A 57,483-nucleotide genomic window follows, 5' to 3' on the forward strand; every position below is an offset into this window, starting at 1 on the left:
GGCCACGCTGATCAGCCACACCGAGTCCGGTCTGGTGGCCTCGCACTACCCGGTACTGCTCGACGAGGAGGCCGACGAGACCGACGGAATCGTGCTGGTCAGCCACGTCGGACGCCCCGACGAGGCCCTGCACGAACTCGGCCGGCACGAGCTGCTGGTGATCATCCAGGGACCCCACGGCTACATCTCGCCCGGCTGGTACGACGCGGCGCCCGCCGTTCCCACCTGGAACTTCGTCGCCGCGCACCTGAACGGCACACCCGAACTACTCAGCGACGAGGAGAACCTGCGGGTGCTGGACCGCCTGGTCGACCACTTCGAGGAGCGGATGCCTGAACCGCGTCGCCTGTCCGGCACCGAGGCCAACGCCGCCTACGCCGCCCGTATTGCGGCCGGTACGGTCGGCTTCCGGCTCAGGGTGAACCGCCTCACCGCCAAGAGCAAGCTCAGCCAGAACAAGCCGGCCGAGACCGTGGCGCGCATTCTGGGTGAACTCGAGGGAGACGGTCCCTATGCGAGCCCGGGCCTGGCAGCCGAAATGCGCCGGGTGCACGGGGTCGACCGGTGAGCGTGTCCACGCCCGCTCCGGCAACAGCGTCGGCCCCTCCGCTCGTCTTGCGGAACGGCCGGCTGCCGGGAAGCGACGAGATCGTCGACACGCTGATCGTCGACGGCCGGGTGCGCCGGCTCGGGTATCTGAGTCAGTCGGCTGCGGGCATCCGTTCGGTCGATCTGGAAGAACGCTGGCTGATTCCGGGCCTCTGGGACAACCACGTGCACTTCAGCCAGTGGGCGCAGACGAATCAGCGGCTGGATCTGTCCGGCACCGACAGTGCCGCCGCCGCGGCCGACCTGGTGGCCGAACGGGTGCCCGGCGTTTCGAGGGGGGAGACCCTGGTCGGGTTCGGGTTTCGCGACGCTCTGTGGCCGGATGCCCCGAGCCGGCCCCTGCTGGACGCCGCCGCCGGCACCGTTCCGACCGTGTTGATCAGCGGTGACCTACACTCATGCTGGCTGAACTCGGCCGCGCTGGCCCGCCACGGCCACACGGAGCACCCGACCGGGCTGCTCCGTGAGGAGGACTGCTTCGCCGTGGTGCGCACGCTCGCCGAGGTGCCCGATGTCGTGATGGACGGCTGGGCCGACAGCGCGGCCCGGGCCGCGGCGGCTCGCGGGGTCGTGGGCATCGTCGACATGGAGATGGACTGGAACCTCGCCACCTGGCTGCGGCGCATCCAGGGCGGCACCGACTCGCTGCGGGTGGAGTTCGGTATCTACACCCAGCATTTGGAGCGCGCCATCGCACTCGGTCTGCGGAGTGGGGCCGGCATCGACGGCACCGGCGGGCTGCTCACGGTGGGATCCTGCAAGGTGATCACCGACGGCTCGCTGAACACCCGCACCGCGTACTGCGTCGACGAGTACCCCGGCCTGGAGGGCCAGCCCGGGTCACGCGGGATGCTCACCGTGCCGCCGGAGGAGCTGCTCGCGCACCTGGGCCGGGCCGTGGCCGCGGGCATCCGCCCCGCCGTGCACGCCATCGGCGACCGGGCCAACGCGCTGGCCCTCGACGCCTTCGAGCAGCTCGGCTGCGCCGGCAGCATCGAGCACGCGCAGCTGCTCACGAGGGAGGACGTCGCCCGTTTCGCCCGGCTCGGCGTGGTAGCGAGCGTGCAGCCCGAGCACGCCCTCGACGACCGGGACGTCGCCGACCGCTACTGGGTGGGACGCACCGACCGGGCCTTCGTGCTGAAGAGCCTGCTGAACGCCGGGGTCACGCTCGCGCTCGGGTCCGACGCCCCGGTCGCTCCGCTGGACCCGTGGGTGAGCATCGCCGCCGCCGTCGGGCGCACTCGCGGCAGCCGCGAACCCTGGCACGCCGAGCAAGCCATCTCCCGGCAGGCCGCGCTCGCCGCGTCCGCGCGCGGCCGGCACCGGGTTCTGGCGGGAGACGTCGCCGACCTCGCGGTGTGCGAGATCGACCCGTTCGTCGCCTCAGTGCCCGACCTGCGACGGATGCCCGTGGCCGCCACCCTGCTCGCCGGCTGCTTCACCCACACCACCCTCTGACCTGGGGGGTTACCCCCGGCGAGATCCGGTTGGCAGCGGGATGTCGTCTACTCGACCCGGCGATCAGGCTGAGTACCGACAGACTTACTGGAGGACACCATGACCGCACCGACCGAAACCCCCGCACGCGCCGGATATCGCGCGCTCTGGCGGCGCGTGCCGCAGGAGCTGCTCTTTCTTCTGCTGACCCTGCCGGTGGTCGTGATCGCCCTCACCGTTCTGAGCACCGTATTCTTCACCGGCATCGGCCTGCTCGCCGCCGTCGTTGGGATCGTCGTCGTCGTGGCGTCCCTCTACCTCGCCCGCGGCATCGGTCTAGTCGAACTCGCCCGCCTGCGCTGGGCCGGCCAGCCTGCCATCACCCCGCCGCGGTGGGCGACGCCGGGGGAGCCGGCCACCACCCTCCGCGCCCTGCTCGGCCCGCTCGTCAACGGGCACTACTGGCTCTACCTGCTGCACGGCATGGTCGTGAACTTCGTGGTCGGGCTTGTCAGCTGGATCGTCACCGTAGTCTGGCTGTCGGTGGGCTTCGGCGGCGTCAGCTACTGGATCTGGGGCCGCTTCCTCCCCGAGGACCGGAACGACGACCTGCACGCGATCATCCTGAACTGGATTCTGCCGGGCACCACGCTCCCGATCGACCCGCTCCTGGCCGAAAGCCTCCTCCAGCTCGTCCTGGGCATCCTCTTTCTGCTGACCCTGCCGTACATCACCCACGCGTTCACCCGGCTGCACCAGTTCGCGGCCCGCGGCATGCTGGGCGCCTGGCGGTCCGAGGCCCTGCAGCGTGAGGTCGCCGACCTCAGCGCGTCGCGCGGGGCGGCCGTCGCCGCGGAAGACCAGTCCCTGCGACGCCTGGAACGGGACATCCACGATGGTCCGCAGCAGCGCCTGGTGCGCCTGCAGATGGACCTCGCCAGCGCCGAGCGCAAGCTCGATACCGACCCGGATGCCGCGCGCACCCTGATCGTGGAGGCCCGGGAGCAGGCTCACGACACCCTCGAGGAGCTGCGGGCGCTGTCCCGCGGTCTGGTGCCGCCCCTCCTGCAGGACCGCGGTCTCCTCGCCGGCCTCGAGTCCCTGGCCGCCCGTAGCACCATCCCTGTGCGGCTCGAGCTGCAGGTCGACCCGGCGCTGCGGCTGCCCAGCGAAATCGAGCGGAGCGCGTATTTCGTCGGCGCGGAGTTGCTCACCAACGCCGCCAAGCACTCGCGGGCCACGGACATCCGTCTGCACCTGGCCCTGCGCGCCGTCCCCGACGATGGGAGCACCGGCAGCCCTGCCAGCACGGGGGCCGCCGGCGTCATCTGGCTCGACATCTGGGTGATCGACGACGGCATCGGCGGGGCCCGGCTGACCGATGCCCACGGCCTGCAAGGACTCGACGAACGCCTGCACGGCCTTCGCGGGGTGTTGTCGGTGCGGAGCCCCGAGGGTGGCCCGACCGCGATCGGGGCACACATCCCACTGCCCGCGGCCCGGCCGGCGCGAGCGGTCGCCGTATCCTGAACGGATGACCGACCTCGCTTCAGCCATTCTCGCCGCTCCCTCCGCCCCACCCCTGCGGCTCGTGCTGGCCGAGGACTCGGTGCTGCTCAGAGAAGGTCTGATCCGCCTGTTCGACGAGGCCGGGTTTGTGACCGTCGCGTCCTACGGCGACGCGGATTCCCTCCTGGCCGAGGTAGACGCGCTGCGGCCCGACATCGCCGTGCTGGATGTGCGGATGCCGCCCACCTTCCGGGACGAGGGCGTGCGCGCCGCGCTGGAACTGCGCCGCAGGCTGCCGTCGGTGGGCATCCTGCTGCTCAGCCAGTATGTGGAGGGCACCTACGCGCATGAACTTCTCGCCGCCGGCAACGGGGGACTGGGCTACCTGCTCAAGGACCGGGTGGCGTCGCTCGACGAGCTGCGGGACGCCGTGACCCGGATCAGCGCGGGCGGCACCGTGCTCGACCCGCAGGTCGTGCGCGAGTTGCTGGCCCGCCGCACCGACCCGGTCGCGGCCCTCACCCCGCGTGAGCGTGACGTGCTCGGGCTGATGGCGGAGGGGCGCACCAACGTTGGCATCGCCGCGAAGCTCGTGATCGGCGTCGGCGCGGTCGAGAAGAACGTCACCTCGATCTTCCAGAAGCTTGGCCTCGACGACTCGGGCTCCGACCACCGCCGGGTGCTGGCCGTGCTCACCTACCTGCGGCACTGACCCTGCGGCACTGACTCAGCCTCGGATATCCGGATACTCGGATCCGGCCCGGTCAGGGGTGCAGAATGAGCTTATGAGCGAGATCGCGAATTCCAAGCTGGCCATCATCGGAGCCGGGGCCGTCGGGTCGTCCCTGGCCTACGCCGCACTGATCCGGCAGTCCGCGCGGGAAGTCGTGCTCTACGACATCAACGGGCCCAAGGTGGAGGCCGAGGTTCTCGACCTGGCCCACGGCACCCAGTTCACGGGTGCTTCCTGCGTGGCCGGCGGCAGCGACCTCGACGCCATCGCGGGGGCGAACATGGTCGTGATCACGGCCGGGGCCAGACAGCACCCCGGTCAGTCCCGGCTCGAGATGGCCGGCGTCAATGTCGGGATCCTGCGGGAGCTGATGCCCCAGCTGGTCGAGCGAGCCCCGGACGCCGTCTATATGCTCGTCACCAACCCCTGCGACGTGCTTGCCTATGCTGCCCGCCAGTTCAGCGGGCTGCCGGCCACGCGCGTCTTCGGGTCGGGCACGGTGCTCGACTCCTCCCGGCTGCGCTGGATGCTCGCGCACCGGGTCGGCGTCGCGATCGCCAATGTGCACGCCGTGATCGTCGGAGAGCACGGCGACTCGGAGTTCCCGCTCTGGTCCCAGGCCCGGATTGGCCCGATCTCCCTGGCCGAGTGGGTGCAGGACGACATCTCGCCTAAGGGTCTGGTGCCGTTCTCGGAGGCGGAATTCGACGCGATCACCGAGAGCGTGAAGACCGCGGCGTACACGGTCATCGCCGGCAAGGGCGCCACGAACTACGCGATCGGGCTTTCGGGCGCCCGGATCGTCGAGGCCGTGCTGCGCGACGAGGGCGCCGTGCTTCCGGTCAGCTCGGTGCTCACCGACTACCGCGGCGTCAGCGACGTGGCGCTGTCGGTGCCGAGCGTGATCAACGCCGAGGGCGTCTCGCGCGTGATCGAGGTTCCCTTCAGTGAAAAGGAGCAGGAGCTGTTCGAGCACTCAGCGACGACGTTGCGCACGACGCTGAACGGGCTCGGACTCGACTGAGCCGTGTGAGACGATCCGTCCAGGATGTTGTGTGGAGGGGATGACGGGAATCGAACCCGCGCCATCAGTTTGGAAAACTGAGGCTCTACCATTGAGCTACATCCCCGGGCGCAGTCCCCCGCGCACACACTCAGCGTAGTACACGTCGACGGTCGCCAGCTGCACGCCTCGACCCGCGGCATCCGGACCGTGCAGTAGACTTATCGAGGTCATTCCGCGAATTGCGCGAACTCTGCGCGCCAAGCGGATGCCATCACCGGGTTGAGAAATTGTCCGGGGCGTAGCTCAGCTTGGTAGAGCGCTCGGTTTGGGGCCGAGAGGTCGCAGGTTCGAATCCTGTCGCCCCGACCAACACCCCCTAAATACATCGGTCGAACACAGGAGATTGCCACGTGAAGTCCACGGTAGAACAACTGAGCCCCACTCGCGCGAAGGTCACCATCTCGGTGGCTCCCGAGGAGCTGAAGCCCAGCATCACCCACGCCTACGGCCACATCGCCGAGGACATCAACATCCCCGGCTTCCGCAAGGGCAAGGTCCCGCCGGCCATCATCGACCAGCGTGTCGGCAAGTCCGCCGTGCTCGAGCATGCGGTCAACGAGAGCCTCGACGGTTTCTACCGCTCGGCCGTGACCGAGCACAAGCTGCGCCCCCTGGGCCGCCCCGAGGCAGACATCGTCGCCTGGCCCAGCGACAAGGACTTCTCCGGAGACCTGGAACTGGCCATCGAGGTCGACGTGCGCCCCGAGATCGACCTGCCGAACTACTCCGGGCTGAAGCTCACCGTCGACGCCGTCGAGGTGTCCGATGAAGAGGTCACCGAGGAACTCGACAACCTGCGCAGCCGCTTCGGCACTCTCGTCACCGTCGATCGTCCCGCCACCACGGGCGACTTCGTGCAGATCGACCTGATCGCCGCCATCAACAGCGTCGAGGTCGACAACGCCACCGGCATCTCCTACGAGGTCGGATCCGGCGACCTCATCGACGGCATCGACGAGGCGCTCGACTCTCTCAGCGCCGGTGAGACCACCACCTTCAATTCCAACCTCATGGGTGGGGACCACGAGGGCGAGACCGCCGAGATCACCGTCACCGTCGGCGCCGTCAAGGAGCGCGAGCTTCCCACCGCCGACGACGACTTCGCGCAGATCGCCAGCGAGTTCGACACCATCGCCGAACTGACCGAGAGCCTCAAGGGCCAGGTCGAGCGCTCCAAGGTCTTCGGCCAAGGCACCCAGGCCCGCGAGAAGCTCGTCGAGCAGCTGCTCGAGTCGGTCGAGGTTCCGATTCCGACCGCGATCATCGAGGACGAGGTGCGTCGCCACCTCGAGGGCGAGAACCGCCTCGAAGACGCCGAGCACCGCGCCGAGGTCACCGAGGCCAGCGAGAAGACCTTCCGTCAGCAGATCCTGCTCGACACCATCGCCGAGGCCGAGAAGGTCCAGGTCAGCCAGGACGAGCTCACTCAGTACCTGATCCAGGGCGCAGCCCAGTACGGCATGGACCCGAGCGAATTCGTCCAGGCGCTGAGCGGCAACGGTCAGATCCCGTCGATGGTGGCCGAGGTTGCCCGCAACAAGGCCCTCGCCATCGCGCTGGGCAAGGCCGAGGTCGTTGACTCCAACGGTAACGCCGTCGACCTGTCCGAGTTCGTCGCGGTCGCCGACGAGGCGTCCGGCGAGGACGAGGAAGAGGAGATCGAGGAGGACGACTCCGACGCCGCCGAGGTCGAGGCCGAGGTCGACGCCGAGGTCGAGGCCATCAAGGCCGCCAAGGCCACGGCAGCGAAGGCAGCCAAGGCCAAGGCCACCGCGGCGAAGAAGAAGGCCGCCGCCAAGAAGTAGCACGACGACCGCTCACGCGGGCGTTCGGGTCGGATGTCACAGACATCCGACCCGTTCCGCGTTTCTGCCCTGCCGCCCCCGCTCCCGTCCCTTGCCCTCAGCTCTCCCGCACTGGACCAATTCGACGGAGATTTTCGGGTTAAGGGCCGTTATGCACGATTTTCGGGGCCAGGAGAGCAGAATCTCCGTCGAATTGGTTCGGAGCGACTGATGCGTGGGCGGCGCGTTATCTGCCGAGGGCGAACACAGCCGTTCCGGAGCGTTGGCTCCTATAGATTCAATCTGAAGCGACAAGTGAAACGGAGCGCGACATGGCCGATATGACACCTACACCGGGCGTTTTTGACCGACTGCTGAAAGACCGCATCATCTGGCTGGGTTCAGAGGTCCGGGATGAGAACGCCAACGAGATTTGTGCCAAAATCCTGCTGCTGGCCGCAGAGGACTCGGAGCGGGATATCTTCCTGTACATCAACTCGCCCGGCGGCTCAATCACGGCGGGCATGGCCATTTACGACACGATGAGGTTCGTTCCGAACGACATCGTCACCGTCGGCATCGGACTCGCTGCGTCGATGGGGCAGTTCCTGTTGTCCTCTGGAACCAAGGGCAAGCGCTACATCACACCCAACGCCCGGGTCCTGTTGCACCAGCCGTCCGGCGGATTCGGTGGCACGGCCGCCGACATCCAGACGCAGGCGAAGGTCATCCTGGATATGAAGAAGCGGATGGCCGAACTCACGGCAGAGCAGACCGGCAAGTCGGTCGAGCAGATCCTCATTGACAACGACCGCGACAACTGGTTCACCGCTCACGAGGCCGTGGCCTATGGTTTTGTCGACCACCTGCGCGGCTCCGCGTCGGAAGTGGTCGGCGGCGGCGGCACCGACGACTCAGTGAACAAGAAGTAGGACGGGCGAGACGACATGGAATTCACGAATTTTGGTCACCAGGCCGGGGGCCGCGCTTCGCAGGCTCCCGAGGCCCGATACATCCTTCCCACGTTTGAAGAGCGCACGGCCTACGGCTATAAGCGCCAGGACCCCTACGCGAAGCTCTTCGAGGACCGCATCATCTTTCTCGGCGTGCAGGTGGACGACGCGTCCGCCGATGACGTCATGGCCCAGCTCCTGGTGCTCGAGAGCCAGGACCCGGACCGGGACATCGTGATGTACATCAACTCACCGGGTGGCTCCTTCACCGCGATGACGGCGATCTACGACACGATGCAGTACATTCGTCCGCACATCCAGACGGTCTGCCTCGGCCAGGCGGCATCCGCTGCGGCCGTGCTGCTTGCCGGCGGCACACCCGGGAAGCGCCTCGCCCTTCCCAACGCCCGCATCCTCATCCACCAGCCCTCGGCCGGCGGACAGGGCGGAGGTCAGGCCTCCGACATCGAGATCCAGGCAGCTGAGATTCAGCGGATGCGGGAGTGGCTCGAATTCACCATCGCTCACCACTCCAACCGCAGCGCGGAGCAGGTTCACAAGGATATCGACCGCGACAAGATCCTCGGCTCGGCCGAGGCCCTCGAGTACGGCCTGATCGACCAGATCCTGACCAGCCGCAAAAACGTGCCCACGCTCGTCAAGTAGAAGAGCGAAACCGTGAACGCGACGGATGTCCGGCTCGACGGAGCCGGGCATCCGTCGCGTTTCGCATATCGGAGAGTTCGGGCAGAACGGTGCCTGAACGTTATTCGACAGATGCGGTCAGCCTGCACCCGTGCCGCACAGGCACAGGCTAGGCTCGATGCAGTTGTCAATGGAGGAGGCTGACGGATGGCCCGAATAGGCGAAAGCGCTGACCTGTTGAAATGCTCTTTCTGCGGAAAGAGCCAGAAGCAGGTGCAGCAGCTCATTGCGGGCCCCGGTGTCTACATCTGCGACGAGTGCGTCGAGTTGTGCAACGAGATCATCGAGGAGCGTTTGGCCGAAGCCACCGCTGAAGACGGTGCCGGCGAATTCGAATTGCCCAAGCCGAAGGAGATCTTCGGCTTCCTCGAGGAATACGTCATCGGGCAGGAAGCCGCAAAGCGCGCCCTCGCCGTTGCCGTCTACAACCATTACAAGCGCGTACGCTCCCGCGCCACCCTCACCGCCGCCGACGCCATCCACGACGACGTGGAAATCGCCAAGTCCAATATTCTGTTGATCGGCCCTACCGGCTGCGGCAAGACCTACCTCGCCCAGACACTGGCAAAACGCCTCAACGTTCCCTTCGCCGTGGCGGATGCGACGGCCCTCACCGAGGCCGGCTATGTCGGTGAAGACGTGGAGAACATCCTCCTCAAGTTGATCCAGGCCGCCGACTACGACGTCAAGCGCGCCGAGACCGGCATCATCTACATCGACGAGATCGACAAGATCGCGCGCAAGGCCGAGAATCCCTCGATCACCCGCGACGTGTCCGGCGAGGGTGTGCAGCAGGCCCTGTTGAAGATTCTCGAGGGCACTGTGGCCTCGGTTCCGCCGCAGGGTGGGCGCAAGCATCCGCACCAGGAATTCATTCAGATCGACACCACGAATGTGCTGTTCATCGTGGCCGGTGCGTTCGCGGGCCTGGATGACATCATTTCGACCCGGGCCGGCAAGAAGGGCATCGGGTTCGGCGCTCCGCTTCACAGCAAGGGTGACGACGTCAACCTGTTCAGTGAGGTGCTCCCCGAAGACCTGCACAAATTCGGCCTGATCCCCGAGTTCATCGGCCGTCTGCCCGTGGTCACCACCGTCACCCAGCTCGACCAGGTGGCCCTGATGCAGATTTTGACCGTCCCGAAGAACGCCCTCGTGCGGCAGTACCAGCGCATGTTCCAGCTCGACGGCGTCGAGCTCGAATTCGAACAGCCGGCGCTGGAGGCCATCGCCGACCTCGCGGTCCTGCGCAAGACCGGTGCGCGCGGCCTGCGAGCGATCATGGAAGAAGTGCTCGGACCGATCATGTTCGAGGTGCCGTCGAGCTCCGAGGTGGCGCGCGTCGTGGTCACCCGGGCCGCCGTGCTCGATAACGCCGAGCCCACGATCGTGCTGCACAAGGCCCGCCGCGTCGACAAGTCCGCCTAGGTTCAGCGTCCGGCCTCACCGCGCTTCGGCACCAGACCGAACTGAACCCGGGGGCCGTCGTGTACCAGCCCGCCTTCGTCGGCGTCGTTGCGGCTGTCACCGGATTCGCGGGTTCATTCGTGCTCGTCATCGCCGGGCTGCAGGCCGTGGGCGCGACCGATTCGCAGTCGGCATCCGTGCTGTTGGCGCCCTGCCTGCTGGTCGGCATCGACGGCGTGCTGTATCCCGAAGCCGATCGCCAGTGCGATGCTTGCCGGCATCCTGTTCCCGATCTGCCCGGCCCCGGTGACGGCAGCCGTGCAGCAGCCGCTGCTCGCGGTGCCGGTTGTTCTGGTCTGGCTCGCCGCGGGCAAGCCGGCGCGCGCGTGGATGGTGCCGGCGACCATGGTCGTGGCCGCGATCATCGACGTTCGGCTACCAGCCTCCGCCCTGCGCGATCTGGTCGGCTCCGGTCTGGCGAGGTCGGATCGGTCGTCGGCGCGCACGGCATCACCCTGACGGCAATCACGACCGCGCCGATGGCCGGCCCCGACGCGCATCCTGACGGCCCGAAGCGGTGGATCGCCACGGCTGCCTCCGGGGCGGCCTGCTTCGTCCTAGTTACCGCGTCGGTCGTTTCGGTGTTGGGCATCTGCTCCGCGTTCGGGGGCTGGTCATCGGCGGCGTGGTCATGTTCTGGCTCGGCTGGATGCCCTCCGGGCGCTCTCACCCAACTGCCGTCGCTGCCCCCTAACGAATTCGACGGAGATTTTGCCGAAATCGGGCCCACACGGGCCGAAAGCGGCCGGTTTCCGTAAAATCTCCGTCGAATTGGTTCAGGGGCGGGGCGTTAGGGCGCCGGGCAGGGCCGGGCAGGGCCGGGCAGGGCCGGGCAGGGCCGGACGGTGCTAGTTCAGGCCGCGACGGTCGAGCAGCGGCTGAATGTCGGCGTCACGACCGCGGAAATGGCGGTAGGCGGCGAGCGGGTCTGTGCTGCCGCCCACGCTCAGCAGCCGCGACCGGAAACGGTCTCCGTTGGCCCGGGTGAGCCCGCCGTTCTCTGCGAACCACTCGCCGGTGTCGGCGTCCAGCACCTCGCTCCAGATGTAGGAGTAGTAGCCGGCGTCGTAGCCGCCGGCGAAGGTGTGCGCGAAGTAGGTGCTGGAATAGCGGGTCGGCACGGCAGGATTGTCGAGCCCCACGGCGGCGAGGGCGGATGCCTCGAACGCGGCGACATCCGTCACCCTGTCGTCGGCTTCGATGCGGTGCCAGGCCTGGTCGAGCAGGGCCGCCGCAAGGTACTCGCTGGTGGAGAAGCCCTCGTTGAAGGTGGACGAGGCGTGGATGCGGTCGACGAGGTCCTGGGGCATGGGCTCCCCAGTCTCGTGGTGACGAGCATAGTTCGCGAGCACGTCGGGCCACAGCATCCACATCTCGTTGACCTGGCTGGGGAACTCCACAAAGTCGCGGTACACATTGGTGCCGGCGAATTTCGGGTAGGTGACCCGCGCGAACAGGCCGTGCAGGGCGTGCCCGAACTCGTGGAACAGGGTGACGACCTCGTCGAAACTGAGCAGGGTGGGCTCGCCCGTCGCCGGCCGGGGAACGTTCAGGTTGTTGCAGACGATCGTGGGGGTACCTATAAGCGTCGACTGGGAGCCCAGGGCGTTCATCCAGGCGCCGCCCCGCTTGGAGTCGCGGGTGTAGACGTCGATGATGTACAGGCCCACGGGCGAGCCGTCGGCCTCGGCGACCTCGAACACGCGCGCGCCGGGGTGCCAGGCGACGAGGTCGGGTCGCTCGGTGAAGGTGACGCCGTAGAGCCGATTGGCCGCGTAGAACACGCCGTCCTGCAGCACCCGTTCGAACTCGAAGTAGGGGCGCATGGCCGCGGTGTCCACGTCGTAGCGGGCTCGCCGCACCCTCTCCGTGTAGAAGGCCCAGTCCCAGGCGGCGAGCTCGAAGTCCCCGCCGTCCGCATCGATCTGCTCCTGCAGGTCGGCCTGCTCGACGCGCGCATTCCGGGCTGCCGCCGGCGCGAGGCGCCCGAGCATGTCGGCGACCGCCTCCGGGGTCTTCGCCGTCTGGTCCGCGGTCACGCCGGCCGCGTGGCTGTCGAATCCGAGCAGCCGGGCTCGCTCGGCACGCAGCCGCGAGATCTCCAGCACGAGGGCGCGGTTGTCGAACTGCCCGCCACGGATGCCCCGGGACCGTGAGGCGGCCAGCAGCCGTTCCCGCACACCCCGGTTCGTCAGCTGTGCCAAGTAGGGGTGCGAGGTAGCCAGCACCAGAGTGACCACGTAACGGCCGGTCAGGCCGCGCTCGTGGGCGGCCTCGGCCGCGGCGGAGATCTGACCGGGGGTGAGGCCATCCAGCTCGCTCACGTCGTCGAGCACGAGTGCCAGATCGATGGTGTCGGCGAGCAGGTTCTTCTCGAACCGGGTGGTGACCGTGGAGAGCCGCTTATTGTAGTTACGCAGCCGGGCCTTGTCGTCGTCGCCGAGGCCCGCGCCCGCGAGCGTGAACTCGGTGAAGTACCGCTCGATCAGGTAGCGCTCCTCCGGCTCCAGGTCCAACCGGTCCCGCTGCTCCTGCAGAGCGGCGATCCGGGTGAACAGGCCAGGGTCCAGACGGATGGCGTCCGCGTGCGCCGCGAGGAGCGGGGCCAGTTCCTCCTCGAGGGCGTTGGTAAAGTCGCTGGAGTCCGACGAACTCCGGTTGAAGAACACCTCGGCCACCCGGGTCAGCAACGGTCCGCTGCGCTCGAGCGGAACCATCGTGTTGTCGAAGGTGGGGGCATCCGTGCTCGCGCAGATCGCCGCAATCTCGGCCAACTGCTCAGACATACCGTCCAGGAACGCCGGCCGGTAGTGCTCCTCCGCAATCAGCGCGAACGGGGGCAGCTCGAACGGAAGCGTGCTGATGCTGGCGAAGGGGTTCATTTCTTCACCCTGTCACATCCACATTTCGTCTGTCGGAGTATTCCCCCGCACGCCTAGGATCGGTTCATGATCGACGAGCCGGCACGCCCCGAGACCGCGCCCCGGGAGCAGTACACGCACGGGCATCACGAGAGCGTGCTGCGCTCGCATACCTGGCGCACGGTGGCCAACTCGGCGGCCTACCTGATCCCACACCTGGATGCCGGGCTGACCCTGCTCGACGTGGGCTGCGGTCCGGGCACGGTCACGGTCGACCTGGCACGCCGGCTGTATCCCGGTCAGGTCACCGGCATCGATGCGTCGGAGCAGATTGTGCTGCGCGCAGCCGGGCTGGCCTTCGATGAGGGGGTGCGGAACGTGTCGTTCCGGGTGGGTGACGCCTACGCGCTCGGCTTCGCCGACGCGAGCTTCGACATCGTGCACGCGCACCAGGTGCTCCAGCACCTCGCCAACCCCGTCGCCGCGCTGCGGGAGTTCCGGCGCGTGCTGAGACCGGGCGGAATCCTCGCCGCCCGCGACGTCGATTCGGGGGGAGTGATGTACTACCCGAAGCTTCAGGGCCTGCAGCTGTGGGAGAGCGCCTTCCGCGACGTGCAGTACTGGAACGGCGGCGACCCCGACGCCGGGCGCGCTCTCAAAGCCTGGGCGCGCAAGGCCGGGTTCACCGACGTGGCGAGTTCGGCATCCCTTTGGTGCTTCGCCTCGGATGTCGAACGCGAGTGGTGGGGGCAATCCTGGGCCGAGCGGGTGATCGAGTCCGACTTCGCGGCACACGCCATCGAGGTGGGCGCGGCCGACCTCGCCGACCTTCGGATGATGCAAGCCGCATGGCTGCAGTGGGCCGGCGACCCCGATGGCTGGTGCGGTATCCCACACGGCGAGATCGTCGCCAGGAAATAGCCCGTGCCGTTCCTCGACCGACTCCAACACTGGGCCCAGGTTCAGCCCGACGCCACCGCCGTCGCGGTCGGCGCCGACCGAATCAGCTTCGCCGAGCTCCGCGATGCGGCGGCGGCGATCCTGCCCGCGACGCCCCGGATCTCCAGCGTCTGCCTGCCCCACGGCACCGCGTTCGCCGTTGCCTTCGCCGCGGGCGTCGCCGAAGGCCGCTGCTCTGCGATTCTCAACCCTGACTGGCCGGAGGCGCAGCGCAGGGTGGTCGAGAGCCGCCTGGCGAGGACCGCCGGGTTGGACGGACGGGTCGCCGCCGGCGCGCCCCTGCTCGGCACGGAGCTGCGCGACGGTCCACCCGACAGGGACTTCCTCTACGGGTTCACCTCCGGCACGACCTCCGTACCCAAGGCATTCACGCGCAGCCGAGCCTCCTGGCAGCGCTCGTTCGCGCTGGGCACCGAGTTCTTCGGCCTGACTCGGCACGACCGCACACTGGCGCCCGGCCCGCTCTCTGCCAGCCTCAGCCTCTACGCTTTCGCCGAATCGCTGCACACCGGCTCCGCCTTCTTCGCTCTGCCCCGCTTCTCCGCCGCCGCCGCTGTCGCCTGTGTCACTGTCGAGCAGATCACCCGGATCGTGGCGGCGCCGACCGTGCTGCGTGTGATCGCCGCGCACGCGCTGTCCGTCGGCACGGACGGCAGGCCCCCCACCGGCAGGGGGCTCACCGGCATCGTGAGTGCGGGGGCCAAACTCGACCCGGGAACCCTGTCGATGCTGCGCCTCTGGGCGCCGGACGCCAGCGTGTTCGAGTACTACGGGGCGGCCGAACTGAGCTTCGTGACGGCATCCGTGCTGCGTCCCGGCGAGGTGTCGCCGATCTCGGCGACCGCCGTCGGGCGGGCTCTGCCCGGCGTGGAGGTGCGCATCCAGGACGACGCGGGACGCGCCCTGCCGACCGGCACCCCGGGCACCATCTTCGTGCGCAGCCTTCTGGTGGGCGGCGGGTACGCCTGGGGCGACGACGGCGAGGCGTTCCGCCGCGAGGTCGACTGGTGCACGGTCGGCGACATCGGCTTCCTCGACCCGGCGGCCGTGCTGCACCACCTCGGCCGCCGCGCCGACCTCATCGTCACGTCCGGGCACAACGTCTACCCGCAGCAGGTCGAAGCGGCTTTGCGCGGCCTTCCCGGCGTGGAGGCGGCCGTCGTCACCGGTCTGCCGGACCCCGTTCGCGGGACCCGCGTGGTGGCCGCCGTGATCGCGGGCTCCGAGACGGATGCCGCGCGCATCCGGTCATACGTCGCGGCTCTGCTCGCCGCGCCCCACCGGCCCCGCGCCTACTACGCCCTGGCGGAACTGCCGCTCACCTCGGCCGGTAAACTCAGCCGGGTGATGCTGCGCCGCTGGATCGAGGAGGGTGACCGTCGTGTGCGCCCGCTCCGCTGACCCAATCCGGCCGGACGCGGTCGGTGCCGACGGCTCCGCTGCTCCCAGCGCCGACACCGTCGATTCGCACGCCGGCCCGCCAACCGACGATGCCCGGGAACCCGTGATCGTTCTTGCCCGCCGCACCGCCTTCGGCCGCCGCAACGGGGTGTTCGCGCACACCCGTGCCGAAGACCTGCTGGCCCCCGTGCTGAACGCCGTGGTGTCCGGCGGCGGGGTGTCCCCGGCTGCCATCGACGACGTCATCATCGGCAACGCGGCGGGCGGCGGCGGCAATGTTGCCCGCCTCGCCGCGCTGACGGCCGGTCTGCCGGATTCCGTCCCTGGCCTCACGATCGACCGGCAGTGCGGCTCCGGCCTTGAGGCCATCGTGCTGGCCTGCCGGTTGGTTGCCGCCGGCGCTGGCGACCTCTACCTTGCCGGGGGAGTCGAGAGTTGCAGCACGGCCCCGCTGCGTGCGCACCGGCTCACCTCGAGCGCCGGGCAGCCGGACTTCTTCGATCGCGTGCGTTTCGCCCCCGATTCGATCGGCGACCCCGACATGGGCGTCGCCGCCGAGAACGTGGCCGACCGCCACGGCATCTCCCGGAAGCGGCAGGATGCCTTCGCCCTCCGCAGTCACCGGCTGGCCGCCACGGCTGCCGCCGTGCCGGCCCCCGAGATCGTGCCGCTGCCGACAGAGGCCGGCCCGGTTTTCGTCGACGAGGGTCCCCGCCCGGGTCTGACTGAGGCCCTGCTGGCCCGGTTCGCGCCGGTCTTCCGGCCGGGAGGAACGGTCACCGCCGGCAACTCCTGCGCGGATGCCGATGGCGCCGTCGTGGTCCTGGTCACCAGCCGCCGGCGGGCACGCGAACTCGGACTGACCGGCTGGTTATCCTTCGTCGACGCCGCGGTCACCGGCACGGACCCGAACTTCCTCGGCATCGCCGGCGCCGAGGCCGCGCGCCTCGTGCTGCTCCGGCAGGGCCTGACCGGGGCCGACCTGGCTCGGATCGAGTTCAACGAGGCGTTCGCGGCGCAGGTGCTCGCATCCCTCGATCTGCTCGGCGTTGCGGAGGAGCACGCCAACCGCGAGGGCGGAGCGCTGGCCCTCGGGCATCCGTTCGGCGCCAGCGGAGCCCTGCTGGTACTGAGGCTGCTGCAGCAGTGTCGCGCCGCGGCAACGCCGGGGGACGCCGCCCTCGCGGCGGTCAGCATCGCCGGCGGCCTGGGGGTCGCCGCCCTGTTCCGCTGGGAGCAGTCCCTGTCATCGGAGGCAGCAGGCGTCGAACGACTCTCACGCTGACGCACGACCACGGGGTGCGGAGTGGCCCCGCGGAGTACCGGAATGCCGGTCAGCAGAGGTTAGATCCAGTCGTCTTCGTCGTCGAGCACGATCGACGGCTGCGTGATCGTGGCACTGTCCTCGCCCGGGTCATAGCGGATGATCGTGCCGTCGTCGAGCTCGAGCACGGGGTTGCCCTCGAGCCAGGTCAGTGTCCAGCGCCAGGCGCTGGAGTCCTCCGCCAGCGCGGTGAGGTCCTCTTCGACCGCACGGATGGCGATTTCCACCACATGAGGCAGCCCGGCCGGCGCCGGGTGACCCAGAGGCCAGCGGGTTCCCATCTTCACTTACAGCTCGATCTCGTAGGTGACCCAGTCCGTGCGGGTGGCCACATCGTCGTACAGGCGCTGCGCGGTCTCGTTGTCGGCGGCGGTCAGCCACTGCACGGTCGTGAGACGGTCCGCCGCGGCGCACTCCTTGGCGAACTCGATCAAGGCCCGGCCGACGCCCGTGCTGCGGGAGTCCGGCGACACGAACAGGTCGTCCAGGAACAGTCCGCGAGTGGCGGTCAGGGTGCTCGGGACCTCGCGGTAATGGGCGAAGCCGACGAACTCGCCGTCCTCGTCGACAGCCACCGCACCGGCGAGAGACTCGTTCTTGTCGATGATCCAGCTCCAGACCTGGAGCGCTTTCTGATCAGTCAGTTCGCTCTTGTAGAAGTCGCTGTAGCCCTCGAAGAGTCCCAGCCATGAGAAGAAGTCCTTGTCGCCGAGCGCGCGTACCTTGATTGACATTCGGTTCTCCTAGTTCTCCAGCACCGTGGCGAGCACGATGTCAGTGACAGCCAATTCGCTGCCCTCAATAAAAACCAACTCCGAGATGCGGCCAACGGCCCTCAGATCGGCTGCAGCCTGCCTGAGCAGGGCAATCTCTGCAGCCGTACCGCTAATTACAGCAGAAACAACGGCGGATTTCTGGGATGCCTTGGCATCCGTTTTCGCGCGGCGGATGCCGGTCAGCGCCCGGCTGCACAGGTCCAGCAGGGCCACGTTGCCGCCCTGCCCTCCGCCGAGCTCGGTCTGAACGGGCCAAGGGGTACGGTGGATGGACCCCTCGTTGGACCAGGACCAGGCTTCCTCGGTCGCGAACGGCACGAACGGGGCGAAGAGGCGCAGCTGGGTGGCCAGGGCGGTGCGCAGGGCGGCGACGGCCGAAGCCTGGCCGGCTCCCGCTTCGCCGTACGCGCGCTCTTTGACCAGTTCGAGGTAGTCGTCGCAGAACGTCCAGAAGAAGCTCTCGGTGAGTTCCAGCGCACGGGCGTGGTCGTAGCCCTCGATCGCGGCGGTGGCGTGGCCGACGACGACGCTGAGCCGAGCGAGCATGCTCTGGTCGAGCGGCTCGGTCACGGGGGCGTCGGCGGCGCCGTCGAAGGCAAGGATGAACTTTGACGCGTTCAGGATCTTGATCGCCAGGCGACGGCCGATTTTGATCTGGGTCGGGTTCTTGGGGTCGAAGGCCGCGTCGGTGCCGAGGCGCGACGACGCGGCCCAGTAGCGCACGGCATCCGAACCGTGCTGCTCGAGCATGTCTGCCGGGGTGACCACATTGCCCTTGGACTTGGACATCTTCTTACGGTCGGGGTCGACGATGAAGCCGGACAGGGCTGCGTGCTGCCACGGCGAGACACCGTGTTCCAGCTCGGAGCGCAGCAGGGTGGAGAACAGCCAGGTGCGGATGATGTCCTGGCCCTGCGGGCGCAGCGAGTACGGGTAGACGAGATCGAACAGTGCGGGGTCGCGCTCCCAGCCGCCCGCCAGCTGCGGGGTCAGGGAGGAGGTCGCCCAGGTGTCCATCACGTCGACCTCGCCGACGAAGCCGTTCGCCTGGCCGCGCTGCTCGGCGGCAAAGCCCGGGGCGGTGTCGGAGGACGGGTCGACCGGGAGCGTCTCGCGGGTGGCGACGATGGGCTGGTCGAAGAGCGGGTTCGCGTCGGCATCCAGCGGGTACCAGATCGGCAGCGGAACGCCGAAGAAGCGCTGGCGGGAGACGAGCCAGTCGCCGGTGAGGCCGTTGACCCAGTTCTCGTAGCGCACACGCATGAACTCCGGGTGCCACTGCAGGTCGGTACCGTGCGTGAACAGGCGGGCGCGCAGCTCCTCGTCCCGAGCGCCGTTGCGGATATACCACTGACGGGTCGACACGATCTCGAGCGGTTTGTCGCCCTTCTCGAAGAACTTGACCGGGTGCACGATCGCGCGGGGCTCGCCGATCAGGTCGCCGCCGATGCGGAGCAAGTCGACCACGGCTGCCTTGGCGGAGAAGACGGTCTTGCCGGCCAGCTGCGCGTACGCGGCCTGTCCGGCCTCGCTTGTGATCGCCTCGGGCGCCTCGGCGATGATGCGGCCGTCAAAGCCCATGATGGCGCGGTTCGGAAGGTCGAGTTCACGCCACCAGATCACATCGGTGACGTCGCCGAACGTGCAGATCATGGCGATGCCACTGCCCTTGTCCTTCTGCGCGAGGTGGTGGGCCAGGATCGGCACTTCCACGTCGAAGAGGGGGGTGCGCACGGTCGTGCCGAACAGCGCCTGGTAGCGCTCGTCGTCCGGATGCGCCACGAGCGCCACACAGGCCGGCAGCAGTTCCGGGCGGGTGGTCTCGATCTCGATGGCGCCGCCATCGGGCTTGGCGAAGGCGACCCGGTGGTAGAACGCCGGCATCTCCTTGTCTTCGAGCTCGGCCTGGGCGACCGCGGTGCGGAAGGTGACGTCCCAGAGGGTGGGGGCCATGGCCTGGTAGGCCTCACCGCGCTCGACGTTACCGATGAAGGCGGACTGGGAGGTGACCAGGGAGTCATTGCCGATCGTGCGGTAGGTCTGGGCCCAGTCGACGCTCAGGCCCAGCATGCGCCAAACGGCCTCGAACTGCTTCTCGTCCTCGATGGTGAGGCGCTCGCACAGCTCGATGAAGTTGCGGCGGCTGATCGGCAGCTGGTCGGCGGCTTTGGTGCTTTTGCCGTCTCCGCCCTCGAACGGGGCGGTGAACTCGGTGGCGTAGGGCAGCGACGGATCGCAGCGCACGCCGTAGTAGTTTTGCACGCGCCGCTCGGTGGGCAGGCCGTTGTCATCCCAGCCCATCGGGTAGAAGACGCTCTTGCCGCGCATCCGCTGGAAGCGGGCGATGACATCCGTGTGGGTGTAAGAGAAGACGTGGCCGATGTGCAGGGAGCCGGAAGCGGTCGGCGGCGGGGTATCGATGGAGAAGATACTCTCCCGTGTGGCCGAGTCACGGTCGAAACGGTAGGTGCCGGTCTCTTCCCACGAGCCGCCCCACTTGGTTTCGAGGCCTTCAAGGGCCGGTTTTTCCGGAACGTTGGCGGCGGTCATGTTTCTCCGATTCGATCTGTGCGGCACCGTGTCGTTGGTGAAGTGCCTGAGTATTGGGCCTTATCCAACTTACCGGATGCCCCGTCGTCCGCCGACTCCGGCCGTCACCAGGCTGCCGGAGCGCCTGCAGCGCCCGGCCGGGCCTCGCCGTGAGTGGCAGAATTGGAGCGGGAAGGGGTGCCATGGATGACCCGGGAACACTGTCCGAGGCCCGTCGCACGGTGCTGCGCCGCACGGTGCGCTGGATCGTGGGTTTCACGATCGGCTACAACGTGCTCGAGGCCGTCGCCTCGATCGTGGCGGGCGCCGCGGCATCCTCGACCGCCCTGATCGCCTTCGGCCTGGACTCCGTCATCGAGGTGCTCTCCGCCGCGGTCATCGCGTGGCAGTTCTCCCGTCGCGATCCTGAGCGCTGGCAGAAACCGGCCCTCCGCGCCATCGCGATCGCGTTCTTCACCCTCGCCGGGTACGTGATCCTGGCCGCCGGCCTGAGCTTCGCCGGGGTTGTCGAGGCGGCGCCCAGCCCGCTGGGCATCGTCATCGCGTGCCTCAGCCTCGTGATCATGCCCGGGGTGGCAGGCGTGGAGCGCCGGACCGGCGCGGAGCTCGGCAGTGCCAGCGTGATCGCCGACGCCCGGCAGCTGCTGCTCTGCGCGTGGCTGTCCGGGTCGATGCTGCTCGGGCTGGCGGCCAACGCGCTCCTCGGCTGGGCCTGGGCGGACTCGCTCGCCGCCCTCGTGATCGCCGGGTTCGCGATCAAGGAGGGCATCGAGGCATGGCGCGGCGAGGTAGAGCCGCCGGTGGTGCTGCACGTCAACTAAAAGGGTGAGCCCCCGTATCAGGCGGTGGTCTAACCAATTCGACGGAGATTTTGCTCTGGGAGCCGGTTCTCGGGTTTTAAACAAGGCGTTTCGGGCAAAATCTCCGTCGAATTCGTTCGGTACGGAGTTGCTCGAGGGTCAAAACCCGATCCGGGGGACCGCGCCGAGCAGGGTCTGCGTGTACGGATGCTCCGGCGCGGCGAAGACCCGGGCCGTTGCGCCGGTTTCGACGATACGGCCGTCCAGCATTACGGCGACCTGGTCGCTGACGTGCTGGATCACCCCGAGGTCGTGGGAGATGAACAGCAGGCTGAGGCCCAGGTTCCGCTGCAGCTCGTCGAGGAGGTCGAGCACCTGGGCCTGCACGGTCACGTCGAGGGACGACACGGGCTCGTCGCAGATCAGGATCTGCGGCCCCGACGCCAGCGCCCGGGCGATGCTCACCCGCTGCCGCTGCCCGCCGGAGAGGGACAGCGGCCGCCGGCCAAGCAGCCCCTGCGGCAGACCCACCGCGTCGAGCAGCGCCAGCACGCGCAGCCGGTCGGCAGCCGAGGCAGTGGCCGCAGTGGCGGCAGTGGCAGCAGTGGCAGCCGAGGCGGATGCCGCGCCGCGCCCGGTGCGCCCGCCGCCGACCGCGTCCCGGAGCACCTGCTCGACGCTCAGCCGCGGGTCGAAGGAGCTGAGCGCATCCTGATAGACCGCACCAAGCCGGGGCCGCAGGAGCCGCCGTTCCTTCTCCGAGGCGGCGCTGAACGGCTGCCCGAGCACCCGCACCTCGCCGGCGTCCGGCCGGGTCAGCGCCAGCGCGAGGCGGGCCGTCGTGGTTTTACCGGAGCCGGACTCGCCGACGATGCCGAGCGTCGTGCCGCGTTCGAGCCGGAACGAGACCCCGTCGACCGCGAGCTGCTCGGTGCCGTCGGGCCGGGTGAAGCGCTTGACCAGGCCGGTGGCCTCCAGCACCGTGTTGCGGGGAGCGACAGGGTCGGCACGATCTGAGAGAGCGAGAAAGGGCGCGGCGGCGGGCGACACCGGGGCCGCGGCCCGCGGGCTGAGGCGCAGCCCGCGCGGCTTGTCGACCGGGATCGCGGCGAGCATCTGCCGGGTGACCGGATGCTCCGGCCGGGTCAGAATCGCGTGCGCCGGTCCCTGTTCCACGATCCGTCCCTCGCTCAGCACAGCGATCCGGTCGGCGATGCGGCCGACGACGGCCAGGTCGTGGCTGATCAGCAGGATGCCGGTGCCGGCGAGTTTCAGACCCGTCAGCAGCTCCAGGATTTGTGCCTGCACCGTGACGTCGAGCGCCGTCGTGGGCTCGTCGGCGATCAGCAGTGGCGGGTCCAGGGCGATCGCGGCCGCGATCAGGGCGCGCTGGCGCTGGCCGCCGGAGAGTTCGCCCGCGCGCTTCCGCACAGAGTTGCCGGCGTCGGACAGGCCCACCCGGGCCAGCACCTCGAGCACCCGGGCGTGGCGCGCCGCTGCACCGAGGCGGGTGTGCAGTCGCAGCGAGTCGGCGATCTCCCGGCCCACCGGGCGCAGCGGGTCCAGCGACACCAGGGCATCCTGCAGCACCAGGCCCACGTCGCGGCCGCGCCGCCGGCGCCAGCTCTGCTCGGAGAGTCCGCGCACGTCGGAGCCTGCGAGGCTCAGCTCGTCGGCGCGCACCCAGGCGTTGTCGCCGGCCAGGCCGAGCAGGCTGCGCGCGGTGACGCTCTTGCCCGAGCCTGACTCTCCCACCAGGGCCAGGCATTCCCCGGGGGCCACCTCGAACGAGACGCCGTTCAGCACCGGGTCGGTATCATTTTGCGGTCCGAAGCCCACGACGAGGTTCTGCACCCGCACGGCCGGGGCAACCCCGCCGTCACCCTCGCCTGGCGCGCCCACCGAAGCGCCCACGCCGCTCTCGTCACTCACGCGCGCCTCACCCGTCGCTCGATGCCGCGACCGAGCGCCGTGGCCGACACCGCCGTCAGCACGATGAACAGCCCGGGGAAGAAGCTCATCCACCAGGCCGAGCCGATGTAGGTGCGCCCGGCGGAGAGCATCGCGCCCCACTCCGCGGCGGGCGGCGCCGAGCCCAGGCCGAGGTAGCTCAGCGCCGACGCCCAGACGATGGCCTGACCGATGCCGAGGGTGCCGAGCACGAACAGCGGCGCGAGCGTGTTCGGCAGGATGTGGCGCATCAGGATCTGGACGGGGCTGCGCCCGAGCACGGTCGCCGCCTCGACGAAGGCCGATGACCGCACCGACAAGAGCTGGCCGCGGATGATGCGGGCGTAGCCGGGAGCGGTCGCCAGGCCCACGGCGATGGTCGCCGCGGCAACGCCCGGCCCGAAGATCAGGATGAAGAGCAGGGCCAGCAGCAGGCCGGGGAACGCGAACAGCACCTCGAGGAACCGGTTCACGGTGAAGTCCACGACCGGGCCGAGCATACCGGCCAGGGTGCCGAGCACGAGGCCCAGGCCGAGGCCGATCACGGTGGCGAGGGTGCCGATCAGCAGGGAGCTGCCGGTGCCGTGGCTGACCCGGGTATAGATGTCCCGGCCGGACTCGTCGGTGCCGAACCAGTGCGCGGGTGAGGGGGTCTGAAACGCGGACAGCGGGTCGATCCCGAGCGGGTCGCCGGGCGCTACGAGCGCGGGGAACAATGCCGCCGTGACCAGGAACAGCGCGAACAGGCCCGCCAGGACCTCGGCCACGCCGAACCGGCGAATGCGGGGCGCGCGCGGCGACTGGGGCGCGCCGGTGCGCGGCGACCGGCCCAGCCCGGCCTGGATCTCGAGGTCGCTCATCGTGCCCGCAGCCTCGGGTCGGCGATGCGCTGGGCCAAATCGGTGAACAGGGTCATCAGGATGTACCCGACGGCCACGATCAGCACAGCACCAACCACGACCGGCACGTCGCGCACGGTCACCGCGTTCAGAAGCGTGCGGCCGAGGCCCGGCCGGGCGAAGATGGTCTCGACCACCACTGCCCCGCTGATCAGGGAGCCGAATGCCCAGCCGGAGAGGCTGATCGCCGGCAGTGACGCGTGCCGGATCACGTGCACCCAGCGCACCCCGCGTTCGCTCTCGCCCCGGGCGCGGGCGGAGAGCACGAATGGGGATTCCAGCGCGGTGAGCAGGGACTCCCGCATGATCTGGCCAAGGAACCCGGCCAGCGGCACGGCGAGGGTGAGCACCGGCAGCACCAGCCCGGAAACCCCGGAGGTACTGATCGGCGGCAGCCAGCCCAGCCAGACGCTGAACAACACGATCAGCGCCGTCGCGAGCCAGAAGTGAGGGAGCGCGGCAGCCACGATCTCCAGACCGGAGCCCAGGTACCAGGCGACGCGCCCGCCGCGGGTCGACCAGGTGGCCAGCCCGAGGGCGAGCAGCCAGGCCACAGCGAGGGCGAGCACGGCCAGCAGCAGGGTGCCGCCGAGCTGGCCGACCAGGAGCGGGGCGACGTCCTGGTCCAGTGAGTAGGAGCGGCCAAGATCCCCGGTGGCCAGGCGAGCCAACTGTGCCAGGTACTGCACGAGCACGGGCTGGTCGAGCCCGTATTCCGCCCGCACCGCGGCGAGCGCCTCCGGGGAGGTCTGCGAGCCGGGGCCACCCAGGATGGCCTCGGCCGGGTCTCCGGGAATCAGACGGATGGCGAAAAAGGTGAGCGTGGCCACCATCCAGAGCACCAGCACCGCCCCTCCCAGGCGGGCCAGGACGACCCGGGCTGCCCGCGCTACTTCAGCCACGCATCGTAGAACGTGGGCGTCGACACGGTCGGCAGCGCCCGCGCGCCCACCACATCGGTGCCGAGCAGGTAGTGGTTCTGCTGGTCGAAGAGCGGCAGGATGTAGAAGCCCGCGAGCACCTGGTTCTGCGCGTCGGCGTAGAGGGCGGCGCGTTCATCGGCATCCGTCACCTGGCCGGCCAGGGTGAGTAGGGCGTCGATGGCCGGGTCGTTCACCTGGGCGTGGTTGGCGAAGTAGCCGCTAGGTGCCGGGGTGATCCCGTCGGAGTGGAAGAGGATGCGCAGAACGTCGGGTCCGACCTTCGTGTACGGCGCGCTGACGGCGTCGTAGTCGTTCTCGCCCAGCGCGGTGTACCAACTGGAGAGGTCCATCGGGCTGAGCAGAACCTCGAAGCCGGTCTTCTTCGCGGTGGCCTGGATCTGCTCGAACAGGGACTGCTCCGCCGGAATGGACTGGTTCGTACTCACCGGGAAGTCGACCGTGAGGCGCTCGCCGTCTTTCACCCGGTAACCGTTGGAATCACGCTCGGTCCAGCCGGCGGAATCGAGGAGGTCCGAGGCGGCCTCGGGGTCGTACGCGAACAGGTCCGGGCCCGACACGGCGAGGGGTTCGACGCTGGAGAGGGCGGAGTAGGAGCGCTCGGCCGTGCCCCGGAAGAGGCTGGTGACGGCGTCGTCGACATTCGCCGAGCGGATGAATGCCTCCCGCACGAGCGGGTCGTTGAAGGGCGCGCGGCCGGAGTTCAGTTCGATTCGGTTCGAGGCACCCGGGCGAGGGGCGTCGAGGTGCACGATGGTGTCGCTCTTCTCGGCCTGCACGATGGTGTCGGGCTGGGCGTTGTCGATCACGTCGGCGTCGCCGGACTGCAGAGCCGCGTAGCGGGACGCGGAGTCGGGGATGAAGCGCCAGACGATGGAGTCGAGGTAGGCAGGCCCGGTGTGCGCGGCATCCGCGGGCGGGGAGTTGTACTTCTCGTTCCGCACCAGGGTGATCGATTCCTGCTGTACCCACTTCTCGACCTGGAAGGGGCCGGTGCCGACCGGGGAGGCGCAGTTCTCGTCCTGGCTCCGGGCCAGCGCGGTGGGCGATTCGATCGCCAGCCACGGCTGTGACAGGGATTCGAGCAGGGCGCTGTCGGGTTCGCTGAGCGTAAGGCGCACAACGTTGGTGGAGACCGCGTCGGTGCCGGTGACCTTCCCCAGAGCGAGGTAGCCGGTCGACGAGGCCGTTTCCGGGTCTTGGATGTGCGCGATATTCGCCTGCACGGCGGCGGCGTCGAGCGGGGTGCCGTCCGTGAAACTCACGCCGGCGGCGAGCGTGAAGTCCCAGGCCAGCCCGTCGGCGCTCTCGGTCCACGAATCTGCCAGCCAGGGGATGATCTCACCGTCCGCGTTGCGGGACACAAGCGACTCAAGGTACTGCGTGCTGACCAGGGCCTGCGGGTAGTTGCCGCCCACGTGCGGGTCCAGGCAGGTGGGCTCGGCGTCGCCGGATGCGTAGGTCAACGTGCCGCCGGTGAGAGGCCGGGTGGCTTCGGGGGACTCAGCGGTGGCGCAGCCGGTGAGCAGGATGCCGGTGGCGGCGAGGCCGACCAGCCCGGTCAGGGTGCGCGCTGTGCGATGGGTGTACCCCGAAGTGTGCATTATGGGTCTCTTTCCGCGGCGCCCGATGGGCCGAGTGTGCACCTGCTGGACCCGTAAGATTAGGGGCCTCGGGCACGTGTTGGACGGGGTCCACAAATAAAATGATTGAGGACCATCGTAGAACACAGGAGAGCTGTTCGCTGAGCAGACGTGTGCGGGCACCGCGCGCTGTACACCCGGGGTTAGGCGCAGGGTAGACTTTTCAAGTAGGACCGTGATCCGGCTATCACCGGTGAGTCTTCGGAAGAACGGCAACCACCCTCGCGGCGGTTCTCAGTAGAACCGAACGGGTCGGGCCCGTCACAGCCTCAGAACAAGCGGTTTTCCGAAGCCTCGGCTCCGGGAGACAAGCGAGGTGGTACCGCGGCGAATCCCGTTCGGAGTCGGCGTCCTCGTGGAACAGGGGCAGATCTGTGAATGACACAACCTGCCCGACTCGTCCAGGAGAGACATGACGTACCCCAAAGGCCAGCAGTCCGCTTCTCCCGCCCAACCCGGCGGCATCGTGCCCTCACCGAACTTTCCCCAGATCGAAACCGAGGTGCTCGCGTTCTGGAAAGCCGACGGCACCTTCCAGGCGTCGATCGACAACCGTGCGGATGCCCCCGAGTGGGTCTTCTATGACGGCCCGCCGTTCGCCAACGGGCTGCCGCACTACGGCCACCTGCTGACCGGGTACGCGAAGGACCTCTTCCCGCGCTTCCAGACCATGCGCGGCAAGCAGGTGCACCGTCGGTTCGGCTGGGACACGCACGGCTTGCCGGCCGAGCTCGAAGCCGAACGCGAGCTCGGCATCACCGACAAGAGCGAGATCGAGAAGATGGGCATCGGGGCCTTCAACGCCGTCGCCCGCAGCTCCGTGCTCAAGTACACCAAGGTGTGGGAGGAGTACGTCACCCGCCAGGCGCGCTGGGTCGACTTCGAGAACGACTACAAGACGCTCGACATCACCTTCATGGAGTCCGTGATCTGGGCCTTCAAGCGCCTGCACGACAAGGGCCTGGCCTACGAGGGCTACCGGGTGCTGCCGTACTGTTGGCGCGACCAGACACCGCTGTCCAACCACGAACTGCGCATGGACGACGACGTCTACAAGATGCGCCAGGACCAGACCGTCACGGTCACCTTCCCGCTGGTCGGCGCCAAGGCCGAAGCCCTCGGGCTGACCGCCGTGCGCGCCCTGGCCTGGACGACCACCCCCTGGACCCTCCCGACGAACCTGGCGCTCGCCGTGGGCCCGGAGATCGTCTATGCCGTCGTGCCGGCCGGGCCGAACGGCACCCCGGACGCCACCGTGTTGCGGGAGGCCGTTTCCGGGGCGGATGCCGCGGCATGCGTCGCAACCACCGAGGTTTTCGGCGCCGAATACCTGATCGCGATCGACCTGGTCGGCAACTACGCCAAGGACCTCGGCTACGACTCGGCGGCAGAGGCGACCGCGGCGATCTCCCGCACGGTTCTCGGCAGCGCCCTGGAGGGCGTCAGCTACGACCGCCTCTTCGACTACTACGCCGACACCGCGGTCTGGGGCACCGAGAACGCCTGGACCGTCGTCGTGGCCGACTACGTCACCACCGCCGACGGAACCGGCATCGTGCACCAGGCGCCCGCCTACGGCGAGGAGGACCAGAAGATCTCCATGGCCGCCGGCATCCCGGTGATCATCTCCCTCGACGCGGGCGGCAAGTTCCTCTCCGACGTGCCCGAGGTCGCCGGCCAGCTCTGGAGCGACGCGAACAAGCCGCTCACCCAGCTGATCAAGAATGAGGGGCGCCTGCTGCGCCAGGCCAGCTACGAGCACTCCTACCCGCACTGCTGGCGCTGCCGCAACCCGCTGATCTACAAGGCCGTGTCGAGCTGGTTCGTGCGCGTCACGGACTTCCGCGAGCGTCTGGTGGACCTGAACCAGGACATCAATTGGGTGCCGGAGAACGTCAAGGACGGCCAGTTCGGCAAGTGGATCGGCAACGCCCGCGACTGGTCGATCAGCCGCAACCGGTACTGGGGTTCGCCCATCCCAGTCTGGAAGAGCGACAATCCCGACTATCCGCGCGTCGACGTCTACGGCTCGCTCGACGAGCTCGAGGCGGACTTCGGCGTGCGCCCCACCGACCTTCACCGCCCCTATATCGACGCGCTCACCCGACCCAACCCCGACGACCCCACCGGGCGGTCCACCATGCGGCGCATCACGGATGTGCTCGACGTCTGGTTCGACTCCGGCTCGATGCCGTTCGCGCAGGTGCACTACCCGTTCGAGAACGCCGACTGGTTCGACAGCCACAACCCGGCCGACTTCATCGTGGAGTACATCGGCCAGACCCGCGGCTGGTTCTACATGCTGCACACGCTCTCCACCGCCCTGTTCGACCGTCCGGCCTTCAAGAACGTGGTCAGCCACGGCATCGTGCTCGGCAACGACGGCCAGAAGATGTCCAAGTCGCTGCGCAACTATCCCGACGTGAACGAGGTGTTCGACCGGGACGGCTCGGATGCCATGCGCTGGTTCCTGATGAGCTCCTCCGTGCTGCGCGGTGGCAACCTGATCGTCACCGAGGAGGGCATCCGCGAGGGTACCCGCCAGGTTATGCTCCCGCTCTGGAGCACCTGGTACTTCTTCTCCCTCTACGCCAACGCGTCCGGCGAGAACGGCTACGACGCCACCTGGCGCACCGACTCGACCGACGTGCTCGACCGCTACCTGCTGGCCAAGACCCGCGATCTGATCGTGGAGGTCACTGCCGACCTCGAGAACCTCGACAGCACCCAGGCGACCGCTCGAATCCGGGACTTCGCCGACGTGCTCACCAACTGGTACGTTCGCCGCTCGCGCGACCGGTTCTGGGCCGGCGCCGGGGCCTCTGTCTCGGTCTCGACGGTCTCATCCACCGCAAACGAGGCTTTCGACACGCTCTACACCGTGCTCGAAACGGTGACGCGGGTGGCCGCCCCGATGCTCCCGCTCGTCACCGAGCGTATCTGGCAGGGCCTCACCGGCGGTCGCAGCGTGCACCTGACCGACTGGCCCGACGCCGAATTGTTCCCGGCCGATGCCGTTCTCGTCACCGCGATGGACCAGGTGCGCACCATCAGCTCCACCGTGCTGTCACTGCGCAAGCAGTCCGGGCTGCGCGTGCGTCTGCCGCTGGCCACTCTGACCGTGGTCACCACCGACACGGCGGCCCTGGCCCCGTTCGAGGGCATCCTGCGCGACGAGCTGAATGTGAAGAGCGTGCGTTTGGTCGAACTGGCCGACGACAGCGCGAGCGCCTACGGCATCACCTCCCGGCTCACCGTGAACGCCCGGGCAGCCGGCCCGCGACTCGGCAAGCAGGTGCAGCAGGTCATCAAGGCCGCCCGCGCCGGCGACTGGAGCGAAACCGACGGCGTAGTCACCGCCGGCGGTACCCCGCTCGCCGCGGGGGAGTACGAACTCGTGCTGCAGACCGGTCCGGCCGACGGTTCCGCCGTCGCTGACGACACGGCGGCGGATGCCCCGGCTCTGGCGCTCCTGGCGGGCGGCGGTTTCGTGCTGCTGGAGACGCAGACCACCCCGGAACTCGAGGCGGAGGGCTTCGCCCGCGACCTGATCCGCGCCGTGCAGGACACCCGCAAGTCGGCCGGATTCGAAGTGAGCGACCGCATCCGTCTCGACCTCGTCTTCTACTCCGCCGAGGACGCCGCGACCTTCGCCCTTGCGGCCGGCGTCGACGTCGCTGCGGAGACCCTGACCCTCCGGTTCGCCACCCATGTGGCCACCGAGGTGTCCGATGACAGCCTGGCGCACGGTCTGCCGTCCGAATGGCTGCAGAGCCTGGTCGGCTTTCCCGTCGAGCACTACGTGCTTTACGAGGCTGGTCACTATGCCAACCGGGGGACCGTCCTGGTCGCCGTCGCCCGAGAGAACGGACTCGTCCATGTCTGAACCCAAGAAGCCCGGATCGAAGAAGCCCGGATCGAAGAGGCCGCGCCAGTCCTCCGACGCCGGCCGTGAGGCCGGGGACGCCGTCTTCGCCGCCCTCCTCGCCCGCGTGGGCGAGGGTGCGCCGAAGCCGCGTCTGGCCCCGACCCGGCGGGCGCTCGAACTGCTGGGTGACCCTCAGACCGTCTACCCGGTGATCCATATCACCGGCACCAACGGCAAGACCAGCACGAGCCGCATCACCGAGAGCATCGTGCGCGCCTACGGGCTGCGCACCGGACTGATGACGAGCCCGCACCTGGTGCGGCTCAACGAGCGCATCGTGATCGACGGGGAGTTCATCACCGATGAGGCCCTGGCCGCGAACTGGGCCGACATCGAACCCTTCCTGGCCATGGTCGACGCGGAGCTCGAGGCGGCAGGCGACGACGTGCTCACCTTCTTCGAGGCGCTCACCGTGCTGGCCTTCGCCTGCTTCGCCGACGCCCCCGTCGACGTCGCCGTGATCGAGGTCGGCATGGGCGGCGAGTGGGATTCCACCAACGTCGCCGACGGGCAGGTGGCCGTGTTCACGCCCATCGCCCTCGACCACACGCTCCGCCTCGGCAACACGATCGCCGAGATCGCCCGCACCAAGGCCGGCATCATCAAGCCGTCCGCCGCCGTGGTCTCCGCCCGGCAGGGCGAGGCGGCGCAGGCCGAACTCGAGCGGGCCGCCGAGCTGACCGAATCGACCCTGGCCAGTGAGGGCGAGGATTTCGTCCTGCTCAAAAACCAGGTCGCCGTGGGCGGGCAGCTCATCTCGGTGCGCGGCCTCGCCGGCACCTACTCGGACCTGTTCCTGCCGCTGTACGGCACGCACCAGGCGCAGAATGCGGCCGTCGCGATCGCCGCCGTCGAGTCCTTCCTCGGGGCCGGCACCACGGCGCTCTCGCATGACCTGGTCGAGGAGGGCCTCGCGCAGGTCACCTCGCCCGGACGCCTGCAACTGATCGGAATCGCACCGACCGTCCTGGTGGATGCCGCGCACAATCCGCACGGAGCGGCCGCCCTCAGCACTGCACTGGCCGACTACTTCGACTTCGACGAGATTGTGGCCGTGGTGGGCATCCTCACCGACAAGGATGCGACCGGCATCATCACCGCGCTGCAGTCCAAGGTGGTGCGGTTCCACGTCACACAGTCGCAGTCCGAGCGCGCGATCGGCGTCGACGACCTCGCCGATCTGATCGCCGACCTCGGCAGCGAGGAGACAACCGTCCGGTTCGACGACCTCGCGCAGGCCCTCGACTCCGCCAGGGACTGGGCCCTCGAGTCGCCCAAGCGGGCTGTGATCGTGACCGGGTCGATCACCCTCGTCGGCGAAGCCATCATTCTGGCCGACGCACGGGAATGGCTGGCGAAATGACGTCCGCTCCCCGCTCGGTGAAGCGCACGCTCGCGACGATCGTGCTCGGCTTCGAGGTCATCGTGGTTGCCCTCGCCGCCCTGGTGATCTTCGGTCTGCAGGCGTTGCCGCCGTGGCTCGCCCTCGGCGGGGGAGCCGTGCTGGGGCTGGCCATGGTCGCCGTGCTCGCGCTGCTCCGTTACGAGTGGGCCTACGTGGTCGGCTGGATCCTCCAGCTGATCATGGTGGCCGCCGGCTTCCTCAATCCGGCCATGTTCTTCGTCGGCGGCATGTTCGCCGCCATGTGGACGTACTGCATGATCGCCGGCTCCCGGATCGACAACCAGAACCAGAACTTTCCCAACAACGAGAACAACGAGAAGGAGAACTCATGAGCACCCAGGTCCAGGAAACGCTCGTATTGGTCAAACCGGATGGCGTTGCCCGCAACCTCTCCGGCGAGATCCTGCGTCGCATTGAGCAGAAGGGGTACTCCCTCGTCGACGCGAAGCTCGTGCAGGCCGACAGGTCCCTGCTGGCCGAGCATTACGCCGAGCACCAGGGCAAGCCGTTCTTCGAACCTCTCGTGGAGTTCATGGAAAGCGGTCCGATCCTCGTGCTGCGCATCGCCGGCGAACGCGTGATCGAGGGCTTCCGCTCCCTGGCCGGCACAACCGACCCGACCACCGCGGCTCCCGGCACCATCCGCGGCGACTTCGGCCGAGACTGGGGCACCAAGGAGCAGCAGAACCTCGTGCACGGCTCCGACTCGCCCGAGTCGGCCGACCGCGAACTGGCCCTCTGGTTCGACTGACCCGTACCGACCGGGGAACAACCACTGACCGGATGCTTGGAGGCGGCTGTTCTCGTCGGTACCAGATGTCGTTGCTTTGTGCACCAAGCGCACCGCTGTCGCAGAATGGCCGATGATGGCAGAGCCCCGCTGAGCATGTGCCGACATCCTCTTTGATTCGTCTGACTAGAAAGCCTCACCATGCCGCATGCCCGGAACCCCTGGTTCAATCTGGTCTGGGCAATCCCGCTGGCGATCATCCTGCTGGTCGCCGTCGTGCTCGCCGCCCGGGGCATCCGTTCCCTGCCGATGGCGCAGGAGTTCCTGGTCGACTTCCCGGGGGCCTCGCCGTTGCCGTCGTGGGCCCCCGTCGGCTTCCCCGCGTGGCTGGCGTGGCAGCACGGCCTGAATGTTTTCTTCCTGCTCTTCATCGTGCGTTCGGGTTGGCAGATCCGCACGGCCGGGCGCCCGAGCATGTTCTGGACCCGGCGCAACACCGGCCTTTTTCGAACCCGACGTGCCCCCCGCCGGTTGGGCATCAACCTCTGGCTGCACCTCGCGGTGGATGCCCTTTGGGTACTCAACGGGATCGTCTTCTACGTGCTGCTGTTCGTCACCGGTCAGTGGGTGCGCATCGTGCCGGTCAGCTGGGACATCATTCCGAACGCACTCTCGGCCGCCCTCCAGTACGCCTCACTGGACTGGCCGATCACCGACGGCTGGGTGAACTACAACGCGCTACAAACTCTGAGCTACTTCAGCATCGTGTTCGTGGCCGCGCCGCTCGCCTTGGTCTCGGGCATCCGTCTGTCACCGCTCTGCACGTCGCGCCGGCTTGGAGAACTGATCCCGCTGCGCCCGACCAGGGCCGTGCACGTGGGCGTGATGGTCTTTTTCCTTGCATTCATCGTGATCCACGTCACGCTGGTGTTCGCCACCGGTGCCCTGCGCAACCTGAACCACATGTACGCGGCGCAGAGCGACGACGGCTGGACCGGATTCTGGATCTTCGCCGCATCCCTGGTCGTGATGCTCGTGGCCTGGGTCGCCGAGGGTCCCCGACTGCTGCGGGCGGTCGCCTCTCTCGGCGGAACCGTAACCACGCGCTGAGCCGCGGTGCTGGCTGAGCCGGCCGATGGCTCTGCCGGTCGAAACCCGGTGGTTGTGTGAACCCCCCCCCCCCCCCGCCGGGGTCTTTCCCTGGCCTTGTCTTTGGCTGCCTGGGCCGCGTCGCGGGCCAGGGCTTCGGCGAACCGGCGGGCCTGATCGACCTGTTCGGCCAGGTGGGCGTCGACCCAGGGCGGCGTCCGCCTGGGTCTCCCGGATGGCGTCGAAGTGACGACCCAGGCGTTCTAGCTGCTCACTGTATGAGGACTCCATGAGACAAACGTTACGGGCAGCCACTGACATTCCATGCCCCAGATCGGCACCCGTCAGCGCCCTGTGGATAACCTGATCAAACGCGTATTGTGGTGGAAAGGGAACAGCCGTCGCGGGGCGCGCAGCACGCATCCGTCGTCACATAAACGCGGAAATTTTTGAGACACACCGGTTTTGGCGCTGTGAGCGGCGTGTCGCAAAAATCTCCGAGGTTAGCAACCGCCACGGATACCCGGAGCGGCAACCTCCGGCCGCCACGTCACCGGAGCTCGACCACCGGGTCTCAACCGGACGGGGGCAGGGTCGCCATTACAGGCGGTTCAGGAAGTCCATCTCGACCTGGGCGATGACGGCGGCGATCAGATAGCAGACGATCGTGATCACGATGATCCAGGAGGAGGCGACGGATGCCAGGCGCCGCACGCGCGGCCCCGCTGGGAGGTTGCCCGCCGTGAGGTTGTGCAGCGTCACGGCTAGGAACATTGGGATCGTGACCGTCCAGGTCACCATGCACCACGGGCAGAGCACGTCGAGCTCGAAGAAGCTCTGCGCCATCAGCCAGATCACGAAAGCGAGGGCGCCGGTGACGCCCACGTTCAGCGCGATCCAGAACCAGCGGGCTAACCGCGCCCCGGCCAGGATCGCGGCGCCGATCGCGATGACGACCGGCCAGGCCATCAAGCCGATCACCGGGTTGGGGAAACCGAGGATGGCACCCTGCCACGATCCCAGGTTGGTGCTGCAGCCCACCAGCACACTGAAGTTGCAGGAAAGCTGGGCCTGCGGGTCCTCGAGGATCGCGAACTTGTCGACGGTCAGGAGGAAAGCCGCGGTGAGGGCGATCAAACCACCGATGATGAAGAAGATGGCGAGCCCGATGGGGCGCTTGACGGGCGGGTTGTGGGGCACGATTGGATTATGTCATGTGCCTCGCATGTGTTCCTGAGAATGCATGCGATAATCGGAACAGTCGCTTGGGCCGCGCTCAAGTTGACGCCATACAAGGCTTAATGGGCCGTAAAGGCCCAGATTCATTGGTCCCACGACCAGAGGTATTAGCAGCCAGAGCCAAGAGCCGGTTGCGAACGACGAGGATTTCCGAGGGTCTCGCGCAAGCGTGATCCTCGCACGAGAGAGTAGCCGGATGGGTGGCGCGGTCGCCCACACTGGTCAAGGAGCGCGCCAGTGATGGTGGAAGACAACGAAAACATCAAAAAACGCAAGGGTTTATTCGGCACCCGCCGCACCTCGCGGAGGGCTGCCACCCCGGTGGCCGTTCCGGTGACCGTTCCGGAGGCCGCGCCTGAGAACATCAGTGCGCAGCGCAATGACGCCGCACAGAACGTCGTTGCGGCGACGCGCGAGCCGCTTTCAGCAGCGCAGACACCCCGCGTCCACACCGACGACGCCGTGACCGAGCCGGCAGCCGCCGCTCCGTTCGGCGAAACCCCCGACTCAGAACAGGACGCTGCCGTGGAACCGACGCCGCCGCCCACCCCGACCGCCGATGTGGTTCGCCGCCCGTCCACCTCGCTGGTGTTCCAGGCCCCGGTCATCGTGCCGCTACCGGCCCGCACCGGAGCGCGCCGCGACACCGCGCGCCAGGACCAGCGCCAGGACACCGGCCAGGACATCCGTCAGGACCATGACGACGAGGGCGACGAGTCGTCGACCGTTCGTCGTCGCGCCCGTCGGCGCACCGGCGACGAGAACCGGTCCGGATCCGACGACCCCGCGAACACCGTTGTTCGCGTGCGTACGCCCCGCGAACCCGAACTCATCACCGAACCCCAGCGGATCAAGGGGTCGACCCGCCTCGAGGCCAAGAAGCAGCGCCGCCGTGACGGCCGCGATGCCGGGCGCCGTCGCCCGGTGATCACCGAGGCCGAGTTCCTCGCCCGCCGCGAATCCGTCGACCGGGTCATGGTCGTGCGGGCCAAGCAGAACAAGATTCAGATCGGGGTGCTGGAAGACGGTGTGCTGGTCGAGCACTACGTCGCCAAGAATCAGGATGCCTCGCTGATCGGAAACGTCTACCTGGGCAAGGTGCAGAACGTGCTGCCGAGCATGGAAGCAGCCTTCGTCGACATCGGACGCGGCCGCAACGCCGTGCTGTACTCGGGTGAGGTCGACTGGGAGGCCGCCGCCGAGAACTCCGGCAACAGCAGCCAGGCTCGGCGCATCGAGCTCGCGCTCAAGCCGGGCGACAAGGTGCTCGTGCAGGTCACGAAGGACCCGATCGGGCACAAGGGTGCGCGACTCACCAGCCAGGTGTCACTGCCCGGCCGCTACCTCGTCTACGTGCCGAACGGCTCGATGAACGGGATCAGCCGCAAGTTGCCCGACACCGAGCGGGCGCGCTTGAAGAAGATCCTCAAGGAGGTTCTGCCCGAGAACGTGGGAGTCATCGTGCGCACCGCGGCCGAGGGTGCCACCGACGAGCAGCTCACGCTCGACGTCAACCGGCTCACCTCGCAGTGGGCGTCCATCGCCAAGCAGGTCGACACGGTGCAGGCACCGGCCCTGCTGCACAGCGAACCGGACCTTCTGATCAAGATCGTGCGGGATGTCTTCAACGAGGACTTTCAGAAGATGGTCATCTCCGGCGAGGAACCCCGTGAGGTCATCGAGGCCTACCTGCGCCAGGTCGCACCGGACCTGGTGGAGCGCGTGGAGCGCTACGAGGGCGAGAACGACGCCTTCGACGAGTACCGCATTTCGGAGCAGATCGAGAAGGCCCTCGACCGCAAGGTCTGGCTACCGTCCGGTGGCTCCCTCGTGATCGACCGCACCGAGGCCATGACCGTCGTCGATGTCAACACCGGCAAGTTCGTCGGCTCTGGTGGAAACCTCGAGGAGACCGTCACGAAGAACAACCTCGAGGCTGCCGAAGAGATCGTTCGCCAGCTGCGTCTGCGCGACATCGGCGGCATCATCGTCGTCGACTTCATCGACATGGTCCTCGAAACCAACCGCGACCTCGTGCTGCGCCGCATGCTCGAATGCCTGAGCCGCGACCGCACCAAGCATCAGGTCGCCGAGGTCACCTCGCTCGGGCTTGTGCAGATGACCCGCAAAAAGCTCGGTCTCGGACTCCTGGAATCATTTAGCGAGAACTGTGAAGCCTGCGCCGGCCGAGGCATCGTCATCCACCACGACCCGGTGCTCAAGCACCGCCAGACGGCTCAGCCGGCCATGGAGCGTCGCCCGCGCAGCAAGTCGGGCACCAATTCCGGCGGCGACAACGGACACCGCGGCGGAAACGGAAACGGAAACGGTACCAACTCCGCAGCCGTGCACGCGTCTCAGGCCGATGCCGGCAAGTCCGGACACGGCACCCACGGCATCACCGAGGATGCCAAGCACGCCCTCGCCCTGATCGCCGCCCGCACCATCCCGCGCGCCCTGACCGGCTCGATCCCGATCATTGCCCTGCCTGAGGCGATGCCGGAATCGGTTCCCGCGGAGAAGGCGGCCGCCCCCGCGGCCTCAGCCGACGGGTCATCTGTCGGCGCGGCGACCGCCGCATCAGCCAACCCGGCCGCCGAGGCCAACCCGATCGAGGAGGCCGTGAATGAGGCAGTCGCGGCCGAGACGTCTGCACCGTCGGCACGCCGCAGCCGTAGGGCGTCCTCCACGCCCCGCCAGCGGGGCGCAGCGCCCATCGTGACCCCGGAAACCCCGGTGCAGGACGCGCAGCAGACCCCGGTCGAGGCGCCTGCCGCGCACGAGGCCGCAGCGCCCGACGACGACGAGCCCGTCGCCATCCTGGACATCCCGGTCAAGAAGTCCTCCCGTAGCCGCCGCACGGTCAGCAAGCAGGTCACCGACCAGCTGCTGGACTCGGTGCTGGACGCCCTGCCCGAGCCCAAGCAGCCGGGCCAGGGGCGTTCGCGCAGCCGGCGGGTGACGACGGCCGGCGGATCCACCGGGTCGGCCCAGCCGATCATGACCACGGCCCCGGATTCCCAGCAGTAACGAGAATCCCTGCAGGAACGAATCGAGTCGATCGGGAGACCGGCGGCGCACAGCCCACGGGGCTGGGCGTCGCCGGTCTCCCGATCTCTTTCAACCGGCGAGGCAGCGCTTCGGGCCCCGATCAGGACTCTGGGAGAGAGCCGCTGCCCGATCGGTCCCGCCCGCGCACACGCAGGCCGCTTGCGCGGAGCCGGAGAACCAGTTCCCGATTGTCCACCGGATGCGCCCCCGAGGCCACGAGGGCGTCATAGCGGTGGGCGGGTACGTCGTAGTGGTCCAGGTCGAAGCCGCGGCGGGGGATTCCGTTGCGGGCCGCGAAAGCGTGCAGTTCGGCCAGTGACGAATCGCTGACAAGATGGGACCAGACGGTGCCATGCGCGGGCCACATTGGCTTGTCGATCAAGACGGTCATTACCCGATTCTATGATCCGGCCTCGGTTTGACCGTCGCAGCAGGATCGGCTAACGTTGACTTTTGGTGTGCGACGGGCCTTTGCCCCCGCGATCACCGTGGTTTTCTGAGAGCGACGGGCCGACTTGGCGTGTTTAAGGCAGTAACTTTCCATCACGGGGCCTCACGGCTCCCCAGAGATAGGTACGTAACGTGGTTTACGCAGTTGTGCGCGCCGGTGGGCGGCAGGAAAAGGTAGAGGTCGGGACCATCGTCACGATGGACCGAATCAAAGCCAATAAGGACGGCAACGTCGAGCTGGCCGCAGTGCTTCTCGTCGACGGCGACACGATCACCTCTGACTCCCAGTCACTGGCCAAGATAACGGTCACGGCCGAGGTTTTGAACGATCTCCGCGGTCCGAAGATCGTCATCCAGAAGTTCAAGAACAAGACCGGGTACAAGAAGCGTCAGGGGCACCGTCAGGAGCTCACTCGCGTTCAGGTTACCGGCATCGCCTAGGCCCTGAGGAGCAGAACAGATGGCACATAAAAAAGGCGCGAGTTCCACTCGCAACGGTCGCGACTCCAACGCCCAGCGCCTCGGCGTGAAGCGCTTCGGCGGTCAGGTTGTCAGCGCGGGCGAGATCATCGTCCGTCAGCGCGGCACCCACTTCCACCCCGGCGTCAACGTCGGCCGTGGTGGCGACGACACGCTCTTCGCTCTCGAGCCCGGCTCGGTTGAGTTCGGCGCCAAGGGCGGCCGCAAGGTCGTCAACATCGTGGTGGCTGCCGCTTAGGCATTTCACATCGGTAAGCGTGAGGGCGGGCTTCGGCTCGCCCTTTGCGTGTTTCACGGCACCCGCACGACAAGATGCATAGCACCAATGATTTACGCACCACTGAGCTTTTTGCCACCTGAAAGGGGCACCCCCATGGCCACGTTTGTTGACCACGTCACTCTCCACCTGCGAGCAGGCAACGGAGGGAACGGCTGTGTCTCCGTCAAGCGTGAGAAGTTCAAGCCGCTCGCCGGCCCTGACGGCGGCAACGGCGGAAGCGGTGGTGACATCGTGCTCGTCGCTGACCCGAACGTGACGACCCTCCTCGGTTACCATCGGTCCCCGCACCGCAGTTCCGCGAACGGCGGCCCCGGCATGGGTGACCACCGCGCCGGCTTCGGCAGCGAGCTGATGGAGCTGGCCGTCCCGCTCGGCACCGTGGTCAAAGACGCCGAGGGCAACGAACTCGCCGACATGACCGAGCCGGGCTTCCGCATCGTCGTGGCGCCTGGCGGTCAGGGCGGGCTCGGCAACGCGGCCCTGGCCTCGCTCAAACGCAAAGCCCCCGGCTTCGCCCTGCTCGGCACCTACGGCTGGGAAGGCGACATCCAGCTTGAACTCAAGACCGTCGCGGATGTCGCGCTCGTCGGCTACCCCTCGGCCGGCAAGTCCAGCTTGATCGCGGCCATCTCGGCGGCCCGGCCCAAGATCGCGGATTACCCGTTCACGACCCTGCACCCCAACCTCGGCGTCGTGGATGCCGGCGAGGTGCGCTACACCGTCGCCGACGTGCCCGGACTGATCGAGGGCGCCAGCGAGGGAAAGGGCCTCGGCCTCGAATTCCTTCGTCACGTGGAACGGTGTACGGCGTTGCTGCACATCCTCGACTGCGCCACACTCGACCCTGACCGTGACCCGCTCAGCGACCTCGACGTCATTCTCGGCGAACTTGCCGCCTACCCGGTGCCCGACGGCCAGAAGCCGCTCCTCGACCGCCCCCAGCTGATCGCCCTGAACAAGATCGACGTTCCCGAGGGCCGGGAGCTCGCGGAGTTCGTCAAGCCCGACCTCGAGGCGCGCGGTTACCGCGTGTTCGAGATCTCGACCGTCAGCCATGAGGGTCTCAAGCAGCTCAACTACGCGCTGGCCGAGACCGTCGAGGCCGGCCGGGTCGAGGCCGCCGCGGCGCAGGCCGTCAAGCCGCGCATCGTGATCCGCCCGAAGGCCGTCGACGACAGCGGCTTCGTCGTCAAGGTCGAGGGTGGGTCGTTCGGCAACATCTACCGCATCATCGGCACCAAGCCCGAGCGCTGGGTGCAGCAGACGGACTTCAAGAACGACGAGGCCGTCGGCTTCCTGGCCGACCGCCTGGCCAAGCTCGGCATCGAGAACGAACTGTTCAAGGCCGGCGCGATCGCCGGCTCGACGGTCATCATCGGACCCGGCAACGGCGTGGTCTTCGACTGGGAGCCCACCCTCACCTCCACGGCCGAACTGATCACGGCACCGCGTGGCACCGACACCCGCCTTGACGACTCCAAGCGACGCACCAGCAACGAGCGCCGAGAGGAGTACTTCGGCCGGATGGACGCCAAGGCAGCCGCACGCGCCGAACTGATCCGAGAGCGCGAGGCCGGCATGTGGTCGACCGGCGAGGAAGAGTACAACGGCGACACTCTCACGGGCGACGGTTCAGTCCCGGTGTCGCCCCGTAAGGAGAGCGGGGCCGAATGAGTCACCGCTCCCGCGCCCAGGTAGCCGCCGCCCGGCGCATCGTCGTGAAGGTCGGCTCCTCGTCGATCAGCGGCGACAACTCCGAGCAGATCGCACCTCTGATCGAGGTCCTGGCCCAGGCCCACAATCGCGGCGTGGAGGTCGTCCTGGTGTCGAGCGGCGCCGTCGCCAGCGGCATGGACTACCTCAACCTCGACGAGCGGCCGGCCGACCTAGCCACCCAGCAGGCCGCGGCATCCGTGGGTCAGAACGTGCTCACGGCCCGTTACCAGGAGACTCTGGACCGCTATGGCATTGCCGCGGGGCAGGTGCTGCTGACAGAGGGTGACCTACTCAACGAGCCACACCGCAGCAATACCCGCCGCGCGGTGAACCGGCTGCTGGACCTGCGCATCATGCCCGTCGTGAACGAGAACGACACGGTCGCGACCTACGGGCTGCGATTCGGCGACAACGACCGGCTCGCCGCCATGCTCTCGGTGCTCATCCGCGCCGACCTACTGCTCTTGCTCAGCGACGTCGACGCGCTCTACACCAAGCCCCCGCACCTGCCCGGTGCGGAACCGATCGACTTTATCGGGTTCGACCAGGAACTGGACGGCATGGAGTTCGGGGCGAACAAGGGTGCCGGCACCGTGGGCACCGGCGGGGCGGACACCAAGGTGAAGGCGGCCCGCCTGGCCGCCTCCGCCGGAACGGCCGTTCTCATCACTGAGACGAGCCTGGCCGCAGAGGCCCTCCGCGGCGGCTCCTGTGGCACCTGGTTCGAGCCGATGCCCACCGCGCCCGGCCGAGCGCTTCTGTGAGCGCACTCGGCCGACACGAGGTCGCGTCGGCCGCGCGCATCGTTGTGAAGGTCGGCTCCTCCTCGATCAGCGGCGCGAACATCGCACAGATCATCCCGCTCGTCGATGCCCTTGCCGAAGCGCACGGGCGCGGAGTGGAGATCGTCCTCGTCTCCTCCGGGGCCATCGCCACCGGCATGCCCTACCTGCAACTCGACGAGCGCCCCACCGACCTGGCCACCCAGCAGGCCGCGGCATCCGTGGGCCAGAACCTGCTCATCTTCCGCTACCAGGACAGCCTCGACCGGTACGACATCGTCGCCGGCCAGGTGCTGCTCACTGCCGGTGACCTGGAAAACCCCTCGCATCGAGGCAACGCGCACCGGGCGATGGATCGCCTGCTCGGTCTGCGCATCCTGCCGATCGTCAACGAGAACGACACGGTCGCCACCCACGAGATCCGGTTCGGCGACAACGACCGGTTGGCCGCCCTGGTCGCCACGCTCATCCACGCCGACCTGCTGGTCCTGCTCAGCGACGTCGACGCCCTCTACACGCGCGCGCCGCACCTGCCGGGCGCGGAACGCATCGATCACGTCCCCTGCGGCGATCCCATGCTCGGTGTCGAGCTCAGCGGCAGCCGCTCCGGCGTGGGTACCGGGGGTGCCGACACCAAGGTGTCGGCCGCACGGATCGCGGCGGAGGCCGGCACTGCCGTGCTGCTCACATCGACTGGTCTGGTTGCCGAGGCACTCCGCGGCGACCCGGTCGGAACCTGGTTCGAACCCGCTCTGGCCTAAACTACCGGGATGTTGCAGACCGACTCACCTCAGATCACTCCGATCCTCGAAGCCGCCCGAACCGCCGCCCGAACTCTGGCCACGACGTCGACCGGGTTGAAGAACCAGGCGTTGCACGGGATCGCCGCCGCCCTGCGGGGGAGCGCTGCGGAGATTCTGGCCGCCAACACCCTGGATCTGGCCGCCGGCACGCACAATGGCCTCTCCGAGGGCATGCTCGACCGCCTCAGCCTCGACGAGGCGCGCATTAACGCCCTCGCCGACGCCGTGCTCGAGATCAGCCTGCTCACCGATCCCGTTGGGGAGGTTGTGCGCGGCTCCAGCCTGCCCAACGGCGTACGAATCAGCCAGGTGCGTGTACCCTTCGGTGTCGTCGGCGTCATCTACGAGGCCCGCCCGAACGTCACCGTGGACATAGCCGCCATCGCTCTGAAGAGTGGCAACGCCGTCGTCCTGCGGGGCGGATCGGCCGCCGAGAACACCAACCGGGTGCTCGTCACCCTACTCCAGGCGGCGATCAGGCAGGTCGGCCTGCCCGAGGCGTGCGTGCAGACCATCGACCCGTTCGGCCGTACCGGTGCCACCGAACTGATGCAGGCCCGCGGCCTTGTCGACGTGCTGATCCCGCGGGGGAGCGCCGGCCTGATTCGGGCCGTCGTCACCCAGTCGACCGTGCCCGTGATCGAGACCGGGGCCGGCGTCGTGCACATCTTCGTCGACGAGTCGGCGAATCCGGAGTGGGCGGTCGACATCGTGCACAACTCGAAGGTGCACCGGCCCAGTGTCTGCAACGCCCTCGAGACTCTGCTCGTGCACAAGGCCGCGGCCGCGCGGCTCCTGCCGGCCGTTCTGGCGAAGCTGACGGAGTCCGGCGTTACCCTGCACGGCGACGACCGCGTGCGCGAGATCTTCCCCGCGGCGGTGCCGGCCACGGAGGAGGACTGGTCCACCGAGTACATGGGCCTCGAACTGGCCGTGGCGGTCGTCGACTCCCTCGACGACGCCATTGCGCACATCCGTCGCTACTCGACCGGGCACACGGAGTCGATCATCACAAACGACATCGTGAACGCCGACCGGTTCCTCGGAGAAGTGGATTCCGCGGCGGTCATGGTCAATGCCTCGACCCGGTTCACCGATGGCGGCGAGTTCGGTTTCGGAGCCGAGGTGGGCATTTCCACTCAGAAACTGCACGCTCGCGGGCCGATGGGTCTGCCCGAGCTCACCAGCACCAAGTGGATCGTGCGTGGCTCCGGCCAGGTGCGCGCATAGCCCCCGCTAGACTGTTGGCCATGGCGTACCGCTGTGCCATGTGAGTCCCTGAATGGAGAATCCCATGTCGTTCCTGACCGTTGTGCTGGCTGAGGCCGGGCTCGTCGATTTGCCGATGCCGATCTTCCTCTACGGAGTGATCGCCCTCGTGGTCTTCGCCGCGCTCGGCTTCGTCGTCTGGTCCTACCGGGATGTCGCCAACCGCCACCAGGCCAAGGCGAAGGCTTACTCCGACGCCCACGGCGGCGCGCGCAGCGACCACTAATCGGAAGCGTCACCATCCATAATTTCGGGGCCCGCCCACCGCGCATCGGCGTGATGGGCGGCACGTTCGACCCCATTCACCACGGGCACCTTGTGGCCGCCAGCGAGGTGGCTCAGAGCTTCGACCTTGATACGGTCATTTTCGTTCCCACCGGTCAGCCGTGGCAGAAGGCAGATGTGACCGAGAGCGAGCATCGGTATCTCATGACGGTCATCGCCACCGCCTCTAATCCCCGGTTCACCGTCAGCCGGGTCGACATCGACCGAACCGGGCCCACGTACACGATCGACACCCTGCGGGATCTGCACGCCGAACGCCCGGACGCGGAGCTCTTCTTCATCACGGGTGCCGACGCGATGGGGCAGATCCTGGGCTGGAAAGATGTTCAGGAGCTTTGGGATCTGGCCCATTTCGTGGCTGTGAGTCGTCCGGGACACGAGCTCAGTATTTCGGGATTGCCCAACCAGGACGTAAGCTTGTTGGAGGTTCCGGCTCTGGCCATCTCGTCCACGGACTGCCGGGAACGTGTGAATCGGGGATTCCCGGTCTGGTATCTGGTCCCCGATGGGGTTGTCCAGTACATCTCAAAGCATCATCTGTATCGGAGTGTGGCATGACGTTGGGTAATGACCCACAGCCACTGACGCGGCGACAAGCCCGCGAATTGGCTAGTCGGAACGAGCAGGTCGTCGCCGGCGAATCCGCCGTTCCTGCGCCTCCGGCGCCGCTCGAACCGGCACCGGTGGATCAGGCACCGGTTCCTTCGACGGATGCCCTTTCCGCAAAGCAGCATGCCGCCCAGCAGTATCCCGCCGCACCGACCGCGTTCGCGCCTCGCGCCGTCGAGGGCACGCGCAGCGTTCTCCACGCACAGGACCACAACACCCTGACCCGTCGTGAGCTGCGCGCGCTTCAGACCGCGCAGACCGGCGATTCCGGCGAATTCCTGCCGAAGCACAACTCCCACACCGAGTCGGCGCTCCCCGCTGCCGCGATCGCACCCGCACCTGTCCCCGAGACGGCTGCGCACCCCTTCGCCATCGACGCGCTGCACGTTCCGGTGGCCCCCGCCAAGGTGGCGCCGCCCGTCGAGTTCCTGATTGAGGCCTCCCCGCGCACGAAGGTCAAGTCCCGACCCGGAGTGCTCCACCCGCCGGTCGGACACTGGTCGCTGGCCCGCGACGAGGTTGACGACCACGTTCCCGGCGTGACACAGCTCGAACCGTTCGACCAGATCGTGGCTCGCGGCATCAGCGCCGGCGGCATTCCGACCACGACCAACGCCCTGATCCTGCCGTCCATCCCGCACCACGGATCTTCGTCGGGCCCGCTCATGCGCACCGGCGAGATTATGGTCACCGGGTCGATCGATCTACCCCGCAGCCTCGGCTCCACCGGAGCCCTGCCGAACGTCTTCGACTCGTCGGACATGGACCAGATGCTCGACCAGCTCGACGAGGGTGGACACCATAGCGACGTCGCCCCGGTCAGTGCGAGCCGCGCCGTCAGCACGCACGCTTCGACCCGGGGTGTCATGGCTCCACCGAGAAAGCGCGGGTTGACCGTCCCGGCCGTCCTGACCGTTACCGCAGGCGTGCTCGCTTTCGGCGTGCTGGCCCTGATCGTGGCCGGCTACGTCCTCAAGATTTTCTAATGCCATCCATTTCGCCTTCACTAACTCAGGGATTCATTCGATGACCGCTTCTGCCCATGCTCTCGAGCTCCTCCAGGTGGCCGCCGCCGCCGCAGACTCGAAAGCGGGGGAGGACCTCGTCGCAATCGACGTATCCAATCCCCTGCCTCTCACCGACATCTTCCTGATCGTCACGGGCCGCTCCGAGCGCAACGTGGTGGCCATCGCCGGTGAGATCGAAGACAAGATGACCGAGGCCGGCCACAAACCGTTGCGTCGCGAAGGCCGTGCCGAGGGGCGCTGGGTCCTCGTCGACTTCGGCGATCTCGTCGTGCACATTTTCCACGAGGAAGAGCGCGTGTACTACTCGCTCGAACGTCTGTGGAAAGACTGCCCCGTCATTCCCATCGCACTGCCTGCCCACAAGGCCGCCGAGTAGCGGTGGTCAGCGGCAGGCTAATCATGTAGTAGCCTAGAGAAGTTGTTTCGGGCAGTTTGCGAAACACATTCTGGGTCCGTGGCGCAGCTGGTAGCGCACCTGCATGGCATGCAGGGGGTCAGGGGTTCGAATCCCCTCGGATCCACCGAGTAGCACAACGTACCGAAAATATGGAACAGGCCTCGACTTCGGTCGGGGCCTGTTCTGGTTATGTGGGGCAGAAAAGCTCACCAATTTTCGCATGAAATGTATCGATCAGATGGATCCTCGCGGAGGCCCTCTGACGCGGCTGCGGGGGCTGGTGATCACGCGCCGTCGATCAGGGCGAAGCGTGGAACGTCTGCGCCGTCGACGCGGACGGTTCCCGTGAACATGGCCAGGGGGCGCACCCACAGCCCGCGTTCTCCGTACAGGGTGGTGTAGACCACCAGCTGTTCCTCGGTCTCCGAGTGCCGGGCCACGCCGAGAACCTCGTAGAGGTGACCTTTGTAGTGCTTGTATCTGCCGATCGCAATGTCATTCATGGTGGGCTGACTCTAGGCTCCTTCGCCCGACATTCCCAAACCGTCATCTCCCCACCCGAGCCGGACCGGCAGGTACCGGGCCGTACCCTGTTGCCCGGCGCCACACACCTGTTCGAGGAGCCGAAACCCTGGCGGCGGCCGCCGACCTGGCCCGGGACCGGGTCGCCGACCACCTCGCCCAGACCGTCCCGCCACCGGTTGCCCGCACCGCGAGTATCGCTCCGAGTCCGGCCGACACCCGAGCGACGGGAGCCACAGAACGAACCCGGCACGGGGGGAGGTGACCGCGACGCTGCGATCGAACAGGTCGGCAGAACGCGAGTACGAGACCGAGCCGACCGGGTTCCGGCGGCCCGAACGCTGCCCGATACTGGAGGGGTGCCCGAGACTTCGATTCCTGCAGAGCGCCCGCAGCGCCCTCGACCGTGCCCCTGCCTGAGCGGCAACCTCTATTCCGCGTGCTGTGGTCGGTTCCACCGCGGGGACGCGTTTGCGCCCACCGCGGAGGCGCTGATGCGGTCCCGGTACGCGGCCTTCGCGGTGGGGGAGCCGGACTACCTGCTCACGACGTGGCATCCGCTCACCCGCCCGGAGGTGCTGGAACTCGACGCCGACGTGCGTTGGCTCCGCCTCGAGATCGAACGGACCGCGCAGGGCGGCCCGTTCGACACCGAAGGGGTGGTGGAGTTCACGGCGCACAGCCGGTCCGGCGGCGTCTCCTCGCAGCAGCACGAGATCAGCCGGTTCGTGCGCCTGAACCGCCGGTGGGTCTACCGGGACGCCGTCTAGCCCAGCTGCTCCAGGTGGGCTTTCAGCCGCGCCGCGAACGCGGGGCGGGCACCTTCGGCCCGCACAGTCTGCAGCACGTGTTCCCGCACGCCCAGGGCGGTGAGCGTGGCGCTGAGCCCCTGATGTCTCCGGGGGGGGGGGCATGATCATCGGGTCGACGGTCGTGCGTGCCGGGTGGGCTCCCCACCCGAGAAGACCACGCCGTCGAGCAGGCCGTGACGCTTGGCCAGCAGCCAGTCGCAGGTGGACAGTGCCACAAGTCCCGCGATCTGCAGATCGTTCGCGCTCGCCCTTCTTGCCGATGCTGAACGAGCTGACCGGGCGGAAGTGGCCCATCACGATGGTCCACACTTCACAGACGCCGCCGCAGACCGTGCAGGTCGGGTGCTCGCCGGCCAGGTAGCCGTGGTCGGGGGCAGATTGAGAACGACGGCGTAACCGTGATGTACGGCAGCCGGTGCGTCGTCAGGGAGCGCTGGACGAGCTCGCGGCAGGCCGCGGCCGTGCAGAGCTTCTCCGACATGTACAGGTGCAGCGCGCTGTTGCCGGTGTGGCCTCCAGGTTGTACATGTTTCCGGTGGTCTCCTGGAATGAAGTTCTGGAAATAAGGAGTGCCAAACACCGCGGTCATCACGTCGATAGACGCTCGCTTGATCACGGCCATCTCCTCGGCCAGGTCGCCGTGGTTGAAGTCCTGCTCGACCTCGCCGATCACGGTCACCTGCTCGCGCAGGTCCTCCGGGCAGACCCAATCGAACGTGAGGTTGGTGAACGGCGCCCTGTAGGAGTCGAAGGAGCTGCACTCCTGCGCTCCGGCCCACTTGTTCTGCATGGTGCCGAGGAAATTGACGATCTGCGCGATGGCCGAGGAGAAATGCCTCGGGGAGTGGACTCGACCTTGTCGAGAAAGCCAATCAGTCCCCCGTCGAGGAACACCCGGAGCGACCGGCCGGCGCAATAGCCGGCCAGCATGTCGAGTTCGTGGATGTGTAGCTCGCCCTCGCGGTGCGCCTTGCCGATCTCGGCGCTGGAGACGGCGGCACGGATCCGCACTGCGTCGGAGGGAGCGTTAGCGCCAGTGCGCGTGATGGACCGAAATTTCGGGTTTGTGCATTCGACCTCACACCCGGTGCCTCAACGTCACCACGTCTTGGGGTCCACATTCCGATACTGACGACATGTGGTGGTGAGTGGCTAAGCGAACGGTCGGAACAGGGCCGCCAAAATGGCGATATAGACGACCACGAAGACTGCGGGGGTCAGGAAGCGCACGACGTTGATCCACGGCGCGGAGGCGATGACGCCGCGCCCGAGGGCGCTGCTCGCGGGCAGCGCGCGGAGGTCAGCCACGATGGCGAGCCCTTCGTTCGCGGACGCGATTTGAGCGAGCGCGCCGAGAATGCCTGAGGCCAGCAGGATGCCCGCGGCCGCGATGCGCACGCTCAGCTCGGCCTCCGCAAGGCCGAGGGACAGGAAGGCCACGAGCGCCGTGAGCAGGAAGGTCGGAGCGAACTGGGACACGATGATGTGCCAGCGGGCCCGGGTCCAGAGCGAAATGAGTTCGTGTTCGGTCATGGGAAATCTCCTGTCGCCGGGGCGACCGGATGGTGGCGCCTGACCCCATTCTGCCCCCTCGCGCCGGCTCGCCGGCGGCCCCATCCCTAGCGGAGCGCCCCGAACCTCAGGTCGGGCTCGGAATATTCTCGGGACGGCCGCGGTTTTTTCCTTTGAATGCATTTGCATAGAGTTTGTCGAACGTTCCGACCACGGCGAGGAGCACGCACCAGATGAAAAAGAAGTTCGAACTCGGGCTGGATACCTTCGGTGACGTTACCTTTGACGCCTTCGGGGCCCGGTTGTCCCAGGCGGCGACGCTGCGCAACGTGGTGGCCGAGGGTGTGCTGGCCGATCAGGTCGGACTGGACTTTTTCGGGATCGGTGAGCACCACCGGGAAGATTTCGCCGTTTCCGCCCCCGAGGTTGTTCTGGCCGCGATCGCCGGACAGACCACCAGCATCCGTCTCGGGTCGGCGGTCACCGTTCTCAGCTCCGACGACCCGGTGCGCGTCTTCCAGCGCTTCTCCACCCTCGACGCGGTCTCCAGCGGGCGTGCCGAGGTCATCCTGGGTCGCGGCTCCTTCACCGAGTCGTTCCCGCTTTTCGGCCTGGAGCTGGAGCAATATGAGCTTCTGTTCGAGGAAAAGCTCAACCTCTTCACCGAGCTGCTCAAGGAGGAGCCCATCACCTGGTCGGGCGAAACCCGTGCCGGCCTGCGTAACCAGCGGGTGTTCCCGCCCACCGAATCCGGATCCCTCACCACCTGGATCGGCGTGGGCGGCAGCCCCCAGTCCGTCGTGCGCGCCGCGCACTACGGCCTGCCGCTGATGCTGGCCATCATCGGCGGCTCGCCGCTGGCCTTCGTGCCACTGGTTCAGCTCTATCACCGTGCGCTGGCCCAGTTTGAGAAGCCGACCCGCCCGATCGGCGAGCACTCCCCGGGATATGTGGCCGTGACGGATGCCCGGGCGCGCGAGGAAATGTGGCCGCACTATGCCGCCATGCAGGACCGGATCGGCCGCGAGCGCGGTTGGGGTCCGGTCACCCGGGAGCGCTTCGAACACGACGCCGGCCCGGACGGCGCCCTGTTCGTGGGCTCACCCGAGACCGTGGCCACGAAGATCGCCGCCACGGCGGTGAGGCTGGGGCTCGCCCGCTTCGACCTCAAATACAGCCTCGGCACGCTCTCCCACGAGAAGCTGATGACCAGCATCGAGCTTTACGGCACTGAGGTGGCACCGCTCGTGCGCGAGCTGGTGGCTGCCGACCGCGCCGACGACGTGAGCGGGTGATCGCGGAACGCCAGAATACGAGGCCCGTCACAGCGCACGGAACGGATTCGACGGAGATTTTGCTCAGTACGGCTCGAAATACTCCGGAAACCCGCTCTTGTGCCAAAATCTCCGTCGAATTGGTTCGACACCGGGCACGGTGCTCCGCCTCTAAAGCTCGGCCACCGTGCCGGCGCCCTCCTCCTGCAGGGCGTACCTGGCGGGGACGAGCTGCTCGAGGCTGCGGTAGACATCCGCCGGCACCACGTCTTCGCCGGCCAGTGCGCTGAGGATGATGACGTCTGTCCCCAGGCCGGCCCGGAGGGTGAGGTCGTAGAGCTCGTCGAGATCGTGCCGGGACAACACATCGCCCTGAGCCTCGGCGAGATGTACGCGTTCGCCGCCACGCCGAGCATGCAGGTACGCAGTACCTCGGCCGGGGCGTCGCACCGCGAGCCTGAACCATCCGGGCCTGCAAAACTCCCTGGCCACCGGCGTGCAGAGGCACATCGGTGGCGTCCTCGCGGCCCTCGACGGTGACCGTGAGAACCGGGGACGGAGCGAAGACCACGACCGCATTCACAGCGGCTTGATACCCAGAGCGGTCACCCGCGAAAACGGATCGGGCGTCGACGGGGCCCGGCAGACTGTAGCGTACTTGTGGGCATACCGGCGCGATCGGTGTGTCGACAGCACGAGACCCGTAGCACGAGGAGCACCCTTTTGGAAACCTGGCCCGGTACTGCGTACCCGCTCGGAGCAACGTACGACGGCAGCGGCACGAACTTTGCCCTGTTCAGCGGAGCCGCCCACCGCGTTGAGCTCTGCCTTTTCGACGAACAGGGCGTGGAGACCCGCATCGACGTGGTCGAATCCAGCGCGTTCATCTGGCACTGCTACCTGCCCCTGATCCAACCGGGACAGCGCTACGGCTACCGCGTGCACGGCGACTACAACCCCGCCGCGGGCAGCAGGGCGAACCCCAACAAGCTCCTGCTCGACCCCTATGCCAAGGCCACCTGCGGCACGATCGACTGGGACCAGTCCCTGTTCTCCTACAACTTCGGTGACCCGGATTCGCGTAACGACGAGGACTCCGCCCCGCACATGATGCTCGGCGTCGTCGTCAACCCGTTCTTCGACTGGGTGGGAGACCGGCCCCTGCGTACGCCCTACAGCGCCTCCCTGATCTACGAGGCCCACGTGAAGGGCCTCACCAAGCTGCAGGATGCGGTACCGGAGGGCCAGCGCGGCACGTACGCCGGCGTGGCGCATCCGTCGGTCATTGACCACCTGCAGAAACTCGGCGTGACCGCGATCGAGCTGATGCCGGTGCACCAGTTCGTCAACGACGGCACCCTCGAGGAAAAGGGTCTGAACAACTACTGGGGTTACAACACCATCGGGTTCTTCGCCCCGCACAACGCGTATTCCTCCTCCGGTGACCTTGGCAACCAGGTGCAGGAATTCAAGGGGATGGTTCGTTCTCTGCACGACGCTGGTATCGAGGTCATCCTCGACGTGGTCTATAACCACACCGCGGAGGGCAACCACCTCGGCCCGACGATCTCGTTCAAGGGCATCGACAATGAGGCGTACTACCGGCTCATGGACGACGACAAGCGGTACTACATGGACTACACGGGCACCGGCAACACCCTGAACGTTCGTCACCCGCACTCGCTGCAGCTGATCATGGACTCGCTGCGCTACTGGGTTCTCGAGATGCACGTCGACGGCTTCCGGTTCGACCTGGCCTCGGCTCTGGCCCGGGACCTCTACGACGTCGACAAGCTCTCCACCTTTTTTGAACTGGTGCAGCAGGACCCGGTGGTGTCCCAGGTCAAGCTCATCGCCGAGCCGTGGGACGTCGGCCCCGGTGGGTACCAGGTCGGCAACTTCCCGGCTCAGTGGACGGAATGGAACGGAAAGTACCGCGACACCGTGCGTGACTTCTGGCGCGGCGAACCGTCGACGCTGGGCGAGTTCGCGTCGCGAATCACCGGTTCCGCCGACCTCTACGAGCACTCGGGCCGCCGCCCCGTCGCCTCGATCAACTTCGTCACCGCGCACGACGGGTTCAGCCTCTCCGACCTGGTCTCTTACAACGAGAAGCACAACGACGCCAACGGCGAGAACGGCCAGGACGGCGAATCGCACAACCGGTCCTGGAACTCCGGGGTCGAGGGGCCGACGGATGACCCGGAGGTCCTGGCATTACGGGCCCGGCAGCAACGCAACTACGTTGCCACCCTGCTCCTGTCGCAGGGTGTGCCGATGATCCTGCACGGCGATGAGCTCGGCCGAACGCAGAACGGCAACAACAACACCTACGCCCAGGACAATGAACTGAGCTGGATCCACTGGTCGGAGGCGGACCAGCCGCTTATCGAGTTCACGGCTGCCGTTTCCCGGCTGCGCCGCGAACACCCGACGTTCCGCCGCAGCAGCTTCTTCAACGGCCACCCCGGTCACCGCGCCGCGGGCGACCCGATGAGCGACCTTGTCTGGCTGACCCCCGACGGGCAGGAAATGCAACCCCAGGACTGGGACGAGCACCTGACGCGCACGGTCGCCATGTTCCTCAGCGGCGACGGCATCCGGGAGCGCGACGTCCGTGGCCAAATGGTGACCGACGTGAATTTCCTGGTCTGCTTCAACGCAGACGCCGAGGATGTCGAGTTCACCCTGCCCCCGGCCGAATACGCCCCGGCGTGGGAGATCGTCGTCGACACGGCGGGCGAAGGCGCCGACGCGGTTCCGCGGCCCGCCGGGTCCCTGCACACGGTGACGTCGCGTTCCCTCGTCGTGCTGCGGGCGTATCACGCTCCGGAAACCACGCCGGACCACTCCGTCGCGGCCTCCCTGGCCGGGCTGATGACGGGGACGATCCCCGTGATCGACCCGGCCCACCTGGTCCAGCCGTGAAAATTCCGCTCACCACCTACCGTCTGCAGATCACGGCCGCGTTCGACCTGGCGGCCGCGGAAGGGGTGCTCGACTACCTGACCGAGTTGGGAGCGGACTGGCTCTACCTGTCCCCGCTGCTCGCTGCGGAAGAGGGCTCCGACCACGGCTACGACGTCGTCGACCACTCACGCATCGACCCGGTGCGGGGCGGAGCCGAGGCGCTCACCCGCTTGGCGGCGGCCGCGACGGATGCCGGGCGCGGCATCTTGGTGGACATCGTGCCCAACCACATGGGCGTCGCGACCCCGCACCGCAACCTCTGGTGGTGGAACCTGCTCCAGCACGGCCCCGCCTCGCGCTACGCGGAGGCCTTCGACGTGGACTGGGCCGCGAACGGCGACCGAATCCTGCTGCCCGTGCTCGGCGACGACGCGGACGGAATGAGCGAACTCGACCGCCTCCAGGTGGTCGGCGACGAGCTGCACTACTACGACAACCGGTTCCCGCTCGCCCCGGGCAGCGCCGACGGCGGCGCAGACGCCCGCGTCGTGCACGCCCGGCAGCACTACGAACTCGTCAACTGGGGCCGCGCGGACGCGCAGCTGAACTACCGTCGGTTCTTCTCCGTGAACACCCTGGCCGGCCTCCGGGTCGAGGTGCCGTGGGTCTTCGACGAATCCCACCGGGAGATCGTGCGCTGGGTGCAGGACGGCCTCGTGCACGGGCTGCGGGTCGACCACCCCGACGGTCTCGCCGACCCGGGCGGCTACCTCGACCGGTTGCGGGATGCCACCGACGGAGCCTACGTGCTCGTCGAGAAGATCCTCGAGGGTGACGAACAGCTGCCGACCAGCTGGGCCACCGCCGGCACGACCGGGTACGACGCCCTCGCCGACTTCGACCGGCTGCTCGTCGACCCGGCCGGGCAGGGCGCGCTCGACGCACTCGAGGCCCGGCTGCAGGCCGAGGCCGCGGCGCTGACCGGTGACGCGCCGCCGGCGGACTGGGCCGACCTGGTGCACGCGCGGAAGCGCGTCATCGCGGACCGCACCCTCCAGGCCGAGGTCGTGCGCCTGGCCCGACTGGTCCCCGGCGGCGACGCCACCACCGAACTGACCACGGTCGACGCCCTGGCCGAACTCCTGGCCTGCTTCCCGGTCTACCGCTCCTACCTCCCGGTGGGCATCGACGAGCTGCGCCACGCTGGCGTCGAGGCGGCTCGCCACCGGCCCGACCTCGGCCCCGCGATCGAGGCTCTGCTTCCGTTGCTCGGCGACCCGGGACATCCGCTGGCCGTGCGCTTCCAGCAGACCTCGGGCATGGTGATGGCCAAGGGTGTCGAGGACACCGCGTACTACCGCTTCAGCCGGCTCACCTCGCTGAACGAGGTCGGCGCCGACCCGGGGGAGTTCGCGGTCGACCTGGCCGAGTTCCACCGTCGCCAGCAGACCCGTCAGGCCACCTTCCCGGCCTCGTTGACGACCCTTTCCACCCACGACACCAAGCGCAGTGAGGATGTGCGCGCCCGGATCTCGGTGCTGGCCGAGATCCCGGCCGAATGGGAGAGCACCCTGCGCACCCTGCGCGCGACCGCGCCCCTCGGCGACGCCCCGTTCGAGAACCTGCTCTGGCAGGCCATCGTCGGATCGTGGCCGGCCACACCGGAACGCCTCATCGCCTACGCGGAGAAGGCGGCTCGGGAAGCCGGAACGTCGACCACCTGGACCAGCCAGAACGCGGAGTTCGAGACGGCGATGCGCGGCCTCGTGACCGCCTCTTTCAACGACCCGGCAGTCACGCAGACGCTCACCGCGTTCGTCGACCGGGTGCGCCAGGCGGGCTGGAGCAACGCGCTCTCGAACAAGCTCGTGCAGCTGACGGCCCCCGGAGTGCCCGACGTCTACCAGGGCAGCGAGCTATGGGACACCTCCCTCGTCGACCCCGACAACCGCCGCCCGGTCGACTACGACCTGCGGCGCGGCTACCTGGCCCGGGTGCAGGACGGCTGGCTGCCGCCCGTCGACGAGACCGGCGCCGCGAAACTTCTGGTCACCACGCGCGCCCTCCGGCTGCGCCGCGACCAGCCCGAACGTTTCTACCGGCACAGTCCGGTCCCCGCGTTCGGCGCCGCCGCCGACCACGTGATCGCTTTCGACCGCGGCGGCGCGGTCACCATCGCCACCCGGCTGCCGCTCGGGCTCGCGGCCGCGGGCGGCTGGGGAGATACGATCGTGGTCTTGGCCGGCGGGCCGGTCGTCGATCTGCTGACCGGGGAACGCCACCCCGGCGCATCCGTCAGCGTGGCCGCCCTGCTGGGGCGCTACCCGGTGGCCCTGCTGGTGCCGGCCGACGACGCCGACCCGACCCGCACGACCGACCTGGAAGGTGCCGACCATGCCCGCTGAATTCAAAGTCTGGGCTCCCAACGCATCGGCCCTGGCGGTCGAACTCGCCGACCAGACCGTGCCGATGACCCCGCAGGGCGACGGATGGTGGCACGCACCCCGTCCGCTGACCGAGCCCGCCGAGGGCCGTGCCGATCAGCCCGTCGACTACGGCTTTTTGATCGACGGTCAGGGGCCCTTCCCCGACCCCTGCTCCCGGCACCAGCCGAACGGCGTGCACGCGAAGAGCCGCACGTTCGATCCCGGCGCGCACGTCTGGCAGGACAGCGCCTGGACCGGCCGCCAGCTGGCCGGCAGCACGATCTATGAGCTGCACCTCGGCACCTTCACCACGGAGGGCACCCTCGACGCCGCGGCGGGCCGGCTGGCCCACCTGGCCTCGATCGGCGTCGACTTCGTGGAGCTGCTCCCGGTCAATGCCTTCAACGGCACCCACAACTGGGGCTACGACGGGGTGCTCTGGTACGCCGTGCACGAGGGCTACGGCGGACCGGCTGCCTACCAACGGTTCGTGGACGCCTGTCACCAGGCCGGAATCGGCGTCATCCAGGACGTGGTCTACAACCACCTCGGCCCGAGCGGCAACTACCTGCCGCAGTTCGGTCCGTACCTGAACGAGAGGGGCGACACGGGCTGGGGCTCCTCTCTCAACCTCGACGGCGCCGACTCCGACCCGGTGCGCCGCTACATCATCGACAACGCCCTGATGTGGCTGGGCGACTACCACGTCGACGGACTCAGGCTGGATGCGGTGCACGCCCTGCGGGACGACCACGCCCTGCACCTGCTCGAGGAACTCGCCGCCGACGTCGATGTGTTGAGCGCCACCCGCGGGCGTCCGCTCACCCTGATCGCCGAATCGGACCTCAACGACCCGCGTCTGATCACGCCGCGGGACGCCGGCGGCTACGGGCTCACCGGCCAGTGGAGCGACGACTTCCACCACGCCGTGCACGTGGCGGTCACCGGCGAGACCACCGGCTACTACGCCGACTTCGAGCCGCTCAGCGCCCTCGCGAAGGTGCTCACCCACGGGTTCTTCCACGACGGCACCTTCTCCAGCTTCCGCGGGCGCACCCACGGTCGGCCGATCGACACCGCACGGATGCCGGCCTGGCGCCTCGTCGTCAACAACCAGAACCACGACCAGATCGGCAACCGGGCCACGGGCGACCGCCTCAGTGCGACCCTCGACTCCGGGCAGCTGGCGATCGCCGCCACCCTGACCCTGCTCGGCCCGTTCACGCCCATGCTGTTCATGGGCGAGGAGTGGGGGGCGAGCACACCCTGGCAGTTCTTCACGTCGCATCCGGAACCCGAACTCGGCGAGGCCGTCCGCACGGGCCGGATCGGCGAGTTCGCGCGCATGGGCTGGGACCCGGCCGTGGTGCCCGACCCGCAGGACCCGGCCACGTTCGAGCGGTCGGTGCTGGACTGGGCTGAGGTGTCCCAACCGGCCCACGCGCGCCTGCTCGATTTCTACCGGGCTCTGGGCTGGCTGCGGCGTTCCCGTCCGGACATCACGGACCCGCGCTTCGGCCGGGTCGCGGTCGACGTCGACGATAACGAGCGGTGGCTGCGGCTCTGCCGCGGCGACACCGAAATCCTGGTCAACCTGGGCACGGAGGCTCGTGACGTGCCGACGGATGCCCCGGCGCTACTGGCATCCTTCGCCGCCGTCGGCGACGCGGTCCAGTCTCGCACGCCCACCGCGGTCACCCTCGCACCGCACTCCGTCGCCGTGTTCGGCGCCTCCGAGTAGCCCGCAGTCAACGTTCCCCAGGGCCTCGTGCCTCGCGGCGCACCCTACGGAAACTGGCGCACGTTACACCGTGCGCCAGTTTCTCCAACCTGCGCCGCGAGTGGGCAGAGCTCAGACGGCGCCCGACTATGCCAGGTGGGATGCGGCGGCGTCCGGATCGTCGGCGTCGGGCCGCGTCACCTCTTCCAGCAGCTCGAGCACGTGGCGGTATTCCTTGCCGGTGGCCCGGGTCAGCCCGAGCTCACAGGTGCGGTTGCACGACGCGAATGCCGTGGCGTCCATCGTCGCGACATCGGCCGCCTGCGCCCGGGTGGCGGATTCTGTCAGCTCGGGATGCAGCATGCCGCGGTCCCCGGCGAAGCCGCAGCAGCCCC

At 68.0% G+C, this 57,483-nt stretch carries 50 protein-coding genes, 3 tRNA genes and 1 pseudogene (2 of these 54 running past the window's edge); 37 read left to right on the forward strand and 17 right to left on the reverse strand.

The window, feature by feature from the left end; genetic code table 11:
- The 5 genes from E3T34_RS12055 to E3T34_RS12075 form a co-directional block, all read left to right on the forward strand.
- Positions 1-568: the 3' portion of an FMN-binding negative transcriptional regulator gene (locus tag E3T34_RS12055; RefSeq protein WP_134343123.1), read on the forward strand. Its footprint begins 71 nt before the window's first position; 568 of the gene's 639 nt are visible here — the last part of the coding sequence; its start codon lies beyond the left edge, outside the window; it ends in the stop codon at positions 566-568.
- A gap of 2 nt (positions 569-570) precedes the next feature.
- The gene (locus E3T34_RS12060) at positions 571-2,070 is read left to right on the forward strand and encodes an amidohydrolase (RefSeq protein WP_134343124.1); all 1,500 of its coding nucleotides are present in this window, start codon (positions 571-573) and stop codon (positions 2,068-2,070) included.
- 99 nt (positions 2,071-2,169) lie between these two features.
- Positions 2,170-3,579 (forward strand): sensor domain-containing protein, encoded by a 1,410-nt coding sequence (locus E3T34_RS12065; RefSeq protein ID WP_134343125.1) that lies wholly within the window; start codon positions 2,170-2,172, stop codon positions 3,577-3,579.
- Between the two features lie 4 nt (positions 3,580-3,583).
- Positions 3,584-4,270, forward strand: coding sequence for a response regulator transcription factor (locus tag E3T34_RS12070; protein WP_134343126.1), 687 nt, complete (start codon positions 3,584-3,586; stop codon positions 4,268-4,270).
- Between the two features lie 73 nt (positions 4,271-4,343).
- Positions 4,344-5,315 (forward strand): L-lactate dehydrogenase, encoded by a 972-nt coding sequence (locus E3T34_RS12075; protein ID WP_134343127.1) that lies wholly within the window; start codon positions 4,344-4,346, stop codon positions 5,313-5,315.
- Positions 5,316-5,347: 32 nt separating this feature from the next.
- Here the strand turns inward: E3T34_RS12075 and E3T34_RS12080 are convergent.
- Positions 5,348-5,421, reverse strand: a tRNA-Gly gene (locus E3T34_RS12080).
- 168 nt (positions 5,422-5,589) lie between these two features.
- On the opposite strand from E3T34_RS12080, the gene E3T34_RS12085 reads away from it, so the two are divergent.
- From E3T34_RS12085 to E3T34_RS16770, 6 genes are all read left to right on the forward strand, one after another.
- Positions 5,590-5,666: transfer RNA gene (locus E3T34_RS12085), tRNA-Pro, on the forward strand.
- Positions 5,667-5,707: 41 nt separating this feature from the next.
- Positions 5,708-7,162: a trigger factor gene (gene tig / locus E3T34_RS12090; RefSeq protein WP_134343128.1), complete on the forward strand. Its 1,455-nt coding sequence runs from the start codon at positions 5,708-5,710 to the stop codon at positions 7,160-7,162.
- A 311-nt stretch (positions 7,163-7,473) separates the two neighbouring features.
- On the forward strand, positions 7,474-8,073 hold the full coding sequence (locus E3T34_RS12095; protein ID WP_104103353.1) for an ATP-dependent Clp protease proteolytic subunit: 600 nt from the start codon (positions 7,474-7,476) through the stop codon (positions 8,071-8,073).
- Positions 8,074-8,088: 15 nt separating this feature from the next.
- On the forward strand, positions 8,089-8,760 hold the full coding sequence (locus E3T34_RS12100) for an ATP-dependent Clp protease proteolytic subunit (protein WP_104103356.1): 672 nt from the start codon (positions 8,089-8,091) through the stop codon (positions 8,758-8,760).
- A 186-nt stretch (positions 8,761-8,946) separates the two neighbouring features.
- Positions 8,947-10,227 carry an ATP-dependent Clp protease ATP-binding subunit ClpX gene (gene clpX, locus E3T34_RS12105; RefSeq protein ID WP_104103359.1) on the forward strand — a complete coding sequence of 427 codons (1,281 nt, stop codon included), beginning with the start codon at positions 8,947-8,949 and terminating at the stop codon, positions 10,225-10,227.
- Positions 10,228-10,314: 87 nt separating this feature from the next.
- Positions 10,315-10,725: a benzoate/H(+) symporter BenE family transporter gene (locus tag E3T34_RS16770; protein ID WP_255570937.1), complete on the forward strand. Its 411-nt coding sequence runs from the start codon at positions 10,315-10,317 to the stop codon at positions 10,723-10,725.
- A 389-nt stretch (positions 10,726-11,114) separates the two neighbouring features.
- On the opposite strand, the gene E3T34_RS12125 is transcribed toward E3T34_RS16770, so the two are convergent.
- A complete protein-coding gene (locus E3T34_RS12125) occupies positions 11,115-13,148 on the reverse strand; it encodes a M3 family metallopeptidase (RefSeq protein WP_134343130.1) in 2,034 nt (677 codons plus the stop codon).
- Between the two features lie 66 nt (positions 13,149-13,214).
- Between E3T34_RS12125 and E3T34_RS12130 the strand changes: the two genes are divergently transcribed.
- The 3 genes from E3T34_RS12130 to E3T34_RS12140 are packed head-to-tail and all read left to right on the forward strand — an operon-like array spanning position 13,215 to position 16,773.
- Entirely contained in the window at positions 13,215-14,048 is an 834-nt protein-coding gene (locus E3T34_RS12130) for a methyltransferase domain-containing protein (protein ID WP_134343131.1), read from the forward strand.
- 3 nt (positions 14,049-14,051) lie between these two features.
- Positions 14,052-15,488: a class I adenylate-forming enzyme family protein gene (locus tag E3T34_RS12135; protein ID WP_134343132.1), complete on the forward strand. Its 1,437-nt coding sequence runs from the start codon at positions 14,052-14,054 to the stop codon at positions 15,486-15,488.
- Entirely contained in the window at positions 15,460-16,773 is a 1,314-nt protein-coding gene (locus E3T34_RS12140; protein WP_370327575.1) for a thiolase family protein, read from the forward strand. Before E3T34_RS12135 ends, E3T34_RS12140 begins: the two co-directional genes overlap by 29 nt.
- A 59-nt stretch (positions 16,774-16,832) precedes the next feature.
- On the opposite strand, the gene E3T34_RS12145 is transcribed toward E3T34_RS12140, so the two are convergent.
- From E3T34_RS12145 to valS, 3 genes are read right to left on the reverse strand one after another with little or no spacing between them, the layout of a single operon-like run.
- Positions 16,833-17,093, reverse strand: coding sequence for a hypothetical protein (locus E3T34_RS12145; RefSeq protein ID WP_233191554.1), 261 nt, complete (start codon positions 17,091-17,093; stop codon positions 16,833-16,835).
- 6 nt (positions 17,094-17,099) lie between these two features.
- Positions 17,100-17,546, reverse strand: a complete 447-nt coding sequence (locus E3T34_RS12150; RefSeq protein ID WP_134343133.1) for a GNAT family N-acetyltransferase — start codon at positions 17,544-17,546, stop codon at positions 17,100-17,102.
- Between the two features lie 9 nt (positions 17,547-17,555).
- Entirely contained in the window at positions 17,556-20,138 is a 2,583-nt protein-coding gene (valS, locus tag E3T34_RS12155) for a valine--tRNA ligase (protein WP_134343134.1), read from the reverse strand.
- Between the two features lie 182 nt (positions 20,139-20,320).
- Between valS and E3T34_RS12160 the strand changes: the two genes are divergently transcribed.
- Positions 20,321-20,959 carry a cation transporter gene (locus E3T34_RS12160; protein ID WP_104103381.1) on the forward strand — a complete coding sequence of 213 codons (639 nt, stop codon included), beginning with the start codon at positions 20,321-20,323 and terminating at the stop codon, positions 20,957-20,959.
- Between the two features lie 138 nt (positions 20,960-21,097).
- Here the strand turns inward: E3T34_RS12160 and E3T34_RS12165 are convergent, their stop codons facing one another.
- The 4 genes from E3T34_RS12165 to E3T34_RS12180 are packed head-to-tail and all read right to left on the reverse strand — an operon-like array spanning position 21,098 to position 26,332.
- Complete coding sequence (locus E3T34_RS12165; RefSeq protein WP_241973037.1) at positions 21,098-22,870, reverse strand: ABC transporter ATP-binding protein; 1,773 nt, start codon at positions 22,868-22,870, stop codon at positions 21,098-21,100.
- On the reverse strand, positions 22,867-23,748 hold the full coding sequence (locus tag E3T34_RS12170; protein ID WP_134343135.1) for an ABC transporter permease: 882 nt from the start codon (positions 23,746-23,748) through the stop codon (positions 22,867-22,869). The genes E3T34_RS12165 and E3T34_RS12170 overlap by 4 nt, the downstream gene beginning before the upstream one ends.
- A complete protein-coding gene (locus E3T34_RS12175; protein ID WP_255409047.1) occupies positions 23,745-24,689 on the reverse strand; it encodes an ABC transporter permease in 945 nt (314 codons plus the stop codon). The genes E3T34_RS12170 and E3T34_RS12175 overlap by 4 nt, the downstream gene beginning before the upstream one ends.
- Positions 24,677-26,332, reverse strand: coding sequence for an ABC transporter substrate-binding protein (locus tag E3T34_RS12180; RefSeq protein WP_134343136.1), 1,656 nt, complete (start codon positions 26,330-26,332; stop codon positions 24,677-24,679). Before E3T34_RS12180 ends, E3T34_RS12175 begins: the two co-directional genes overlap by 13 nt.
- A gap of 451 nt (positions 26,333-26,783) precedes the next feature.
- Here E3T34_RS12180 and ileS point away from each other — a divergent pair, with 451 nt between their 5' ends.
- From ileS to E3T34_RS12205, 5 genes are all read left to right on the forward strand, one after another.
- Complete coding sequence (ileS, locus tag E3T34_RS12185) at positions 26,784-30,257, forward strand: isoleucine--tRNA ligase (protein ID WP_134343137.1); 3,474 nt, start codon at positions 26,784-26,786, stop codon at positions 30,255-30,257.
- Positions 30,250-31,662, forward strand: coding sequence for a folylpolyglutamate synthase/dihydrofolate synthase family protein (locus E3T34_RS12190; protein WP_134343138.1), 1,413 nt, complete (start codon positions 30,250-30,252; stop codon positions 31,660-31,662). Before ileS ends, E3T34_RS12190 begins: the two co-directional genes overlap by 8 nt.
- Positions 31,659-32,036 (forward strand): DUF4233 domain-containing protein, encoded by a 378-nt coding sequence (locus E3T34_RS12195; RefSeq protein ID WP_158250313.1) that lies wholly within the window; start codon positions 31,659-31,661, stop codon positions 32,034-32,036. The genes E3T34_RS12190 and E3T34_RS12195 overlap by 4 nt, the downstream gene beginning before the upstream one ends.
- Positions 32,033-32,455, forward strand: coding sequence for a nucleoside-diphosphate kinase (gene ndk / locus E3T34_RS12200; protein ID WP_104103399.1), 423 nt, complete (start codon positions 32,033-32,035; stop codon positions 32,453-32,455). Before E3T34_RS12195 ends, ndk begins: the two co-directional genes overlap by 4 nt.
- Positions 32,456-32,635: 180 nt before the next feature.
- Positions 32,636-33,544, forward strand: a complete 909-nt coding sequence (locus E3T34_RS12205) for a cytochrome b/b6 domain-containing protein (RefSeq protein WP_134343139.1) — start codon at positions 32,636-32,638, stop codon at positions 33,542-33,544.
- A 579-nt stretch (positions 33,545-34,123) separates the two neighbouring features.
- Here the strand turns inward: E3T34_RS12205 and E3T34_RS12210 are convergent.
- Positions 34,124-34,723 (reverse strand): vitamin K epoxide reductase family protein, encoded by a 600-nt coding sequence (locus E3T34_RS12210; RefSeq protein ID WP_241977406.1) that lies wholly within the window; start codon positions 34,721-34,723, stop codon positions 34,124-34,126.
- 279 nt (positions 34,724-35,002) lie between these two features.
- Between E3T34_RS12210 and E3T34_RS12215 the strand changes: the two genes are divergently transcribed.
- Entirely contained in the window at positions 35,003-37,792 is a 2,790-nt protein-coding gene (locus E3T34_RS12215; protein ID WP_134343157.1) for an Rne/Rng family ribonuclease, read from the forward strand.
- 121 nt (positions 37,793-37,913) lie between these two features.
- Here the strand turns inward: E3T34_RS12215 and E3T34_RS12220 are convergent, their stop codons facing one another.
- On the reverse strand, positions 37,914-38,204 hold the full coding sequence (locus E3T34_RS12220; RefSeq protein ID WP_104103409.1) for a DUF4031 domain-containing protein: 291 nt from the start codon (positions 38,202-38,204) through the stop codon (positions 37,914-37,916).
- A 191-nt stretch (positions 38,205-38,395) separates the two neighbouring features.
- Here E3T34_RS12220 and rplU point away from each other — a divergent pair, with 191 nt between their 5' ends.
- The 11 genes from rplU to E3T34_RS12275 all read left to right on the forward strand — a co-directional run bounded on the left by rplU (position 38,396) and on the right by E3T34_RS12275 (position 46,036).
- Positions 38,396-38,704, forward strand: a complete 309-nt coding sequence (gene rplU, locus E3T34_RS12225) for a 50S ribosomal protein L21 (RefSeq protein ID WP_104103412.1) — start codon at positions 38,396-38,398, stop codon at positions 38,702-38,704.
- Between the two features lie 19 nt (positions 38,705-38,723).
- On the forward strand, positions 38,724-38,981 hold the full coding sequence (rpmA, locus tag E3T34_RS12230; RefSeq protein WP_104169636.1) for a 50S ribosomal protein L27: 258 nt from the start codon (positions 38,724-38,726) through the stop codon (positions 38,979-38,981).
- A gap of 135 nt (positions 38,982-39,116) precedes the next feature.
- On the forward strand, positions 39,117-40,697 hold the full coding sequence (obgE, locus tag E3T34_RS12235) for a GTPase ObgE (protein WP_104103417.1): 1,581 nt from the start codon (positions 39,117-39,119) through the stop codon (positions 40,695-40,697).
- On the forward strand, positions 40,694-41,503 hold the full coding sequence (proB, locus tag E3T34_RS12240) for a glutamate 5-kinase (protein ID WP_134343140.1): 810 nt from the start codon (positions 40,694-40,696) through the stop codon (positions 41,501-41,503). The genes obgE and proB (E3T34_RS12240) overlap by 4 nt, the downstream gene beginning before the upstream one ends.
- Positions 41,500-42,282, forward strand: a complete 783-nt coding sequence (gene proB, locus E3T34_RS12245; RefSeq protein ID WP_104103424.1) for a glutamate 5-kinase — start codon at positions 41,500-41,502, stop codon at positions 42,280-42,282. The genes proB (E3T34_RS12240) and proB (E3T34_RS12245) overlap by 4 nt, the downstream gene beginning before the upstream one ends.
- Before the next feature lie 9 nt (positions 42,283-42,291).
- Positions 42,292-43,554, forward strand: a complete 1,263-nt coding sequence (locus E3T34_RS12250; RefSeq protein ID WP_134343141.1) for a glutamate-5-semialdehyde dehydrogenase — start codon at positions 42,292-42,294, stop codon at positions 43,552-43,554.
- A gap of 64 nt (positions 43,555-43,618) precedes the next feature.
- A complete protein-coding gene (locus tag E3T34_RS12255; RefSeq protein ID WP_104103428.1) occupies positions 43,619-43,819 on the forward strand; it encodes a hypothetical protein in 201 nt (66 codons plus the stop codon).
- Between the two features lie 14 nt (positions 43,820-43,833).
- Positions 43,834-44,436, forward strand: coding sequence for a nicotinate-nucleotide adenylyltransferase (nadD, locus tag E3T34_RS12260; RefSeq protein WP_255570938.1), 603 nt, complete (start codon positions 43,834-43,836; stop codon positions 44,434-44,436).
- A 47-nt stretch (positions 44,437-44,483) separates the two neighbouring features.
- Complete coding sequence (locus E3T34_RS12265; protein WP_134343142.1) at positions 44,484-45,473, forward strand: hypothetical protein; 990 nt, start codon at positions 44,484-44,486, stop codon at positions 45,471-45,473.
- Between the two features lie 40 nt (positions 45,474-45,513).
- Positions 45,514-45,891 (forward strand): ribosome silencing factor, encoded by a 378-nt coding sequence (gene rsfS / locus E3T34_RS12270; protein ID WP_104194944.1) that lies wholly within the window; start codon positions 45,514-45,516, stop codon positions 45,889-45,891.
- A 72-nt stretch (positions 45,892-45,963) separates the two neighbouring features.
- A tRNA-Ala gene (locus E3T34_RS12275) sits at positions 45,964-46,036 on the forward strand.
- A gap of 160 nt (positions 46,037-46,196) precedes the next feature.
- On the opposite strand, the gene E3T34_RS12280 is transcribed toward E3T34_RS12275, so the two are convergent.
- The gene (locus E3T34_RS12280; protein ID WP_134343143.1) at positions 46,197-46,415 is read right to left on the reverse strand and encodes a DUF1653 domain-containing protein; all 219 of its coding nucleotides are present in this window, start codon (positions 46,413-46,415) and stop codon (positions 46,197-46,199) included.
- A 378-nt stretch (positions 46,416-46,793) separates the two neighbouring features.
- On the opposite strand from E3T34_RS12280, the gene E3T34_RS12285 reads away from it, so the two are divergent.
- Positions 46,794-47,204, forward strand: coding sequence for a YchJ family protein (locus tag E3T34_RS12285; protein WP_369828002.1), 411 nt, complete (start codon positions 46,794-46,796; stop codon positions 47,202-47,204).
- A 352-nt stretch (positions 47,205-47,556) separates the two neighbouring features.
- Here the strand turns inward: E3T34_RS12285 and nrdD are convergent, their stop codons facing one another.
- From nrdD to E3T34_RS12300, 3 genes and pseudogenes are all read right to left on the reverse strand, one after another.
- Complete coding sequence (nrdD, locus tag E3T34_RS12295) at positions 47,557-48,162, reverse strand: anaerobic ribonucleoside-triphosphate reductase (RefSeq protein ID WP_370327581.1); 606 nt, start codon at positions 48,160-48,162, stop codon at positions 47,557-47,559.
- Positions 48,132-48,257, reverse strand: a pseudogene (locus E3T34_RS16980) (hypothetical protein); the annotation flags it as partial. The gene nrdD and the pseudogene E3T34_RS16980, both read right to left, overlap by 31 nt.
- Positions 48,258-48,398: 141 nt before the next feature.
- Positions 48,399-48,779, reverse strand: a complete 381-nt coding sequence (locus E3T34_RS12300; RefSeq protein ID WP_134343144.1) for a hypothetical protein — start codon at positions 48,777-48,779, stop codon at positions 48,399-48,401.
- Positions 48,780-48,991: 212 nt separating this feature from the next.
- Between E3T34_RS12300 and E3T34_RS12305 the strand changes: the two genes are divergently transcribed.
- Entirely contained in the window at positions 48,992-50,053 is a 1,062-nt protein-coding gene (locus E3T34_RS12305) for an LLM class flavin-dependent oxidoreductase (protein WP_104103447.1), read from the forward strand.
- A gap of 150 nt (positions 50,054-50,203) precedes the next feature.
- On the opposite strand, the gene E3T34_RS12310 is transcribed toward E3T34_RS12305, so the two are convergent.
- Entirely contained in the window at positions 50,204-50,395 is a 192-nt protein-coding gene (locus E3T34_RS12310) for a hypothetical protein (RefSeq protein WP_134343145.1), read from the reverse strand.
- Positions 50,396-50,755: 360 nt separating this feature from the next.
- Here E3T34_RS12310 and glgX point away from each other — a divergent pair, with 360 nt between their 5' ends.
- From glgX to treZ, 3 genes are read left to right on the forward strand one after another with little or no spacing between them, the layout of a single operon-like run.
- On the forward strand, positions 50,756-52,960 hold the full coding sequence (glgX, locus tag E3T34_RS12315) for a glycogen debranching protein GlgX (protein WP_104103453.1): 2,205 nt from the start codon (positions 50,756-50,758) through the stop codon (positions 52,958-52,960).
- Positions 52,957-55,347, forward strand: coding sequence for a malto-oligosyltrehalose synthase (treY, locus tag E3T34_RS12320; protein ID WP_104103456.1), 2,391 nt, complete (start codon positions 52,957-52,959; stop codon positions 55,345-55,347). The genes glgX and treY overlap by 4 nt, the downstream gene beginning before the upstream one ends.
- Positions 55,337-57,109, forward strand: a complete 1,773-nt coding sequence (gene treZ, locus E3T34_RS12325) for a malto-oligosyltrehalose trehalohydrolase (RefSeq protein WP_104103459.1) — start codon at positions 55,337-55,339, stop codon at positions 57,107-57,109. Before treY ends, treZ begins: the two co-directional genes overlap by 11 nt.
- 126 nt (positions 57,110-57,235) lie before the next feature.
- Here the strand turns inward: treZ and E3T34_RS12330 are convergent, their stop codons facing one another.
- Positions 57,236-57,483: the 3' end of an FAD-binding and (Fe-S)-binding domain-containing protein gene (locus tag E3T34_RS12330; protein ID WP_134343158.1), read on the reverse strand. 2,587 nt of this gene lie beyond the right edge of the window; only the last 248 of its 2,835 coding nucleotides appear in the window; its start codon lies off the right edge, out of view — the gene reads right to left on this strand; its stop codon occupies positions 57,236-57,238.

This window comes from Cryobacterium sp. TMT1-62 (assembly GCF_004403145.1).
Lineage (GTDB): Bacteria > Actinomycetota > Actinomycetes > Actinomycetales > Microbacteriaceae > Cryobacterium > Cryobacterium sandaracinum.

Excerpts from the sequence above, each read along its gene's own strand:
- E3T34_RS12255 (WP_104103428.1), top strand. The coding sequence starts at position 43,619 with ATGTCGTTCCTGACCGTTGTGCTGGCTGAGGCCGGGCTCGTCGATTTG.
- E3T34_RS12300 (WP_134343144.1), bottom strand. The coding sequence starts at position 48,779 with ATGACCGAACACGAACTCATTTCGCTCTGGACCCGGGCCCGCTGGCAC.
- E3T34_RS12160 (WP_104103381.1), top strand. The coding sequence starts at position 20,321 with ATGGATGACCCGGGAACACTGTCCGAGGCCCGTCGCACGGTGCTGCGC.
- E3T34_RS12205 (WP_134343139.1), top strand. The coding sequence starts at position 32,636 with ATGCCGCATGCCCGGAACCCCTGGTTCAATCTGGTCTGGGCAATCCCG.
- E3T34_RS12170 (WP_134343135.1), bottom strand. The coding sequence starts at position 23,748 with ATGAGCGACCTCGAGATCCAGGCCGGGCTGGGCCGGTCGCCGCGCACC.
- E3T34_RS12145 (WP_233191554.1), bottom strand. The coding sequence starts at position 17,093 with ATGGGAACCCGCTGGCCTCTGGGTCACCCGGCGCCGGCCGGGCTGCCT.
- treZ (WP_104103459.1), top strand. The coding sequence starts at position 55,337 with ATGCCCGCTGAATTCAAAGTCTGGGCTCCCAACGCATCGGCCCTGGCG.
- E3T34_RS12095 (WP_104103353.1), top strand. The coding sequence starts at position 7,474 with ATGGCCGATATGACACCTACACCGGGCGTTTTTGACCGACTGCTGAAA.
- E3T34_RS12220 (WP_104103409.1), bottom strand. The coding sequence starts at position 38,204 with ATGACCGTCTTGATCGACAAGCCAATGTGGCCCGCGCATGGCACCGTC.
- E3T34_RS12070 (WP_134343126.1), top strand. The coding sequence starts at position 3,584 with ATGACCGACCTCGCTTCAGCCATTCTCGCCGCTCCCTCCGCCCCACCC.
- E3T34_RS12150 (WP_134343133.1), bottom strand. The coding sequence starts at position 17,546 with ATGTCAATCAAGGTACGCGCGCTCGGCGACAAGGACTTCTTCTCATGG.
- obgE (WP_104103417.1), top strand. The coding sequence starts at position 39,117 with ATGGCCACGTTTGTTGACCACGTCACTCTCCACCTGCGAGCAGGCAAC.
- E3T34_RS12075 (WP_134343127.1), top strand. The coding sequence starts at position 4,344 with ATGAGCGAGATCGCGAATTCCAAGCTGGCCATCATCGGAGCCGGGGCC.
- E3T34_RS12190 (WP_134343138.1), top strand. The coding sequence starts at position 30,250 with ATGTCTGAACCCAAGAAGCCCGGATCGAAGAAGCCCGGATCGAAGAGG.
- E3T34_RS12280 (WP_134343143.1), bottom strand. The coding sequence starts at position 46,415 with ATGAATGACATTGCGATCGGCAGATACAAGCACTACAAAGGTCACCTC.
- E3T34_RS12065 (WP_134343125.1), top strand. The coding sequence starts at position 2,170 with ATGACCGCACCGACCGAAACCCCCGCACGCGCCGGATATCGCGCGCTC.
- ileS (WP_134343137.1), top strand. The coding sequence starts at position 26,784 with ATGACGTACCCCAAAGGCCAGCAGTCCGCTTCTCCCGCCCAACCCGGC.
- rsfS (WP_104194944.1), top strand. The coding sequence starts at position 45,514 with ATGACCGCTTCTGCCCATGCTCTCGAGCTCCTCCAGGTGGCCGCCGCC.
- rpmA (WP_104169636.1), top strand. The coding sequence starts at position 38,724 with ATGGCACATAAAAAAGGCGCGAGTTCCACTCGCAACGGTCGCGACTCC.
- clpX (WP_104103359.1), top strand. The coding sequence starts at position 8,947 with ATGGCCCGAATAGGCGAAAGCGCTGACCTGTTGAAATGCTCTTTCTGC.
- E3T34_RS12250 (WP_134343141.1), top strand. The coding sequence starts at position 42,292 with ATGTTGCAGACCGACTCACCTCAGATCACTCCGATCCTCGAAGCCGCC.
- E3T34_RS12305 (WP_104103447.1), top strand. The coding sequence starts at position 48,992 with ATGAAAAAGAAGTTCGAACTCGGGCTGGATACCTTCGGTGACGTTACC.
- E3T34_RS12215 (WP_134343157.1), top strand. The coding sequence starts at position 35,003 with ATGGTGGAAGACAACGAAAACATCAAAAAACGCAAGGGTTTATTCGGC.
- E3T34_RS12100 (WP_104103356.1), top strand. The coding sequence starts at position 8,089 with ATGGAATTCACGAATTTTGGTCACCAGGCCGGGGGCCGCGCTTCGCAG.
- E3T34_RS12180 (WP_134343136.1), bottom strand. The coding sequence starts at position 26,332 with ATGCACACTTCGGGGTACACCCATCGCACAGCGCGCACCCTGACCGGG.
- ndk (WP_104103399.1), top strand. The coding sequence starts at position 32,033 with ATGAGCACCCAGGTCCAGGAAACGCTCGTATTGGTCAAACCGGATGGC.
- E3T34_RS12125 (WP_134343130.1), bottom strand. The coding sequence starts at position 13,148 with ATGAACCCCTTCGCCAGCATCAGCACGCTTCCGTTCGAGCTGCCCCCG.
- valS (WP_134343134.1), bottom strand. The coding sequence starts at position 20,138 with ATGACCGCCGCCAACGTTCCGGAAAAACCGGCCCTTGAAGGCCTCGAA.
- E3T34_RS12195 (WP_158250313.1), top strand. The coding sequence starts at position 31,659 with ATGACGTCCGCTCCCCGCTCGGTGAAGCGCACGCTCGCGACGATCGTG.
- E3T34_RS12130 (WP_134343131.1), top strand. The coding sequence starts at position 13,215 with ATGATCGACGAGCCGGCACGCCCCGAGACCGCGCCCCGGGAGCAGTAC.
- proB (WP_134343140.1), top strand. The coding sequence starts at position 40,694 with ATGAGTCACCGCTCCCGCGCCCAGGTAGCCGCCGCCCGGCGCATCGTC.